The 57,671-nt window shown below is 59.8% G+C and carries 47 protein-coding genes (2 of these 47 only partly in view); 19 read left to right on the top strand and 28 right to left on the bottom strand.

Translation table 11 applies throughout. The annotated features are described in order from the left end of the window. The 4 genes in view from JOE39_RS03325 to JOE39_RS03310 are tightly spaced (each overlapping or abutting the next) and all read left to right on the top strand, a layout consistent with a single transcriptional unit that may run on beyond the window. Nucleotides 1-617, top strand: the 3' portion of a protein-coding gene (locus JOE39_RS03325) for a metal ABC transporter substrate-binding protein (RefSeq protein WP_003423544.1). 316 nt of this gene lie to the left of the window's left edge; only the last 617 of its 933 coding nucleotides appear in the window; its start codon lies off the left edge, out of view; it ends in the stop codon at nt 615-617. Continuing rightward, nucleotides 614-1,378: a metal ABC transporter ATP-binding protein gene (locus JOE39_RS03320; RefSeq protein ID WP_003318858.1), complete on the top strand. Its 765-nt coding sequence runs from the start codon at nt 614-616 to the stop codon at nt 1,376-1,378. Before JOE39_RS03325 ends, JOE39_RS03320 begins: the two co-directional genes overlap by 4 nt. Next, the gene (locus tag JOE39_RS03315) at nt 1,378-2,277 is read left to right on the top strand and encodes a metal ABC transporter permease (RefSeq protein ID WP_004418348.1); all 900 of its coding nucleotides are present in this window, start codon (nt 1,378-1,380) and stop codon (nt 2,275-2,277) included. The genes JOE39_RS03320 and JOE39_RS03315 overlap by 1 nt, the downstream gene beginning before the upstream one ends. Next, nucleotides 2,278-3,195: a zinc ABC transporter substrate-binding protein gene (locus JOE39_RS03310; protein WP_096115487.1), complete on the top strand. Its 918-nt coding sequence runs from the start codon at nt 2,278-2,280 to the stop codon at nt 3,193-3,195. A gap of 135 nt (nt 3,196-3,330) precedes the next feature. Here the strand turns inward: JOE39_RS03310 and JOE39_RS03305 are convergent, their stop codons facing one another. The 4 genes from JOE39_RS03305 to JOE39_RS03290 form a co-directional block, all read right to left on the bottom strand. Continuing rightward, complete coding sequence (locus JOE39_RS03305) at nt 3,331-3,549, bottom strand: MbtH family protein (protein WP_003304661.1); 219 nt, start codon at nt 3,547-3,549, stop codon at nt 3,331-3,333. 81 nt (nt 3,550-3,630) lie between these two features. Then, nucleotides 3,631-5,043 carry an aspartate aminotransferase family protein gene (locus JOE39_RS03300; RefSeq protein ID WP_010426131.1) on the bottom strand — a complete coding sequence of 471 codons (1,413 nt, stop codon included), beginning with the start codon at nt 5,041-5,043 and terminating at the stop codon, nt 3,631-3,633. 164 nt (nt 5,044-5,207) lie between these two features. Continuing rightward, nucleotides 5,208-18,221, bottom strand: coding sequence for a non-ribosomal peptide synthetase (locus JOE39_RS03295; RefSeq protein WP_245227053.1), 13,014 nt, complete (start codon nt 18,219-18,221; stop codon nt 5,208-5,210). A gap of 95 nt (nt 18,222-18,316) precedes the next feature. Then, nucleotides 18,317-19,075 carry an alpha/beta fold hydrolase gene (locus tag JOE39_RS03290; protein ID WP_024665226.1) on the bottom strand — a complete coding sequence of 253 codons (759 nt, stop codon included), beginning with the start codon at nt 19,073-19,075 and terminating at the stop codon, nt 18,317-18,319. A 316-nt stretch (nt 19,076-19,391) separates the two neighbouring features. Between JOE39_RS03290 and JOE39_RS03285 the strand changes: the two genes are divergently transcribed. Beyond that, entirely contained in the window at nt 19,392-19,928 is a 537-nt protein-coding gene (locus tag JOE39_RS03285) for an RNA polymerase factor sigma-70 (RefSeq protein ID WP_003319375.1), read from the top strand. 77 nt (nt 19,929-20,005) lie between these two features. Here JOE39_RS03285 and JOE39_RS03280 read toward each other — a convergent pair whose 3' ends face one another. Beyond that, entirely contained in the window at nt 20,006-20,530 is a 525-nt protein-coding gene (locus tag JOE39_RS03280) for an SgcJ/EcaC family oxidoreductase (protein ID WP_003304408.1), read from the bottom strand. 193 nt (nt 20,531-20,723) lie between these two features. Here JOE39_RS03280 and JOE39_RS03275 point away from each other — a divergent pair, with 193 nt between their 5' ends. From JOE39_RS03275 to JOE39_RS03260, 4 genes are read left to right on the top strand one after another with little or no spacing between them, the layout of a single operon-like run. Next, nucleotides 20,724-21,908: a sensor histidine kinase gene (locus tag JOE39_RS03275; protein WP_024665225.1), complete on the top strand. Its 1,185-nt coding sequence runs from the start codon at nt 20,724-20,726 to the stop codon at nt 21,906-21,908. Further along, entirely contained in the window at nt 21,905-22,573 is a 669-nt protein-coding gene (locus tag JOE39_RS03270) for a response regulator transcription factor (protein WP_024665224.1), read from the top strand. Before JOE39_RS03275 ends, JOE39_RS03270 begins: the two co-directional genes overlap by 4 nt. Then, entirely contained in the window at nt 22,570-24,909 is a 2,340-nt protein-coding gene (locus tag JOE39_RS03265; protein ID WP_004418354.1) for an ATP-binding protein, read from the top strand. Before JOE39_RS03270 ends, JOE39_RS03265 begins: the two co-directional genes overlap by 4 nt. After that, nucleotides 24,906-25,370 (top strand): response regulator, encoded by a 465-nt coding sequence (locus tag JOE39_RS03260; protein WP_003346434.1) that lies wholly within the window; start codon nt 24,906-24,908, stop codon nt 25,368-25,370. Before JOE39_RS03265 ends, JOE39_RS03260 begins: the two co-directional genes overlap by 4 nt. Here JOE39_RS03260 and JOE39_RS03255 read toward each other — a convergent pair whose 3' ends face one another. From JOE39_RS03255 to JOE39_RS03210, 10 genes are all read right to left on the bottom strand, one after another. Further along, nucleotides 25,371-25,802 (bottom strand): universal stress protein, encoded by a 432-nt coding sequence (locus JOE39_RS03255; protein WP_003315056.1) that lies wholly within the window; start codon nt 25,800-25,802, stop codon nt 25,371-25,373. A 111-nt stretch (nt 25,803-25,913) separates the two neighbouring features. Continuing rightward, on the bottom strand, nt 25,914-26,933 hold the full coding sequence (gene dusA, locus JOE39_RS03250; RefSeq protein ID WP_057445865.1) for a tRNA dihydrouridine(20/20a) synthase DusA: 1,020 nt from the start codon (nt 26,931-26,933) through the stop codon (nt 25,914-25,916). A gap of 240 nt (nt 26,934-27,173) precedes the next feature. Next, nucleotides 27,174-28,097: a LysR family transcriptional regulator gene (locus JOE39_RS03245; RefSeq protein ID WP_057445864.1), complete on the bottom strand. Its 924-nt coding sequence runs from the start codon at nt 28,095-28,097 to the stop codon at nt 27,174-27,176. Nucleotides 28,098-28,380: 283 nt separating this feature from the next. Further along, nucleotides 28,381-28,827: a cupin domain-containing protein gene (locus JOE39_RS03240; protein WP_004404790.1), complete on the bottom strand. Its 447-nt coding sequence runs from the start codon at nt 28,825-28,827 to the stop codon at nt 28,381-28,383. Nucleotides 28,828-28,834: 7 nt separating this feature from the next. Then, on the bottom strand, nt 28,835-29,545 hold the full coding sequence (locus tag JOE39_RS03235) for an iron-containing redox enzyme family protein (protein WP_004404793.1): 711 nt from the start codon (nt 29,543-29,545) through the stop codon (nt 28,835-28,837). Continuing rightward, nucleotides 29,545-30,813 carry a diaminobutyrate--2-oxoglutarate transaminase gene (gene ectB / locus JOE39_RS03230; RefSeq protein ID WP_017278027.1) on the bottom strand — a complete coding sequence of 423 codons (1,269 nt, stop codon included), beginning with the start codon at nt 30,811-30,813 and terminating at the stop codon, nt 29,545-29,547. Before ectB ends, JOE39_RS03235 begins: the two co-directional genes overlap by 1 nt. Nucleotides 30,814-30,854: 41 nt before the next feature. Then, nucleotides 30,855-31,514, bottom strand: a complete 660-nt coding sequence (locus JOE39_RS03225; protein WP_004404798.1) for a GNAT family N-acyltransferase — start codon at nt 31,512-31,514, stop codon at nt 30,855-30,857. Then, nucleotides 31,489-32,712, bottom strand: a complete 1,224-nt coding sequence (locus JOE39_RS03220) for an MFS transporter (protein ID WP_024665220.1) — start codon at nt 32,710-32,712, stop codon at nt 31,489-31,491. The genes JOE39_RS03225 and JOE39_RS03220 overlap by 26 nt, the downstream gene beginning before the upstream one ends. 43 nt (nt 32,713-32,755) lie before the next feature. Continuing rightward, complete coding sequence (locus JOE39_RS03215; RefSeq protein WP_003346454.1) at nt 32,756-33,685, bottom strand: ThiF family adenylyltransferase; 930 nt, start codon at nt 33,683-33,685, stop codon at nt 32,756-32,758. 15 nt (nt 33,686-33,700) lie between these two features. Further along, on the bottom strand, nt 33,701-34,810 hold the full coding sequence (locus tag JOE39_RS03210; protein WP_080393275.1) for an alpha/beta fold hydrolase: 1,110 nt from the start codon (nt 34,808-34,810) through the stop codon (nt 33,701-33,703). Nucleotides 34,811-34,953: 143 nt separating this feature from the next. On the opposite strand from JOE39_RS03210, the gene JOE39_RS03205 reads away from it, so the two are divergent. Together JOE39_RS03205 and JOE39_RS03200 are read left to right on the top strand one after the other, a co-directional pair. After that, the gene (locus JOE39_RS03205; protein ID WP_010426058.1) at nt 34,954-35,769 is read left to right on the top strand and encodes an isocitrate lyase/phosphoenolpyruvate mutase family protein; all 816 of its coding nucleotides are present in this window, start codon (nt 34,954-34,956) and stop codon (nt 35,767-35,769) included. A gap of 79 nt (nt 35,770-35,848) precedes the next feature. Further along, nucleotides 35,849-36,142 carry a hypothetical protein gene (locus JOE39_RS03200; RefSeq protein ID WP_170855909.1) on the top strand — a complete coding sequence of 98 codons (294 nt, stop codon included), beginning with the start codon at nt 35,849-35,851 and terminating at the stop codon, nt 36,140-36,142. 93 nt (nt 36,143-36,235) lie between these two features. On the opposite strand, the gene JOE39_RS03195 is transcribed toward JOE39_RS03200, so the two are convergent. The 4 genes from JOE39_RS03195 to JOE39_RS03180 all read right to left on the bottom strand — a co-directional run bounded on the left by JOE39_RS03195 (nt 36,236) and on the right by JOE39_RS03180 (nt 39,658). After that, complete coding sequence (locus JOE39_RS03195; protein ID WP_210078658.1) at nt 36,236-37,363, bottom strand: HAMP domain-containing sensor histidine kinase; 1,128 nt, start codon at nt 37,361-37,363, stop codon at nt 36,236-36,238. A 133-nt stretch (nt 37,364-37,496) separates the two neighbouring features. Beyond that, complete coding sequence (locus tag JOE39_RS03190) at nt 37,497-37,736, bottom strand: hypothetical protein (RefSeq protein WP_003346461.1); 240 nt, start codon at nt 37,734-37,736, stop codon at nt 37,497-37,499. A gap of 78 nt (nt 37,737-37,814) precedes the next feature. Beyond that, nucleotides 37,815-38,258, bottom strand: a complete 444-nt coding sequence (locus JOE39_RS03185) for a S24 family peptidase (RefSeq protein WP_003423531.1) — start codon at nt 38,256-38,258, stop codon at nt 37,815-37,817. 137 nt (nt 38,259-38,395) lie between these two features. Continuing rightward, entirely contained in the window at nt 38,396-39,658 is a 1,263-nt protein-coding gene (locus tag JOE39_RS03180) for a M20/M25/M40 family metallo-hydrolase (RefSeq protein ID WP_046719696.1), read from the bottom strand. Nucleotides 39,659-39,896: 238 nt separating this feature from the next. Between JOE39_RS03180 and JOE39_RS03175 the strand changes: the two genes are divergently transcribed. Together JOE39_RS03175 and tal are read left to right on the top strand one after the other, a co-directional pair. After that, nucleotides 39,897-42,272 (top strand): TonB-dependent siderophore receptor, encoded by a 2,376-nt coding sequence (locus JOE39_RS03175; protein ID WP_210077907.1) that lies wholly within the window; start codon nt 39,897-39,899, stop codon nt 42,270-42,272. A 208-nt stretch (nt 42,273-42,480) separates the two neighbouring features. Next, complete coding sequence (gene tal, locus JOE39_RS03170; protein WP_032660505.1) at nt 42,481-43,410, top strand: transaldolase; 930 nt, start codon at nt 42,481-42,483, stop codon at nt 43,408-43,410. 85 nt (nt 43,411-43,495) lie between these two features. Here tal and rssC read toward each other — a convergent pair whose 3' ends face one another. Both rssC and rssB read right to left on the bottom strand, forming a co-directional pair. After that, nucleotides 43,496-43,981, bottom strand: a complete 486-nt coding sequence (rssC, locus tag JOE39_RS03165; protein WP_003315067.1) for an anti-sigma factor antagonist RssC — start codon at nt 43,979-43,981, stop codon at nt 43,496-43,498. Beyond that, a complete protein-coding gene (rssB, locus tag JOE39_RS03160; RefSeq protein ID WP_003315068.1) occupies nt 43,978-45,162 on the bottom strand; it encodes a two-component system response regulator RssB in 1,185 nt (394 codons plus the stop codon). The genes rssC and rssB overlap by 4 nt, the downstream gene beginning before the upstream one ends. Nucleotides 45,163-45,429: 267 nt before the next feature. On the opposite strand from rssB, the gene JOE39_RS03155 reads away from it, so the two are divergent. Further along, nucleotides 45,430-45,729 (top strand): PilZ domain-containing protein, encoded by a 300-nt coding sequence (locus tag JOE39_RS03155; RefSeq protein ID WP_003315069.1) that lies wholly within the window; start codon nt 45,430-45,432, stop codon nt 45,727-45,729. Between the two features lie 89 nt (nt 45,730-45,818). On the opposite strand, the gene JOE39_RS03150 is transcribed toward JOE39_RS03155, so the two are convergent. After that, entirely contained in the window at nt 45,819-46,520 is a 702-nt protein-coding gene (locus JOE39_RS03150) for a VacJ family lipoprotein (protein ID WP_003346474.1), read from the bottom strand. Between the two features lie 198 nt (nt 46,521-46,718). Here JOE39_RS03150 and JOE39_RS03145 point away from each other — a divergent pair, with 198 nt between their 5' ends. Further along, the gene (locus JOE39_RS03145; RefSeq protein ID WP_003383922.1) at nt 46,719-47,327 is read left to right on the top strand and encodes a hypothetical protein; all 609 of its coding nucleotides are present in this window, start codon (nt 46,719-46,721) and stop codon (nt 47,325-47,327) included. 103 nt (nt 47,328-47,430) lie between these two features. Next, entirely contained in the window at nt 47,431-47,700 is a 270-nt protein-coding gene (locus tag JOE39_RS03140) for a DUF4404 family protein (protein WP_003315072.1), read from the top strand. A gap of 152 nt (nt 47,701-47,852) precedes the next feature. Here JOE39_RS03140 and queF read toward each other — a convergent pair whose 3' ends face one another. The 4 genes from queF to JOE39_RS03120 all read right to left on the bottom strand — a co-directional run bounded on the left by queF (nt 47,853) and on the right by JOE39_RS03120 (nt 52,075). Further along, a complete protein-coding gene (gene queF, locus JOE39_RS03135; protein ID WP_003396752.1) occupies nt 47,853-48,683 on the bottom strand; it encodes an NADPH-dependent 7-cyano-7-deazaguanine reductase QueF in 831 nt (276 codons plus the stop codon). Between the two features lie 130 nt (nt 48,684-48,813). Then, a complete protein-coding gene (locus tag JOE39_RS03130; RefSeq protein WP_010426030.1) occupies nt 48,814-50,058 on the bottom strand; it encodes a lipoprotein-releasing ABC transporter permease subunit in 1,245 nt (414 codons plus the stop codon). Nucleotides 50,059-50,133: 75 nt separating this feature from the next. Next, nucleotides 50,134-50,817, bottom strand: coding sequence for a lipoprotein-releasing ABC transporter ATP-binding protein LolD (lolD, locus tag JOE39_RS03125; protein WP_016567727.1), 684 nt, complete (start codon nt 50,815-50,817; stop codon nt 50,134-50,136). A 7-nt stretch (nt 50,818-50,824) separates the two neighbouring features. Continuing rightward, on the bottom strand, nt 50,825-52,075 hold the full coding sequence (locus JOE39_RS03120; protein WP_003315078.1) for a lipoprotein-releasing ABC transporter permease subunit: 1,251 nt from the start codon (nt 52,073-52,075) through the stop codon (nt 50,825-50,827). Between the two features lie 102 nt (nt 52,076-52,177). On the opposite strand from JOE39_RS03120, the gene JOE39_RS03115 reads away from it, so the two are divergent. Beyond that, entirely contained in the window at nt 52,178-52,765 is a 588-nt protein-coding gene (locus tag JOE39_RS03115) for a PilZ domain-containing protein (RefSeq protein ID WP_003315079.1), read from the top strand. A 44-nt stretch (nt 52,766-52,809) separates the two neighbouring features. Beyond that, nucleotides 52,810-53,532 carry a glycerophosphodiester phosphodiesterase gene (locus tag JOE39_RS03110; protein WP_003315080.1) on the top strand — a complete coding sequence of 241 codons (723 nt, stop codon included), beginning with the start codon at nt 52,810-52,812 and terminating at the stop codon, nt 53,530-53,532. 42 nt (nt 53,533-53,574) lie between these two features. Here JOE39_RS03110 and sthA read toward each other — a convergent pair whose 3' ends face one another. Both sthA and JOE39_RS03100 read right to left on the bottom strand, forming a co-directional pair. Continuing rightward, nucleotides 53,575-54,969, bottom strand: a complete 1,395-nt coding sequence (gene sthA / locus JOE39_RS03105; RefSeq protein WP_003315081.1) for a Si-specific NAD(P)(+) transhydrogenase — start codon at nt 54,967-54,969, stop codon at nt 53,575-53,577. 165 nt (nt 54,970-55,134) lie between these two features. After that, complete coding sequence (locus tag JOE39_RS03100) at nt 55,135-56,157, bottom strand: FAD:protein FMN transferase (protein WP_161420844.1); 1,023 nt, start codon at nt 56,155-56,157, stop codon at nt 55,135-55,137. A 390-nt stretch (nt 56,158-56,547) separates the two neighbouring features. On the opposite strand from JOE39_RS03100, the gene JOE39_RS03095 reads away from it, so the two are divergent. After that, nucleotides 56,548-57,671, top strand: partial view of an MFS transporter gene (locus JOE39_RS03095; RefSeq protein WP_003415899.1) — the 5' portion only. Its footprint extends 169 nt past the window's final position; the window shows 1,124 of its 1,293 coding nt (coding positions 1-1,124); the start codon lies at nt 56,548-56,550; its stop codon lies off the right edge, out of view.

The raw sequence follows: 57,671 nt of genomic DNA, 5'->3' as shown, positions 1-57,671 counted from the left end.
GTGAAACGCCGAACATCAAGACCATCGAGGCCAATGCCGATGTGCCGTTGCTGGCGGCCACCGGGGTGGCGGCGCGAGGTGCTGGCAAAGTGGTCAATCCGCACACCTTCCTGTCGATCAGTGCGTCCATTGCGCAGGTCAACAATATCGCCCGCGAGCTGGGCAAGCTGGACCCGGACAATGCCAAAACCTACACCGCCAACGCCCGCGCCTACGGCAAGCGCCTGCGCCAGATGCGCGCCGACGCGCTCGCCAAACTGACCAAGGCACCCAATGCCGACCTGCGCGTGGCCACGGTGCATGCCGCCTACGACTACCTGCTGCGCGAATTCGGCCTGGAAGTCACCGCCGTGGTTGAACCGGCGCATGGCATCGAGCCGAGCCCGAGCCAGTTGAAAAAAACCATCGACCAACTGCGTGAGCTGGACGTGAAGGTGATCTTCTCGGAGATGGATTTCCCGTCCACCTACGTCGAGACCATTCAGCGTGAATCCGGGGTCAAACTGTACCCTCTGTCGCATATCTCCTATGGCGAATACACCGCTGACAAATACGAAAAGGAGATGGCCGGCAACCTGGACACAGTGGTACGCGCCATTCAGGAGTCGGGCGCATGACGGCTGCACAGCAACTCGATATCGTCAGCCAGGGGCCGGGCATCGAATTCAAGCAGGTCAGCCTGACCCTCGGGCGCACCACGATTCTCGATCAGGTTCATTTCAATGTGCGCGCCGGCAGCGTACACGCACTGGTCGGCCCGAACGGCGGTGGCAAAAGCTCGCTGATCAAGACCCTGCTCGGGCAGACACCGCATCAGGGCCAATTGAGCCTACTGTGGCCTGCAGCTCCAGGGCTGATCGGCTATGTACCGCAGGCGCTGGAGTTCGACCGTGGCCTGCCGATGACCGTCGACGACTTCATGGCTGCGATGTGTCAGCGACGCCCGGCGTTTTTGGGCTTGTCGAAGCACTACGCGGCAGCGATTGGCGAGGCGCTGGAACGGGTCGGGATGCAGGACAAGCGCAAACGGCGCATGGGCGCGCTGTCCGGTGGCGAGCGGCAGCGCGTGCTGCTGGCGCAGGGGCTGATTCCTGCGCCGCAATTGCTGGTGCTGGATGAGCCGATGTCGGCGCTGGATGAAGCGGGTATTCAGGTGTTCGAGCGGTTGTTGGGCGACTGGCGCCGAAGCGGGGTTACGGTCCTGTGGATCGAGCATGACCTGGATGCCGTCAGGCGTCTGGCCGATCAGGTAACAGGGCTCAACCGACGCATCCTGTTCGATGAACCGGCCGCCACTGCGCTGACCCCGGAGCGGCTGCTGACCCTGTTTTCCGCGCACCCGCGCACGACGGATAGCAGCGCCGGGAGGATCGCGTAATGGATTACGAAACCTTTCGCCTGTTCATTCAGGGCCTCGCCTCTTCCGGTTACCTGCCCGAGGCGCTGGCCTACGGTTTCGTGGTCAACGCCCTGCTCGCCGGGCTGTTGATCGGCCCGGTGCTGGGCGGGCTGGGAACACTGGTGGTGGTCAAGCGCTTCGCGTTTTTCTCCGAAGCCGTGGGCCATGCGGCACTGACCGGGGTGGCGATCGGCATTCTGCTCGGCGAACCCTACACCGGCCCCTATGGCGCGCTGTTCGGCTATTGCCTGCTGTTCGGCATCGTCCTCAATTACCTGCGCAACCGCACCGGGCTGGCACCGGACACGTTGATCGGCGTGTTCCTGTCGGTCTCCCTGGCACTGGGCGCGAGCCTGCTGCTGGTGCTGGCCGGCAAGATCAACGTGCACATTCTGGAAAACGTGCTGTTCGGCTCCGTGCTGACCGTCAACGGCAACGACCTGCTGGTACTGCTGATCGTCGGTTCGCTGGTCATGGGCCTGAGCCTGCCGCTGTACAACCGCATCATGCTGGCCAGCTTCAACCCGCAACTGGCTGCGGTGCGCGGCGTGGCGGTGAAGACGCTGGATTACCTGTTCGTGATTCTGGTGACGCTGATCACGGTCGCGGCGGTGAAAGTCATCGGCGCAATCCTGGTCGGTGCGCTGCTGGTGATTCCGGCGGCGGCCGCACGCCTGTTGAGCCAGTCGCTCAAGGGCTTTTTCTGGATTTCAGTGGCCATTGCGACGCTCAGCACCCTGTGCGGCATCCTGCTGCCCATCGTCTTCGACCTGCCTGTGCCGTCCGGCGCGGCAATCATTCTGGTGGCGGGCATGGCTTTTGCGCTCGCCGCCATCGCTCGCGGCACGCTGCCGAGCCTGAAAGGGAATATTGGATAAATGCCTACGTTACGTACCTTGACCCTCGCGCTGATCATGAGCGGCCTGTTCAGCAACAGCCTGCAGGCGGCTGACAGCAAAACCGACAGTTCGCAACCGGTGCGAGTGCTGGCCAGCCTGCCGATCACCTATGGCCTGAGCGAGATACTGCTCAAGGACAGCGGTGTGGTGCTGCAGCGGGCTGCAGCGGCCAACCTGCCGGGCTCGCGTCAGACGGCGTATTTCACCGGGCGTGGTGCCGATGCCTTGCGCGGGCTGGCGAACAACGCCGACGCGGTGATCGGCTTGCGCTCGATCTGGGCCGATGACCCGCTTTACCCCAATGCACGGCGCAGCAATATTCGTATCGTCGAGATCGACGCCGCACGGCCGGTGGACGGCAGCTTGCCAGGCATCGCCGTACAGCCGGGTCAGGGCACTGACGGATTGAACAGTCAGCCGTGGCTGGCGAGCAATAACATGGGGCGTATGGCCGATGTGCTGGCAGCGGATCTGGTGCGCCTGGCTCCGGCCGCCAAACCGAAAATCGAGGCCAACCTGGCGGCGTTCAAGCAGCAGCTACTCAAGCTCAGCGCCAGCAGCGAGGCCGCGCTGGCCGGTGCCGATAATTTGAGTGTGGTGAGCCTGTCGGATCGCTTCAGCTATTTGATCAGCGGGCTGAATCTGGAGCTGATCGACACTCAGGCGCTGACGGACGAGCAATGGACGCCAGAAGCCTTGAGCAAATTGAGCGCGACCCTGAAGGATAACGACGTGGCCTTGGTGCTCGATCACCGCCAGCCACCCGCGCCGGTCAAGACCGCCATTGAAGCGGCTGGCAGCAAGCTGTTGGTGCTGGGGATCGATGGCGCTGACCCGCTGGCAGAGTTGCAGGGGGATATTCAGGGGATTATCGGGGTGCTGGCTGGTATGGAGTGAGATTATCGTTCGGCACGCTCCAGCGTGGGAATGCAGGTCGCGACGCTTTACGTCGTAGAGAGGACGCGGAGCGTCCGGAAAGGCATGCGACGCGGAGCGTCGCACGATAATCGAAGTATCCGTCCAGACCGTCAATCAGGCCGTCTGCGCTTCCATTTTCTGGCGCAGGCTCAGGGGGCGCATGTCGGTCCAGACTTCTTCGATGTAGGCCAGGCATTCTTTCTTGAAGCCGCTTTTGCCCACGGTGCGCCAGCCGTTGGGGATCGCCTTGTAGTCGGGCCAGATGGAATACTGTTCTTCGTGGTTGACTACAACTTGAAAGACGATGTCTTCCCGATCGAATACTGAAGTCATTGCTGCTCTCCATGTGTGTTCAGCGCTGCCGTGCCAATTCATGGCAGCTATAGGGATTGAACGTATCACTACGTCGAAAAATTAAACCTGGGCGACAGCGGCGTTCAGCGCACGGCCGAAGATCTCTGCCACTTCGTCGATCTGCTCGGCGGTGATGATCAGCGGTGGCAGAAAACGTACCACGCTGGCATGTCGACCGCCCAGCTCCAGAATCAGCCCGCGCTTGAGGCATTCACGCTGGATCAGTGGGGCCAGACGCGCAAATAGCGGCGGGTGACCCTGTGCATCACGCGCACCGGATGGGTCGACCAGCTCGACACCGAGCATCAGGCCGCGCCCGCGAATATCGCCCAGTTGCGGGAAGTCACGCTGCAAGGCACGCAGATGCCCGGACAGCCGCGCGCCCATGGCTGTCGCGTGTTCGCAAATGGAGTGCTCCTGAAGATAGCGCATGACGGCAGAACCGGTAGCCATGGCCATCTGATTGCCGCGAAAGGTCCCGGCGTGAGCGCCTGGCAGCCAGGTATCCAGCCATGAACGATAGACCACCACCGCCAACGGCAAGCTGCCGCCGATGGCTTTGGACATGACCACCACGTCCGGGATGATCCCGGCATGCTCGAAGGCAAACATCTTGCCGGTGCGTGCGAAACCGCTCTGGATTTCATCGACGATCAGCGCCACGCCGGCCTTTTCGGTGATGCGTCGCACGCCGCGCAGCCAGTCCAGATCAGCAGGGATGACTCCGCCCTCGCCCTGCACCACTTCAAGGATGACCGCTGCGGGCAATTGCACGCCGGCTTCCGGGTCGTTGAGCAGGTTTTCCAGATAATGCAGGTTGGCGCGCACGCCCTGTTCGCCGCCAAGCCCGAACGGGCAGCGGTAATCGTAGGGGTAAGGCAGAAACTGCACGCCTGTGCCGAGCAGCGCACCCAGCGGCTTTTTAGGCCCCAGGCTGCCCATCAGGCTCAATGCGCCCTGGCTCATGCCGTGATAACCGCCCTGAAATGACAAGACCGTGCTGCGTCCGGTAGCGGTACGCACCAGCTTCAACGCGGCTTCCACCGCATCGGTCCCGGTCGGGCCGCAGAACTGAATCTTCGCGTCATCGGCCAGCGCTGGGGGCAGCAGGCCGAACAGGTCCTGAACGAACTGGTCTTTGACCGGCGTGGTGAGGTCCAGGGTGTGCAGCGGCAACTCGTCGGCGATCACCTGCTGGATCGCTTCGATAATCACTGGATGGTTATGCCCCAACGCCAGGGTGCCCGCGCCTGCCAGGCAATCGATGAAGCGCCGCCCTTCGACGTCCTCGATGTGAATACCCTTGGCGCGTTTGAGCGCCAGCGGTATGCGCCGCGGGTAGCTGCGAGCATTGGACTCCTGGCGACTCTGTCGGGCCAGCAGTGGCGATTCGTCGAACTGGTAGAGCGTCTCAGCCGCAGCCGGGGCAACCTGAGTCGGCTGATCATCGATAAACCTGGTAGCGACTGACATCTGTGCAACCCTCAATACGCTGCTTGAATGACCTGAAGCATGGGCGTTGGCGCATGCCGCTTCAGGTATGTGTTCGTTGCTTTGAAAACGCGCCAGCGGGCTGCGGATTTACACCCGGTAACGAGTTTTTTATCCGCAGCCCCGGCGCCCCGACGAGAGGCTGATCAGAGCCCTTCCAGTTCCGCCATCAAGTCCGCCAGACGGTCGAATTTCTGCTCGTCGACCTGTGTTCCGCCAAGGCTTTCCAGGTGCTGCGCCAACGCCTGAACGGTGTTGAACTCGAACATTGCCCGTAACGGGACGTTACGCTGCAAGCGCTTCTGCGCACGGGTCACCACCTGAGTGGCGAGCAGCGAGTGCCCGCCCAGCTCGAAGAAGTTGTCGGTAATGCCCACGCGCTCGACCTTGAGCACATCGGCCCAGATCGTCGCCAGCTGCTGCTCCATTTCGGTCTGTGGCGCCAGATAATCCTGCTGCGCCAGGCTGACGTCGGGCGCTGGCAGGGCCTTGCGGTCCAGCTTGCCGTTCGGGGTCAGCGGCATGGCCTCCAGCAACACCAGATGCGTCGGCACCATGTAGTCCGGCAGGCTGGACTTGAGGTGGCTTTTCACCTCGTCACGCAGAGCCTCGTGATCCTGCGTCGCGGAACGCGGCACCAGGTAGGCCGCCAGCACCTTACCCAATGGGCCGTCGACGTCCAGCACCACTGACTCACGGATGGCCGGATGCTCCAGCAGACGGGTTTCGATTTCACCCAGCTCGATGCGATAGCCACGAATCTTCACCTGATGATCGACCCGGCCGACGTACTCCAGCACGCCGTCCTTGCGCCGCCGCGCCAGGTCACCGGTGCGGTACAGACGTTCGCCCGGCGCACCGAACGGATGCGGCACGAACACCGGCACGGTGCGCAGCGGATCAGCAACATAGCCGCGACCGACACCGTCCCCGGCTACGCACAGCTCACCGACGGCACCCAGCGGCACGAGGTCCAGCGCATCGTCGAGCAAGTACAGACGATTGTTGTCGGTCGGCGAACCGATCGGCAGATAAGCGCTGCGAGTGGACTGCACATCGACCCGGAAGAACGCCACATCGTCGGAACACTCAGCCGGACCATAGGCATTCACCAGGCCGATCTGCGGGTAACATTGCAGCCACTGGCTGGCCAGCTCCGGCGGCATGGCTTCACCGGTCGGCAGCATCCAGCGCAGGCTGTCGAGCGCTGCCTGCGGTTCGGCGAGCAGGCCGGTGATCAGCGACGGCACGCTTTCCAGCACGCTGATGCGCTGCGCCTGAACATGCGCCAAAAGGGCCTGCGGGTCGCGGGCGATGTCGTTCGGCACGATATCTACCCGAGCGCCAAACAGCGGCGCGGCGAGGAACTGCCAGACCGAAATGTCGAAACTCTGCGAGGCGGTCTGGGCGATCACATCGCGGTCGCTCAGGCTCAGGTAAGGCACCTTGCTCAACTGGTTATTGAGCATGCCGCGCTGCTCGACCATCACACCCTTCGGCAGCCCGGTGGAGCCTGAGGTGAAGATCACATAAGCGAGGTTGTCCGGCGCGCTGTAGCGACCAGGGTTGTGCTGCGCGGAATCGCTCTGCTGCACGTTTTCCCAGACCCGCAACTGCGGTCGGCTCGACTCAGGCAGCGCATCAAGTAACGCCCTGCCCTGTTCCAGGCACTCAGCACTGCACACCAGCAGCGGCGTGGCGCTCTGGTCGATGATGCCGCTCAGCCGCGAGTTCGGCAGCGTCGGGTCCAGCGGCAGGTAACCGGCACCGGCCTTGAAGCTGCCGATGATCATGCCCAACAGTTCAAGGCCACGCTCGGCGAGCACGGCAACCGGCAGATCGAAACCGACACCGGCCTCGATCAAGGCATGGCCCAGACGGTTGCTGGCGATATTCAGCGCGGCATAGCTGAGCTGACGTTCCAGGCAACTGACCGCAATGCGCTCCGGATGCGCCGCGACCTGCGCTTCGAACAGTTCGACATAGCTTTTATCCAGCGGGTAAGCGTGGTCGCTCTGATTGCAGCCGTCGATCAGGAAAGCGCGCTCCTGCTCACTGACCAGCGCCAATTCGGCCATGTCGCCATGAAAGCCTTCGACCAGCGCCAGCAGCAGGCGCTTGAACTCACTGAGCATGCTCTGCACGGTGGATTCGTCGAAATAGCGCTGGTCGTAGGACAGGTGCAGGCCCAGGTCATCGCCCGGATAGCAGACTGCGGTCAGCGGGTAGTTGGTGTGGGTGCGACCGGAATCCGAGGTGGCATTCAGGCTTTGCGCACGGTCCAGCACCGAGACCTCGACCGGCGCGTTCTCGAACACGAACAGGCTGTCGAACAGCGGCTGGCCCTTGGGCAGCTCGCTGTTTTCCTGAATGGTCACCAGCGGCAGGTATTCGTACTCGCGCAGCTGCATGTTGCTGTCCAGCAACTGGCTGAGCCACTGGCGAACGCTGCAACGTTGATCGTCAGCCGGCATGCCGACACGCAAGGCGATGGTGTTGATGAACAGCCCGACCGTGCGCTGCATCTGCGGCAGTTCCACCGGCCGCCCGGCCACAGTCACGCCGAACACCACGTCGCGATCACCGCTCATGCGCCGCAGGGTCAGCGCCCAGGCCGCCTGGGCGAAGGTGTTGACGGTCAGTTGATGCTGCTGCGCCAGTTCGCGCAGTTGCGCACCGTCGCGTTCATCGAGACGGGTGTAGCAGTCGCCCACCACCATGCCACCGCTGTCGCCGGCATGTTCACGCAGGAACGGCCGGTCGCTGGGGATCGGCGTGGGCCGCTCGAAGCCGCGCAGGTTGTCTCGCCACCAGTCACGTGCCTGCGTCAGGCCTCGGCGTTGCAACCAGCCGATGTAGTCGCGATAGCGCGGTGCGGGGGCCAGTTGCGCATCACGACCTTCGCCTAGCGCGGTGTAGATGTCGAAGAAGTCGTTCATCAGCAGCGAGCGGCACCAGGCATCGATCAGGATGTGGTGGTTGCTCATCATGAACCAGTAGCGCGCCTCGTCGACGCGGATCAGGCGCAGGTGGAACGGCGGTTGATCGAGCAGTTCGAAACCGGCCTCGCGCTCGGACTTGAGCAGAACCTGCAAGCGCGGCTCCTGCTGCTCCGCCGGCACCTCACGCCAGTCCAGGTAATCAATTGGCGTGCTGCCCGGCTTGTGAATGACCTGCAGCATGGTTTCGCCGATGTTCCAGCAGAACGAGGCACGCAACGCTTCGTGACGGGCGATGACCGCTTGCCAGGCCTGGGCGAAACGCTGCGGGTCCAGGGCGCTGTCGATGCGGTAGCGGTCCTGCATGTAATACAGTCCGGTTCCCGGCTCCAGCAAAGTGTGCAGCAGCATGCCCTCCTGCATCGGGGTCAGTGGGTAGACGTCGTCGATGTGGCTTGGCGGAACCGGCAACGCGTCCAGTTGCGCCTGATCCAGAGCAGCCAGCGGGAAGTCCGACGGCGTCAGGCCGCCGCTGCCATCGGCCAGGCAATGGGCGATCAGCGCCTGCAGGCAAGCCAGGTAATCCTGCGCCAGTACTTCGATGGCAGCGGGTTCATAGCGCTCGGCACTGAAAGTCCAGCGCAGCAGCAGTTCACCCCCGTACACCTGACTGTCGATGCTCAGTTCGTTAGACAGCGGCGCCTGTGGATCGTGGGCCGCGCCTGGCGACTCTTGCAGCGGACGGAACAGCGCGTCGTCAGCGAAGCTCTGATCGAACTGGCCGAGGTAGTTAAAGGTGATCGGCGCCACCGGCAATGCCTGCATGGCGGCCTTGCTGACACTGTCGGCCAGGTAGCGCAGCACGCCATAGCCCAGCCCCTTGTGCGGCACCTGGCGCAGTTGCTCCTTGATTGCCTTGATCGAATCGCCCGGTGCCGCGTCGACAGCCGGCGCGGGCGTCAGGCGCAGCGGATAGGCGCTGGTGAACCAGCCCACCGTCCGGGTCAGGTCGATGTCATCGAACAGGTTTTCACGGCCGTGACCTTCAAGCTGGATCAGGGTCGACGGCTGCCCGCTCCAGCGGCAGACCACCTGTGCCAGCGCGGTCAGCAGCAGGTCGTTGACCTGGGTTCGGTAGGCACTCGGCGCCTGTTGCAGCAGTTGCCGGGTACGTTCGGCATCCAGGCGCACGCTGACCGTCTGCGCATGACGATTCTGCCGACCGCCCTGCGGGTTATGGCACGGCAGACTCGTCGCAGGACCGCCCAGCTGGCGCTGCCACAGGTGCAGTTCTTCACGTAACGATTCATTGCCTGCATAGGCCTGCAGACGTGCGGCCCAGTCGCGGAAGGCGCTGGTCTTCGCCGCAAAGCGCACCGGCGCGGATTCGCTTAATTGACGATAAGCAGTTTGCAGATCGTCGAGCAGCACACGCCACGACACGCCGTCGACTACCAGGTGATGAATGACCATCAGCAACCGTTGCTGACCCTGCGGACCGTCGACCAGCAAGGCGCGCAGCAGCGGACCGTCTTGCAGGTCGAGACTGCGCTGGGTGTCAGCGTACAAGGCTGCGCATTCGGCCATGTCGCTGACTTGCGCCTGAATCAACAGGGTGGTGTCGGCGGACACTGCGCGGTGTTCTGCCTGCCACGTACCCTCATGCTCGGTGAAACTCAGGCGCAGGGCATCGTGTTGTTCGAGTAGCGCACGCAACGCCTGCTCAAGGACGTTCGGGTCCAGCGCGCTGAGCGGCTCCAGCAGCAACGACTGATTCCAGTGCCGACGCTCGGGGATCGGCGTGTCGAAGAACCAGTGTTGAATCGGCGTCAGGCTGGAAGCACCGTCAAGCTGGCCCTGCTCGGCCTGAATCAGCTCGCGAGTGGTGGCCACGGCGGCCAGGGTCTGCACGGTCTGGTGCTGGAACAAATCACGCGGGCTGAAATGAATACCCAGCTGACGCGCCCGGCTGACCACCTGAATCGACAGGATCGAGTCGCCGCCCAGCTCAAAGAAGTTATCGTTGAGGCCGACTTTTTCCACGTTCAGCACCGCACACCAGATTGCCGCCAACTGTTGCTCCAGCTCACTGGCGGGCGCTACGTAGTGTTGACGATTGAGCTCCGGGTCTGGTGCAGGCAAGGCACGGCGGTCGAGTTTGCCGTTGGCGGTCAGTGGCATGCTGTCGAGCAGAATCAGGTGGGTCGGCACCATGTAGTCCGGCAGTTGCGCCTTGAGGTGCGACTTGAGCGCTTCACGCAATTGCGTCTGCTGCTCGTCGCCATGCCCGGCCACATCGCTGACCAGATAGCCTGCCAGTTGCTTGCCTGACGGCGTGTCCAGCGCCAGCACGATGGCTTCGCGGATTGCTGCGTGCTCCAGCAGACGGGTCTCGATCTCCCCCAGTTCGATGCGGAAGCCGCGAATCTTCACCTGATGGTCAATACGCCCCAGGTATTCCACCAAACCGTCGGCGCGCTGGCGCACCAGATCGCCGGTACGGTACAGACGCCCGCCGTTGCTGACGAATGGATCGGCCACGAAGCGTTCGGCAGTCATGCCGGGGCGCTGGTGATAGCCCTGCGCCAGGCCCGCTCCGCCGATGTACAGCTCGCCGCTCGCGCCCTGGGGCACCAGCGCCAGATCGGCGTCGAGAATGTACGCCACCCGTGCACCGACCACGCGTCCGATCGGCACGCTGGCTTCACCGTCCTCCAGTTGCTGCGGGGCCAGGCTGGCCAGCGGCATGACCACGGTTTCGGTCGGGCCGTAGGCATTGAATAACAGCTCGGGCTGGAACACCGCACGGATGCGTTGCAGGTGTTCGCCGGTCAGCGCTTCGCCGCCGGTGATGCACATGCGCACCGGCAGGGTCTGGCCCTGGGTCGCCAGCCACTGCGCCAACTGGCTGCCGTAACTGGGCGTGAAGCCGAGAATATTGACCTGCTGCTGACGAATCAGCGTGCAGATTTCTTCGGCGTCCCACTGCCCCTGAGCACGCAGTACCACTCGCGCACCACTGAGCAAGGGCACCAGCAGACGCTCGGTGGCGGCGTCGAAATTGATCGAATAGAAATGCAGCTCGCAGTCGTCAGGGCGCATGTCGAAGCGTCGGATCACCGCCTGGCAATGCATGGCGATTTCACCATGGGACACCACCACGCCCTTGGGTTTGCCGGTCGAGCCGGAGGTGTAAATCAGGTACGCCTGATGCTGCGGCAGGCTGATAAACGGCAGTTCATCGGACGAAAAAGACTCCAGCAGCGGCTGATCGTCTTCCAGGCACCAGCGGGCAACACCGGCAGGCAACTCGCCCAACGCGGTAAACAGGGCACGATCGCTCAGCAGCAGCCCGACGCCGCTGTCTTCGATCATGTAGTGCAGGCGTTCCAGCGGGTATTCCGGGTCGAGCGGCACGTAAGCGCCACCGGCCTTGAGGATCGCCAGCAGGCCGACGACCATGTCCAGCGAGCGCGGCAGCGCCAGACCGACGCGAACCTGCGGGCCGACGCCGCGCTCGCGGAGCATCCAGGCCAGTTGGTTGGCCTTGGCGTCCAGCTCGGCGTAGCTGAGAGTTTGCCCGGCGAACGTCAGCGCCGGCGCGTCTGCACGCCGTTGTGCCTGTTCGGAGAACAGGCTGTGAATGCACTGGTCGAGCCGCTGCTCACCCGCTTCGACGCCGAGGCTGTCGAGCAGTTGCTGACGCTCTGTGTCCTGCAACAGCGGCAATTCACTCAAACGCTGTTGTGGATCAGCGAGCAGCGCCTGCAACAGGTTCAGCCAGTGTTCGGCCATCTGTGCGATGCGCGGTTCGTCGAACAGATCGGTGCTGTAGGTCAGGCAGCAACCCAGACGGTGGTCCAGTTCGGTGACTTCCAGATTGAGGTCGAACTTGGTGGCTCGCGCATCGTTGACCAGGTACTCGACAGTCATGCCCGCCAGTTCGCGGCTTTGCTGGAACTCCCAGCGCTGCACGTTGCACATCACCTGAAACAGCGGGTTGTAGGCTGCGCTGCGTGGCGGTTGCAGGGCTTCGACCAGATGATCGAACGGCAGGTCCTGATGCGACTGGCCTTCGATCACCGTGTGGCGAACCTGTTCGAACAGCTGGGCGACGCTCATCTGCCCGTCAAGCTGCACGCGCAACACCTGGGTATTGAGGAACGCGCCGATCAGCCCTTCGCTTTCCGGACGAATGCGGTTGGCCACCGGCGCGCCGATGCGCAAGTCGTTCTGGCCGCTGTAGCGGTAGAGCAATACCGCCAGGGTGGCGGTCATGGTCATGAACAGGGTCAGGCCGTTGCGCGCATTGAATGCACGAACTTTCGCGGCCAGGTCGGCGTTCAGGTCAAAGCGATACAGTTCGCCCTGATGGCTTTGCACCGGCGGCCGCGGCCGGTCCGCAGGCAGCTCCAGCAATGGATGCTCGCTGCCCAACTGCGCGGTCCAGTAATCGAGCTGGCGCTGGCGTTCGCCAGCTTCCATCCACTGCCGCTGCCAGACGCTGTAATCCAGATAGTGCACCGCCAGCGGTTCCAGCGGCGATGGTCGTCCTTCGAGGAAGGCTTCGTAAAGCTGCCCCAGTTCGCGGGCGAAAATGTCCATCGCCCAGCCTTCGGTGACGATGTGGTGCAGGGTCAGGACGAAGTAATGCTCAAGGTCGCTCGCCTTGGCCAGACACGCGCGCAACAACGGTCCGGTTTCCAGATCGAAAGGCTGGTGCGCCTCACTGTCGGCCAGTGCCTGAATGCGCTGCTGACGAAGCTCGGCGGGCAATGCCGAGTAGTCCTGCCATTGCACGCGCAGGCCGGACTGCTCGCTGACCTGCTGGCACGCTACGCCGTTGACGCTCGGGAACGTGGTGCGCAGGGTTTCGTGGCGCAGGATCAAAGCTTGCAGCGCTGCCTCGAAGCACTCGATGTTCAGCACGCCTTTCAGGCGCGCCATGCCGCCGACGTTGTAGGCCGGGCTGTCCGGTTCCATCTGCCAGAGGAACCACATGCGCTGCTGGGAGTAGGACAACGGCACCGGCTGGCTGCGGTCGACACGGGCAATCGGTTGCAGGCTGCTGCGTGCGCCGGACTGCTGAATGGCCTCAACCTGTTCGGCAAACGCGCCCAGTTCGCTGGCTTCGAACAGCGTCCGTAACGGCAGGTCGATGTCGCACGCCTGACGCACGCGGGAAATGATTTGCGTGGCCAGCAACGAATGCCCGCCCAGCTCGAAGAAATCATCGCGCAGGCCGACACGCGGCACGCCCAGCACCTGTCGCCAGACAGCGGCGATCTGTTTTTGCAGATCCGTCTGCGGCTCGACGTGCTCGCGGGTCTGCCATTGCGGCTCGGGCAAGGCGCGACGATCCAGCTTGCCGCTCGGGCTCAGGGGCATGCTGTCGAGGCGCACCAGCTGCGCCGGAACCATGTAATCCGGCAGTTCCAGGGCCAGTGCCGACTTGATCCGCTCGGCCTCGACGTTCTGCCCCGCTTCGGCGGTGTAGTAACCGATCAGTTGCGGCCCGGCAACGGTTTCGCGCAGCAGGACGGCTGCCTGGCCTACGCCTGGCTGGGCCAGCAAACGCGCTTCGATCTCTTGTGGTTCGACGCGGAAACCGCGCAGTTTGACCTGCTGATCCAGACGGCCAAGGTATTCCAGCACGCCATCGGCGGCCCAGCGCACCAGGTCACCGGTACGATACAGGCGCTCACCCGCTTGCCCCAGCGGATCGGCGATGAAGCGCTCGGCGGTCAGCCCGGGACGTCCCAGATAGCCACGCGCCAGACCGATGCCGCCGATGCACAGCTCCCCGGCCACCCCGCGTGGCAGCGGATTCAGTTCGCTGTCCAGCACCCGGCACAGCACATTGCCCAATGGCCGGCCGATCGGCGAGCGCAGGCCGTCGCTGATCCGGCACTGCCAGTGGGTGACGTTGATCGCGGTTTCAGTCGGGCCATAGCGGTTGTGCAGCTGTACGCCGGGCAGTTGCTCGAGCACCCGGTTGCGCAGCTCGCCGGGCAACGTTTCGCCGCCGGAAAACAGCCGACGCAGGCTGCTGCACTGCTGCGCCAGCGGCTCATCGATGAACAGTTGCAGCAGCGGCGGCACGAAGTGCAGCGTGGTCACCGAATACGCGTTGATCAGCTGCGCGATGCGCTGCGGATCGCGGTGTTCGCCAGGGCCTGCCAGCAACAAGCGGCAGCCGGTGACCAGCGGCCAGAAGCACTCCCACACCGAGACGTCGAAACTGATCGGTGCCTTCTGCATCAGCACGTCGCTTTCATCCAGTGCGTAGGTGTCCTGCATCCATTGCAGGCGCTCGGCCAGGGCCGCGTGAGTGTTGCCGACGCCTTTGGGCTGACCGGTCGAGCCGGAGGTGTAAATCACGTACGCCAGGTTGTCGCCGTGCAGGTTCAGACGCGGCGCACTGACCGGCCAGTTGTCCAGGTGCAGCGTGTCCATCGCGACGGTGCACACGCCTTCGGCGCTCGGCAGGTCGCCCAGCAGATGGCTCTGGGTCAACAGCAGTTCGACCCCGCTGTCTTGCAGCATGTAGGCGAGTCGATCCATCGGATAGTCCGGGTCCAGCGGCACGTAAGCCCCGCCTGCCTTGAGGATCGCCAGCAGCCCGATCAACAGCTGCGGCGAACGCTCGGCGGCGATCGCCACCTTGATGTCCGGACCAACGCCCTTGTCGCGCAGGTAATGCGCCAGGCGGTTGGCCTGAGCGTGCAGGCTGGCGAAGTCTAGGCTGCCGCCCTCCCACACCAGTGCGATACGTTCCGGTGTCTGTCGCGCCTGGCGGTCCAGCCGTTCCGGCAACCACAACGTGGCCGGTGCGCAAGGCGCGGCGCTCCATTGCGCCTGTTGCTCCTGCTCCTCGGCGCTGAGCAGTTGCACGTCACCCAGCGCGAGCTGGGCCTGCTGGCTGACCTGCGTCAGCAGGCGCACATAGTGCTGAGCCATGGCCACGATAGTGTCGTGCTCGAACAGTTCGTCGGCGTAATCGAAGGACAGCGTCAGGCGACCATTGCGGTCCTCCTCACTGTGCAGTTGCAGATCGAACTTGGCCTCGCGGCTGTGCCACGGCAGCTCTTCGGCCAGCAGCCCAGGCAAACGACGCAGAGCGCCGAGGTCGCGTTGCTGGTGGTTGAACATGACTTGAAACAGACCGTGCTCGCGCGCCTGCGGAAACGCTTCGACCAGTTGCTCGAACGGCACGTCCTGATGGGCCTGGGCTTCAAGCGCCGCCTGCAGGGTCTGGGCCAGCAGGGTCGAGAATGGCAGACGCGGGTCCAGCTCTGCGCGCAGCACCAGGGTGTTGATGAAGAAGCCGATCAGGCCCTGGGTTTCATGGCGTGGCCGATTGGCGCCGGGCACACCGATGCGAATGTCGGCTTGCCCGCTGTAACGATGCAACAGGGTCTGGAACCCTGCCAGCAGGAACATGAACGACGTCGATTGCCAGGCTTGCGCGGTGTTGCGCACGGCGGTGCTCAGTTCGGCAGTCAAGCGCAGGCTGTAGCGCGAAGCGCTGTGCTGCTGGCGGGCCGAACGCGGATGGTCGGTGCTCAACGTCAGAACTGGCTGTTCATCACCCAGTTGCTGCTGCCAGTAAGCCAGCTGGCGCTCGGCCTCGCCGTTCGCCAGCCATTCGCGCTGCCATTGGCCGTAATCGGCGTAACGCAGCGGCAACGGTGCCAGCTCCAGCGTCTGGCCCTGAACAGCCGAGGCATAGAGGCGCGAGAACTCGTCGATCAGCACATTCAGCGACCAGCCATCGGCAATGATATGGTGCAGCGTGACCAGCAATTGATGCTCTTCTTCGTCCAGTTGCAGCAACGTGACGCGCAGCAACGGGCCGTGTTGCAGATCGAACGGCAAGCGCGCCTGCTGTTCGCGAATTGCCACGGCCCGTGCCTGACGCTCGTCGCTGGGCAGATCGCTGATATCGAGGGTGTCCAGGTGAAATTCACTCGGCGCATCGATACGTTGCAGGGCCACGCCGTTCTGTTCGTAGAAGCGCGTGCGCAGCGATTCATGACGCTCGATCAGGCGTTGGAAACTGGTGCGCAATGCAGTGCTAACCAGTTCACCGCGCAGGTGAAGCCCACCGGGAATGTTGTAGGCGCTGCTGTGCGGGTCGAGCTGCCAGAGGAACCAAAGGCGGTTTTGGGCCATGGACTGTGGCAGATGCTCATTGCCGGGCAATCGCGCGATGGCGCTCTGCGTCTGGCTGTCGCCCTGCGATGCGGCGGTCTGCAGCGTTTCGACCTGTGCCGCGAAGGCCGCCAGCGTCGGCGCTTCAAAGAGCAGTCGCAGGCTCAGGTCAATCCCCAGCGTTTCGCGCAGGCGGGCCACGACCTGGGTCGCGATAATCGAATTGCCGCCCAGCAGGAAGAAATGGTCGTCGGCGTTGACCTGTTCACACTGCAACTGCTCGCACCAGACTGTGGCGATCTGCGCTTGCAGGTCCGAGCCGCTGCTTGGGGCACAGCCTGAAAGAGTGGCATCGCTCGAAGGAAACACCGCGTAGCTGTCCAGGCTGCCGTCGGCCAGACGCGTGCGGCAGGCCGAGCGCTGCAATTTGCCGCTGGAGGTCTTGGGCAGCGCGCCCGGATTGAGCAGTACCACGACACTCGGCGCTTCCTGAAACGCCTCGGCCACGGTCTGCCGGATAACCTTGATCAACGCGTCCGGCGTGAGGATTTTCTGCACGCTGCGACTTATTTCAGCAGCAATGCCGATGCCTTCGCTACCGTCCTGAGTGACGGCAAACGCCGCCACCCGGCCTTTGCGCACGACATCTACGTCACGCTCGATGAGCTTTTCGATGTCCTGTGGGTACAGGTTGTGGCCACGAACAATCAACATGTCCTTCAGGCGGCCAGTGATGTACAGCTCGCCGTGACGCTGAAAACCCAGGTCGCCGGTACGCAGCCAGGTCTGCCCGGCGTGCTGCACGAACGCCTTGGCGGTGGCTTCCGGGTTGCGCCAGTAACCATGGGCGATGCTCGGCCCGCTGGCCCAGACTTCGCCAACCTGATTCTCGCCGAGCACCTGCAGGCTGACCGGGTCGGCGATCAGCACGCCATGCCCTGGCTGGCCCGTGCCGCAGCTCATGACCGGCATACCGTCGCCCGGTTCTACGACATTGCGCGCCAGCGCCTGCGCATCCAGGCGCAGCGATGGGATACCCTTGCCGCGCTTGCCCCCGGCCACATACAACGTCGCTTCGGCCAGACCGTAGGACGCCATGAAGCTGTCAGGCGTGAAGCCGCAACTGGCGAATTTTTCGGCAAATGCTCTCAGGCTGTCTTCGCGAATCGGCTCGGAGCCCGAATACGCCACGCGCCAGCGACTCAGGTCCAGACGCTCCAGCGCCGAATCGCTGACCCGTGCGCTGCACAGCTGGTAGGCGAAGTCAGGCCCGCCGCTGATGGTGCCGCCGTATTCACTGATGGCTTCCAGCCAGCGCAACGGCCGGGCGAGGAAGTACGCGGGGGCCATCAGGATGCACGGGACACCGCTGAAAATCGGCTGCAACAAGCCGCCGATCAGGCCCATGTCGTGGTAGAGCGGCAGCCAGCTGACAATCACGTCGTCCGGATTGACGTCGATGCCGAAGCCGTGGCGGATCAATGACTCGTTGGCGACCAGATTGCCATGCGTGACCTGCACGCCCTTCGGTAGTGCGGTCGAGCCAGAGGTGTATTGCAGGAACGCAATGTCGTCGGCCTGCAGTTGTGGGCCCTGCCAGTCTTGTGCCGGGGCAGCAGGCAGCGTATCGACACAGAGCAGTGGCGGCGCATCGGCGGCGGCCAGCTCGTCCATCTGCAGCAAGGCAGGCTGCAAATCGGAGCCGGTCAGCAGCAGACGCGGCTCGGCATCGGCGATGATCGACAGCAGTCGCTCCTGGTGATGGCGACGATTGGATTCCGGCGGATAAGCCGGCACGGCAATGACCCCGGCATACAGGCAGCCGAAGAACGCCGCAACATAGTCGGGCCCGCTATGGAACAGCAGAATTGCCCGATCCCCCGGCACAGCCTGACGTTGCAGCGCAGCAGCGATGGTCCGCGCGCGCAGGTCCAGATCACGGTAGGTCAACACCAGGCCCTGGTCTTTCTCATCGGTGAGAAAACGCAGCGCCAGCCGATCCGGCGTGTGCAAGGCGCGACGCTGAAGAGCCTGAGCCAGAGTGTCGGGGAGTTCAAACGCATCCATGATGGGGTTCCTGCTAGATTCGGCGTGCCAGATAAAATCTGAATTTCAAAAAAGACGCGCGCCCTGCAAGGAGGTCACGCGCGGAGCAAACAGGGTCAACCGGCGGCCCGGTTCATGTGCCGTGACGCGCTGTTGCGCCAGCGTGTCAGGTGCTGTTCGCAATAGCGTCGCAGCAGACGGAGCAGCTGCGTTTGCTCGTCGACCAGATAAAAGTGATGGCCCTCGAACATGTCCAGAGAGAAGCCGGTGCAGGTCTCTTCCTGCCAGTCGAGCAGTTGCTCGACGCTGATGCTGTCCTGCTTGCCGCCGAATACATGGATCGGCACGCTGAGCGGCTCGCGCTTGCCATACACAAAGCTGCCGCAGAGCAGAAAATCGGCGCGCAGGATCGGCAGCATCAACTGCATGAGCTCTTGGTTGGCGATGACGTTTTCGCTGGTGCCTTTTAACGTGCGTAATCGGTCGAGCAGTTGCGCATCAGTCTTCGCAGTGGCGTATTCGCTGACATCGCGACGCACCGGGCCGGCAGTCGCCGATGCGAACAGCGCCAGCGGCGCAGGCAGGCCGCGCTCGCGCAAGACGTGCGCCAGCTCAAAGGCCAGCAGCCCGCCCAGACTGTGGCCAAACAGCGCATAGGGCTTGTCCAGGTCGGCACTGATCTCGTCGGCCAGGTGACTGGCCAGCTGCACGATGTCGGTCTGCAAGGGCTCGTCCATGCGCATGCCACGGCCGGGAAGCTCCAGCGGGCGCACGTTCAGCCACTCCGGCAATTTGCGCCGCCAGGGGCTGTAGAACATCGCGCTGGCCCCGGAATAAGGCAGACAGAACAGCGTCAGGCTCACCGGCGTGCTCATATCGAAACCGTCCGGCTGTGGGCGCGGATGTAAAAGCGGCGATGCGCGTGATCGAAACGCATGGGGTTCTCCTGAGGTATTCCCTGGCCGCAACCGTGGTCGGGCCTGTCACCAATGAGAACGGATGGCGTCTGCAAATAATTAGGCGGATACACGCGGCGGGGACAGGCACGAAAAAAACGCCCTTTTAAAGTGCGCTGATTGGCTTTCGCATTTGACAATAATTATCATTAAGGCTAATTTGTCGCCCTATGTGACGGTGCTGCCCCCTCCATGCGGCCCTCCCCTCCATTGTTAAAGCAGCAAGGTGAATTCCATGACGGAACACGTAATCACAAGTAAGTGCGACTCACCCTTACTCCAGGCATTCGTCGATAACTACTTGCTGCTGGTCAAGATTGCGGCCCGCATCGTGGGCTGCCGCTCGCGCGCCGAAGACGTCGTACAAGATGCCTTTTTCAGACTGCGCTCGGCACCGCAGGCCACGCTGACCTTCAAGGCACAGCTCAGTTACCTGTTTCAGATCGTGCGCAACCTGGCCATCGACCATTACCGCAAACAGGCGCTGGAACAGAAATACACCGGCCCCGAGGCCGAGGGGCTGAACGTGGTGATTCAGGGTGCCTCGCCGGAAATCTCGCATATCAACTTCTCCAGCCTGGAGAAAATTGCCGACGCCCTGACCGAGCTGCCGCCCCGCACCCGCTATGCGTTCGAGATGTACCGCCTGCACGGCGTGCCGCAAAAAGACATCGCCAAGGAACTGGGTGTGTCGCCAACGCTGGTCAACTTCATGATCCGCGATGCGCTGATTCATTGCCGCAAGGTCAATGGCGCCCAGGCTGAAGCCTGATTGCGAGCGGTTCAGGCAGGCAAAAAAATCCGGAGCATTGGCTCCGGATTTTTGTTTTCAGCCTGGCGGGCGACAGATCAGCGGCTGACCTGATACTCGGGTTGCACTTCCGGCATCGCCGAGGAGTGGTGGTTGAGAATCTTCCACTCGTTGCCGACACGGTGGTAGAGAAACGAATAACGTGCCTGCACCTTGGTCTTTTTGCCGTCCGGCGCCGTCAGGGTGAAGGTGTAAACACCGTTGTCCGCAGCGGCATCAGGCCCCAGGCGACGAATCTCCCGGTAGTTGATCTCGCCAACCGGCTTGAGCGCCAGGAACTTATCGAAGTAATCTTTGATCTCTGCCGGAGTGGCACGCACCTTGTTGGAGACCGTAGGCTGCAGGACCGCGTCCGACGCGTACAACGATGCGACGGTAGTGGAGTTTCCGGTCTGCAGGGCCTTGTTCCAGCGATCAAACAGACCGGCGATTTCCTTGTCGTTCACATTGTTTGGCGTCTCGGCCACCATGCGGTAGGTGTAGCCGGACGGCTCGGCAGCAGCTTGAACCATCGGTGCACTTACAGCCAGCAACAGGGCCAGGGCGGTCAATTTCGTTTTCATCGCTACTCTCCTACGGGGATCTGTTCAGGGATTCAGTGATTGCCACTTTGCCCTCCCCGCCACGGCTCGCCATCGGCCAACCGGGGTTAACTGTGTATGCCGATCGGCAGATAGGCGTCACCTCCTGATACAGTTCTAATAGCCTGACTTCTGTTTATGCCCGCGCGGGCATCAACCCTCGCTGGAGCACCCCATGCAAAGTCCTCCCCATGATCCGGCAAGCGCACTGGCCATCCGTAACCAGTATCGCCAGTCGCAAAGCCGCGCCGCACGTCTTCGCCTGCTGGTGGATACCGGTCAGGAGCTGACCCATCTGCCACCTCAGGCCATGCGCCAGTGCGTGCTGCAACGCGCGTGCGCATTCGTGGCCATGGACCATGGCCTGCTGCTGGAATGGAGTGCCGACAACGGTGTGCAGACCACCGCCAGCCATGGCAGTACAGAACGCCTCGCCACGCTTGAAACCGCTGCCGACCCGCTGGCCATCGGCCCGCAATGGCTGGAGCGGCCCGCAGCCGACCTGCCGTGCGTGCTGCTGTTACCGTTGCGCGGCGCCGACGAAGGGTCTTTTGGCACCTTGCTGCTGGCCAACAGCGTGGGCATCAATGCGCCGGACAACGAAGACATCGAGTCGCTGCAATTGCTGGCGACGTTGCTGGCGGCACACCTGGAAAACAATCGGCTGCTCGACGCGCTGGTGGTCAGAGAGCAGACCATGTCCGAACTGGTCCGCCAGTTGTTCACCGCTCAGGAAGACGAGCGCAAACGCATGGCCTACGACCTGCATGATGGTCTGGCTCAGACCCTGGCCGGTCTGCACCAGCGATTGCAGGGTTTTGCCGGTCGCTGTCCGGCGCTGCCTGCGCCACTGGACGCCGATCTGCAGGCCATTCTCAAGCTGGCGCAGCACTGCGTGGGTGAAGGTCGACAACTGATCAGCGGTCTGCGTCCTAGCGTGCTCGACGATTTCGGTCTGCTGCAGGCGGTCGACAAGGAAGCCGACCGGTTGCGCGAAGCGGGAGTCGCGGTGCATTGGCGCTCGCGCTCCCTGACCCGCCTGCCCAGCCACCTGGAAATCGCCCTGTTCCGTATTGCCCAGGAAGGCATCAACAATGTGCTCAAACACGCCAGTGCCGGCCGCGTAGAATTGGCCCTGGAACTGAGTGACGAGCACATTTCACTGCTGCTGGAAGACAACGGCAGTGGTTTCATCACCCAAAAACCGTTTAATGGCAAAGGCGTCCAGAAACTGGGCCTGGTGGCCATGCAGGAGCGCGCCAGCCTGCTCGGCGGCCGTCTGACCTGCGTCAGTCGGCCCGGGCACGGCACCCGACTGCGCGCCATCGTTCCTTTTACCGCAGACAAGGCAATGACATGACTGACACTGTGCGACTGGTTTTGGCGGACGATCATGAAGTGACGCGTACCGGGTTCGTCTCGCTGCTGGCGGGTCATCCGGAATTCGAAGTGGTCGGTCAGGCAGCCGACGGCCAGCAAGCCATCGATCTGTGCCTGGAACTGCAACCGGACATCGCCATCCTCGACATTCGTATGCCGATACTCAACGGGCTGGGCGCTGCGCGGATTCTCCAACAGCGCATGCCGGGGCTGAAAGTGGTGATTTTCACCATGGACGACAGTACCGATCACCTGGAGGCTGCTATCAGTGCGGGGGCCGTGGGCTACCTGCTCAAGGATGCCAGCCGCGACGAAGTGATCGACGGCCTGCAAAGGGTGGCGCGTGGTGAAGAGGCACTGAACAGCGCCGTCAGCGCGCGCCTGCTGCGGCGCATGACCGAACGCAACACCAGTGGCGCAGCCCTGCCGGAAACCCTCACCCCGCGTGAGCGCCAGGTACTCGGCCTGGTAGCGGGCGGCTTCAGCAATCGGGAAATAGGCGAAAAGCTTGGCATCACCACCGGCACAGCCAAGGCCCACGTGGAAAAGGTCATCGGCAAACTCGGCGCCTCGGACCGCACGCAAGCTGCAGTACGCGGTGTTGCACTGGGGCTGGTGAGTCAATCGACGAGCGACTGGCAATGACGGCACACGCCAGCAGTCGCTGGGAAGACCTTCCGCTACGCGGCAAGGCGCTGGTGGCCATTTCGCTGCCACTGACGATTCTCATGTTCTCGCTGGTGCTGATTTATATCGCCGAGCGCCAGACCGCTCGGGCGGAGGAAGATGTACGGCGTGTGCTGCTCGTGCAAGGCGACATCCAGACCCTCCACACCCAGATCGCAGAAGGCGCGGCCAGCGTACGTGGCTATCTGCTGACTCACAGGGAAGACTTCCTGCCTGGCTACCTCAACGCGCAACCGCTGATCGAGGCGGCGCTGACGCGGCTCAACACCAATGTGCGTGACGGGCAGATGCGCGAACACCTGAAAGCCATCGAGCCGCTGATCAACACCAAGGTCGAAGGCCTGGGAAAACTGCGCTCGATGAATAGGCAAGATCAGGAAACCGTCGCCCGCATCCTGATCGAAAACAAGTACGTGCTCGACCAGTTGCGCGAACGCATCGGCATCATGCGCGAGCGTGAAGACGCGCTGCTCGCCGAACGCACCGAGGCTGCCGCAGCCACCCGCGAGCGCCTGCTGCTGTCGACCCTGCTGGCAGCGGCTTGCGGAATCTTCGGTGCCATTCTTGCCGTGCTGATGCTGTCCAAGGGCATCGTCGCCAGGGTGCATCAGGTGCAACGCAACGCGCAGCGTCTGGCGCTGGGGCATCCGCTGCTGCCCCAGCCGCCTGAAAAGGATGAAATCGGCCAGCTCGGTACCCGGCTGGTCGAAGCCGGTCAGTTGCTCGCCGAACGCGAACGCGCTCTGCGCGACAACGAAGAGCGCTTGCGGCTGATCATCGAAGGCGTCAAGGACTACGGCATCTTCGCGTTGGACCGCAACGGCTACATCACCACCTGGAACGCAGGGGCCGAACGTATCAAGGGGTACACGGAGCAGGAGATCATCGGCCAGCACTTTTCTGTGTTCTATCTGCAACAGGAGTGTCCGCAACACCCCGACATGGCGCTGCATGAGGCCACCGTCAATGGCCGGTATACCGAAGAAGGCTGGCGCCAACGCAAGGATGGCAGCCGTTTCTGGGCCAGTGTGGTGATCACCGCGCAATACGACAGCAATGACGAGCTGCGCGGTTTCTCCAAGATCACCCGTGACATCAGTGATCGTCGCGTTGCCGAAATTGCCTTGGGCACTGCGCGCGAGGAAGCCGAACGCGCCAGCCGGGCCAAAAGTGAATTCCTGTCGCGCATGAGCCATGAACTGCGCACGCCGCTGAACTCGATTCTGGGCTTTGCCCAGTTGCTGGACATGGACTCCCCCGCCAGCCAGCGCCCGCAAATCGGTCATATTCTGCGGGCGGGCCAGCATCTGCTGAAGCTGATCAATGAAGTGCTCGACATCGCCAGAATCGAAGCCGGGCATGTTTCCCTGATCCTCGAGCCCGTATCCCTGTCGAGCGTGCTTGAAGAAGCGCTGGTGCTGGTCTCGCCGATGGCTGCCGACGCCAACATCGAATTGAAGCCCTTGCCGAACCTGCCTGACGAGATCGGCGTGGTGGCTGACCGCCAGCGCTTGATTCAGGTGTTGCTGAACCTGCTGTCCAACGCCATCAAATACAACCGGCCCGCCGGCCAGGTGCGGATTGAAATCGAGCAGACCGCCGAGCAGGTGACGGTCAGCGTAGTGGACACTGGCTACGGGATTGCGCCAGAGCGTATCGGGCAGCTGTTCAAACCGTTCGAACGCCTGGACGCCAACCCGAGTGTCGAAGGGACCGGGCTGGGACTGGCGCTGAGCAAAAGCATGCTGGAGATGATGCACGGCACACTGTCCGTACAGAACACGCCGGACGAAGGCTGCCGGTTCATACTGGCGCTGCCGTTTGTGCGGGTGCAGCCGCCTGCCGCTAAACTGCCCCGTCAAGCTGAAACTTCCCTTGAGATAAAGCCTGATGCACGCTCACCTGCCCGCCCGGTCTATCATGGCAAGCTGCTGTGCATCGAAGACAATTTGTCGAGCATGGCCTTGATTGAAACGCTGCTGCAACGTAGACCCGGTATCCAGTTGCTGTCGAGCATGCAGGGCCAACTGGGGCTGGACCTGGCGCGCCAGCATGCGCCACAGCTGATTCTTCTCGACCTCAACCTGCCGGACATCAAGGGGCTTGAGGTGCTGCAACGTCTGCGCCACTTGCCGGCCACCGCCCACACGCCCGTGCTGATGATCACTGCCGACACCAGTGATAAAGCCCATCGCGAACTGAAACAGGCCGGCGCCACGGCCATTGTGATCAAACCCATCCAGGTGCCAGTGTTCCTTGCCCTCCTGGACCAGTATTTACCGGAGCCCACATGACCGGCGACTTTCGCATTCTGATCATCGATGACCAACGGCCCAACCTTGATCTGATGGAGCAACTGCTTGCCCGCGAGGGGCTGACCAATGTCCTGAGCAGCACCGAGCCGCTACGCACGCTGGACCTGTTCAACAGCTTCGAGCCCGACCTTGTTGTGCTCGATCTGCACATGCCCGAATTCGATGGCTTCGCGGTACTGGAGCAGCTCAACCGGCGCATACCGACCAATGACTACCTGCCGATCATGGTGCTGACCGCCGACGCAACGCGCGATACCCGCCTGCGCGCGCTGGCGCTGGGCGCGCGGGACTTCATCAGCAAGCCGCTGGATGCCTTGGAAACCATGCTGCGCATCTGGAACCTGCTGGAAACCCGCGCACTGTATAAATCGCTGCGCGAGCTGGTGCCTGCGGAAAATATCGAACTGCTGCGCCAGCCGCGCACGCTGGCGCAGCAGTGATTATTTGATCAGCGTCACCGGCACCGATGCTTCATGGATCACCCGCGTGGCCACCGAGCCCAGCAGCAAGCCGCCAAAGTTACCGAGCCCGCGGGTGCCCATCACCACCGCGTCACAGCCAAGCCGCTTGACCTCGGCCTCGACCTGTTCGGCCACGTTGCCCAGATCGACGTGGGCCTGAAACGGCACACCAGCAGCAGTCAACAACGCAACCGCATCAGCCAGCACCCGCTTGCCTTCATTGGTCAAGCCGGCCTTGACGCCATCAATCATGTCGGGAGCCAGATAAAGGCTGTAATCGATAGGGCTGGCCTGCACATTCAGGATATGTACCTCGAGCGACTTGGTGAGTTCGCCAGACAACTCGATGACATAGCCCAGGGCACGCATGGCGTGCTCGGAGCCGTCGAAAGGAACCAGGACTTTGTGCATGGGCGTTTTCCTTGTTGGGTTATGCGCTCAACATAACCGCAGCCCGACAACGCCGCTACTGGAATAAGCGGTTCCTTTGATCCAGCTCAGATCAACGCACCGCACATGCGATCAATGCCCCTGAAGAAACGCCGCGGCCTGATCCAGCAACAGCATAGGATTTTCGGCCTTGTGTATGTCAACCGACAGCAACTGACGGAAGCGTCGCGCGCCAGGGAAACCCAGGCCCAGACCGAGCATATGCCGGGTGACGTGGTGCATGTTGCCGCCGCTGGCAATGTGCGCAGCAATGTACGGCCGCATCGACTCCAACGCATCGTAACGACTGATGACCGGCGCAGTGCTGCCGAACAACTGCTGGTCCACATGCGCCAGCAAATAAGGATTGTGATAAGCCTCACGCCCCAGCATCACTCCATCGAACGTCTGCAAATGCTCACTGCACTGCTCCAGCGTCTTGATGCCGCCGTTGAGCACAATCTCCAGGTCAGGAAAGTCTGACTTCAACTGCGCGACCACGTCATACCGCAATGGCGGAATATCGCGGTTTTCCTTGGGAGACAGCCCTTCGAGAATCGCGATACGCGCGTGAACCGTGAAACTCTGGCAACCCGCCTCCTGAACCTTGCCGACGAAATCACACAACTCGGCGTAGCTGTCATGGCCATTGATGCCGATCCGGTGCTTGACCGTGACCGGAATACCAACCGCATCGCGCATCGCCTTCACGCAATCCGCCACCAGCTCAGGATGCGCCATCAGGCACGCACCGATCATGTTGTTCTGCACCCGGTCACTCGGGCAACCGACGTTCAGATTGACCTCGTCATACCCCGCCTCTTCCGCTAAACGCGAACACGCAGCCAGATCCGCCGCCGTACTGCCACCCAGCTGCAATGCCAGCGGATGCTCGCTTTCATCATGCCGCAGGAACCGCTCACGGTCGCCATGCAGCAAGGCACCGGTGGTGACCATCTCGGTGTAGAGCAAGGCGTGCTTTGAGAGCTTGCGCATGAAGTAGCGGCAGTGGTGGTCGGTCCAGTCCATCATGGGGGCGACGGAGAAGCGGCGGGACACTGTTGCAAGCGGATCGCCTATGTTTGCTGAGGCTTCGTTGTTTTCGATGTTCATGTGGATTGGTCTTTTACGCGGCGGGTTATCGCCATCCCTTAGCTGGCCTCAACAACATGCATCATTGAGAGGCGGTCAGCGAGAAAATGGCTCAATTGAATCGAGCGATGCGCGGGACCACACAGTGGCCCGCACGCAGAGACGCGGTCAATCGGGAAAGGCCGATAGTTTATCAGGAAAGCGACAGTTCTGATGACGTGCTGATTTGCAGCCGGATTTCAGGCACGGGAGCTGAACGTGTCAAAAAGCGCCAACGGCAAAGGCATTTTCCGGGCGTGTTTTTCCGAGAATATTCCGCTCGCAGACAGCATTGACGCTCCTCACAACGCTGGTGCTTATTCTGGAAAGGACAGCTGTGGAAATGCGATCGTTGTTGGAGAATACAGACATCCGTATGGCGGGCAATGCGGGAAGCAGCGAGCTTGTGATAATAGGCGTATCGCCCGGAATGAGTGATAACTCGCCCACGCCGATACCTACACCGGCACTGATGGCATTGAAAACGGCAAAATTGGACTCTGAGGTGAATCGTATCTCGGACGCCATCCCGGCAAACTGCAAGGATTGGACAGAGACCTCTCGGCATATACAACCATCGGGAAAATGCACCAACGGTATCGGATGCCCTGCCCTGATCAGCCTGGCATCGCCGATCCAGTGCAGTTCTTCACGCCTGATGTATTCAGAATGCTCCATGACCCGAGATTCCGGCACTGCGACAACGGCCATGTCCAGTCGACCCTGGTCGACGTCGTCTATCAATAACGCCGACGTCTTGCAGACCAGCTTTATCTTGAGATCGGGGTTTGATCGAGACAGGGCTTTTACAATCCCTTGCAGGAAAAAGAGTGCGTAATCATCCGGCATGCCCAGACGCAATTCGCTATCAGGGTTCTTGTTCTTCAAGCGGAACAGATTGTCATGCATGGCGAGAATCTTTTCAGCGGCCGACAATACTTCTTCGCCAATGACCGTCAGCCGAAAACCGTCGTCGCCTCTGACGAACAACTTCAGTTCCAGAAGTGCTTCCAGCTTTTTTATCTGCATACTGATGGCTGGTGGAGTTTTGCACAGCGCAACCGCAGACCGCGTGATACTTCGAGTTTCGCTCACCGATTTGAACGTGCGCCAAAGGTGCGTATCAACATCAAAGATTCGAGACATCCGTTTTCCCTGTTTACCCGGTGCAAAGCGGATGGTCGACTTTGCTAACCGGGTGTTTTCCCGCTCCGGGGTTTTTCCACTGCACCCCGGCTTTCCTTCCCTCTATAGTTAGGCCATTTGGCGGGTATTCGCAAAGTATTCCTGAGCATCAGAGGAAATAGGGTTAAAAAACGACGGGCTGAATCGATTTTCTGCGTCCCGATCATCTTTCTGACCATTCATTTACAGATGAAAACTTCGGTACGTCCAGACTCCCCTCCGCGGCACGGATACCGAGCTTCTGTCAGGAAGCCTCTTCCCGCAACGCGACGCCAAGCGCCTGCAGCAGAGGCGTATTTTCACAGGCGATGTACGTGACCTCTGCGTCCTCTGATGTATTGACGTGTTTGTGCCAACGCCAGACGGGAATATAAACGGCGTCTCCAGCTGTCCAGGCAACGAGCGTCTCTCCTACCATCGAAAAACCGGTGCCTGAAATGATATAGATGATGGTTTCATAGTTATGCCGATGCAGGCCCGACCCTTGCAGCGGCTGCAGCGCACCGAACGTCATACTTATCGACCTGGACGGCAGGTCGACAACATGAACTTCGTGCTTTCTTGTTTTGCTGAACGCGTCCAGCGTGGTGGTTCTGACGCCTTCATGTAACAGCGTGCCCACGTCCTCGCCAGCGGCCAGACTGGCGGGAACATGCACGAAATCACCGGAAGAAAAAGTAGGGTTATTCATGCTCACCTCAAAGTTTATCGAGAAACTCAAGTCGCGCCTTGATCATCATGACGGCGGCGTGCCGGACTATTTCAAAACGAGTCGGTTTTTCCATCACCAGACGCGACAGAATCGCCAACAGGGTGTCCGCGTGACCATCGTCACATTCGATATGCAACGTGAAAAACCTGAGCCTCTCTGCAGCAACGCCCTGACCCGAGAAGCCAGTGACAATGTCACTGTACAGGTGAGGAACAATGGCCTCGGCCCCCAGGCACAACGCCGAGAGTCCATAAATACCATTGGGCTGTTTGCAGAAGTTCATCATTGTATCGATGAGGTGCTGCGTGGAAGGAAGCGTGGCGTGCGCCTCCAGGTTCAGGTCGAAGGAGCACAACATCTCACGGTAGATAGCCGAATGAGTGGGTTCGGCGACTTCACCAAAACCCAGTTCTTCGAAAAGATTTTCGAACACTGCCAGAATATCTTCATCACCCTCAAGATGACTCATTAACTGGCAGATGTACCGCGTGAAATAACGGCTGTATTTTCCTTGTTGCACGAGAAAGCTCTTCAGCCGGTCTATCGGCATGCTTGCCGCACGGCACTGAACCAGAAAAGGATGATCGAAGACCTGCTGGATCAGTTCGTCTCTTAATTGTGCAAGCTCTTGCAGGATGAACTCATTGCCCAACGCACGGGCAGACAATGTACGGGTGTCTCCAACCATTAAATCCATCAGGCAATCCCTCGCGATGATTCGTTGTGTAAGGTAGAAAGGTAGGCACGTTTCAAGATGTCCAGTCCGCGCTCTAGTACAGGCAGATCGATGGTCAGTGGCGGCATCAGCTTGAGCACTTCATTCAAGGGGCCACAGGTTTCCACAAGCAGACCTTGGGACAGGCATTCTGCAGACAGTCTGCTCGCGCGCTGTGAGTTGCCAAATCTCAATCCCATGAACAGCCCTCTCCCGACAATGCGGACAGCCTCGGGGGGTGAATGAGCAATTATTTTTTCCAGTGCAAGGCGCAGGACGGCGGAACGTTGCGCTATCGAGCGCTCGAACGCGTTGTCTTGCCAATAGCTCAGTGCCGCCGCAGCCGTCACGAATGCAGTGTTGTTTCCACGAAAGGTGCCATTGTGTTCACCGGGCGCCCACTGATCGTGCTCCGGTTTTATCAGCACCAGTGACATCGGCAGACCATAACCGCTGATGGACTTTGAAAGGCAAATGATATCGGGGGATATATCGGCAGATTCAAAACTGAAAAATGTGCCCGTACGTCCGCAACCGGCTTGAATATCGTCAATGATCAGCAGCGCGCCTGAGGCCTGGCACAGCCGTTGAATTCTCTGTAACCATTGCGGACGCGCGCAATTCAAACCGCCCTCGCCCTGCACAACTTCCAGAATAATGGCTGCCGGCGGCTCGAAACCTGCGCCTGCTGAGGAGAACATCGTTTCAATGATATGCGCGCTGTCAATGTCACGCCCCAGAAATCCGTCATAAGGTAGCCGAACGACGTTTGAAAGCTCTACGCCAGAGACGGCTCTTTTATCGGCGTTGGCGGTCAGCGCCAGCGAGCCCAGCGTGACGCCGTGAAATGCATGGGTAAACGCCGCGATGGAAGTGCGTCCGGTGATCTTGCGGGCCAGCTTCAAGGCGGCCTCGATTGCATTGGTCCCCGTGGGCCCGGTGAACTGCAGTTTGTAGTTCATTCCCCGCGGCGTGAGGATAATCCGCTCGAACTGTTCGATAAACCGAGACTTCGCAGCGCTGTGAAAGTCCAGGGTGGTCGTGATGCCGTCCTGCTGAATATAGTCCAACAGCTCTTTTTTCAAACGCGGGTTATTGTGGCCATAGTTCAGTGATCCGGCCCCCGCAAAAAAGTCGATGAACTGCCGCCCCTCGACGTCTTCGATCACTGCGCCTTGCGCCGTCGCAAACACAACGTCACAGTCGCGACAATAAGAACGCACATTCGATTCACGCTCGTAGATAGCCATTGTTGGGTTCATGCCTGCTTCCCTTGCCCAGAAAAATTAAACTACGCTCGCGCCATGATGTAATGGCCCAGACTTTTCTCGGGCCCGTAAAATATCGACAGCATGTCCTTGATGTCCAAATGCAGAACCGTACACTCTGACGTTTCATGCAACTCGTCTCGAAAGCGAATGTTCAAGTCACGGAACCCCATGTGGGCCAGTGCTTTTATCGGTGTGTGCGGTGTATCGATAAAACAATTGGCAAGGACGTCGTAGTTTTTTTCTTTCAGGCAATACTGCAACGCCGCTTTTACCAAGGCAGCAAAAATACCGTAGGGGTAAGCCGAAAATATCTGATCACGGTGCCTGGCCGGAACCATGAGTCGCGCACATTCGATCAGCGCGCCTTGCGCGGTTGCCCGTATCCCGGAAATATCGGCAAAATTGTCGATGGGCAGACCTTGGTCCCCGTCGATAATCATGCGCATGACCCCCACGGCGGATCCCTCGTCGTCAGTGGCGAGCAGGTAGACCGAGTTGGCATGGTAGCGATCATTACGAGGATCGGTGTCATCCCCGTCCAGCCAACCTAACTCCTCGCTGTACACTTCCTGCCAAACAGCCTTGACCAGGGCGAGTTCAATATCAGAGTTTGCAAGTAGCACGTTACCTTTGAAGTCCTTCGACGTGGCATCGTCAAAGGGCAGTGTCGATCCGTTCATGTTGTGCATTCCATAGCGTGTAGGTATAGGAAACTGCCATTATTGAAACAATCATTGCGACTGCACTGATGACACCTACGACGGGCGCGTCAACGAACTCGAGAAGTGTTCCCAGCAGGAAAGAACCTATCGGACTGCCCCCCATGAAAAACAACATCAGTAACGCTAACACCTGAGCTTTATTACCTGAAGGGGCATTTTCCTGAATCAGCGTCTGCCCCATGCTGAGGGCAATACCGCCCAGAAACCCCCAACTCAATACCCCTAAAAACAGAATCCACTCTGTGAGCACGGATGGGATAACCGCCAGCAGTAACGACGCGAGCAGGCAGGAACTGATTAGTGCCCGTAATTTATTTTCTATCCCGCCCTTGACGGTCAAGACAATGACGGAAGCGATCAACCCAACCATAAACACAATATTGAACAGCGCCAACAACGAGGCGTCGTACCCCGGCAACCGGGAAATATGCAGGGGTAACATGACGAAAAATGAGCCCAGAAAAAATACACCGATCAGGCCGTTTAATAACAGTACCGGGAAGATGACCGGGTGCTGAATGGAAAACCGCAGCGCGGTACGGGTTTCAGCGATCAGGCCGGAATGAGGCTTGCTGGGCGTGGTCACCGAAATATAAGAGGCGGCCAGGGACGACATCCCGAACAGAAACGACAACAACAAGAACATCAGACCGACGCCCACCTGTGGTGCAATACCTCCAATGGCGAAACCCACCGTCTGAATCCCGAACTCAATCCCGATGTTTATAGTGACGATCTTTTGCAACTGTTTCTTGCCCAGTACATTCAAGTAAAGTTCTCTGGCGGGCGCACAAAAGGCCGACAGCACGCCAAAGGCCAACGCATACACCAGCACGTTGGCGTACGTTATTGCGGACTGGTAACTCCAGACGGCGAAGACCAATGCCGTCAGCGCGCCACCCAGGTACACGCAGACCAATAACCTGCGCAACGGTTTGCGATCGGCAACATAACCGCCATAGATCACCAGCAGCAGCACCGGCAACATCAGGCACATCTGGGCGATGCCAAATTGAAAGGCCGATGCATGAACGACGCTGATCAGTACCCAGGGCAGAAATACGCTTTGTATCCCCACACAAATGAACCACAGACTGGAGGCCAGGAGGAACCTGGAAATATTGTGCCGTTCCTGAGTATCGAGCACTTCGTTCACGGCGCCTTCCTCAAAGGGCTGGCCCCGATCGGGGCCAGCTGGTTCAATTGACATTGAAGTGTTTGCGATGCTCCTCGGGGTTTGCCCACGTACCGTCGAACTCATAAATACCGTTGTCGAACGTAGAGCCGTCGAACCAGTAATACTTGGGCATGGGAGGAAGTTCGGTGCTGTACGGTGCACCCTCCAGGTCGCAAAGCATCAGCGCTGAACGACAGAGAATCAGGTAGTGCGAGGCCGTCGGTGCCACGGAAAGAATAGGCACGTTTCCTGTCTCTTTCATCCAGCTGAAAATATCGGGAATGCTCGGAAAACGAGGCTGATAAGAGGCTTGAAGCATGACCAGCCTTTCTACCAGCTCAGGCGTCATCTGCGCCTCTTCCGGAATATCGTAAAAATCCTCCAGCGTCAGACCTGCCTTATCGAACTTGTAGATGTTGGCGCCCCAACCGACCACCGAGGATGCCAACAAGCCTTTGCACCTGGCTGAGTGACGGTACGCCCTGTGCAGTGCATAGCGCTCGGCAATGCTGTAGAAGTCCATTTGATCCAGCACCAGATCACAGTCCTCCACAAACGCTTCAGCGGTGTGCTTCTGTATACCCTCAGGAAACACATCAACGCTCACGTCACCCGCCAGCCGGTGAACCAGCTCGGCAACTACCAACGCCTTGTTACGACCGACGGTTTCCACTGAAGCACCGAACTGTCGGTTGATATTGCTGATGTCGAAAGAATCGGGATCGGCAATTTTGATATGCCTTACACCCAACCGTGCCAGCCCGAGGGCCACGGCACCGCCAATACCCCCTGCGCCTGCGACGCCGACAACAGCATTGGAAAGCTTACCCTGATTGGCCATCTGCTCCAGTGTCGAGTTGCCGAGAAAACAACCGCTGCGTGAAACCCGCTCGTTGTATACCTGCTCGTCGAAAACGCCTGGAAATTTAACAATGCGTGCTTTCTTCAACATGATCTGCTCCTTGCTTTAGTTGCGGCCGCCGCAAAAACTACAGGCCAGTGACAATCGGTTATATGAGCCTTCCAGAAAAACCCGTACTTCGCGATAGAGTTCGAAACGCTTTTTTTCAAATAACATGGCATGGGTGCCTTTATCGATCAGCACGTACCGTTTACTGGAAGCATTGCTCAAGTGTGTGTACAGCCAGTCGATATCCGCCGCGGTGGTCAGCACATGATCATAATCACCGCGTGTGATTAACACAGGCACCGTGATTGTGGCAGGGTCCCAATACACGCCATGCCAGGCATCGTAGATATCCTGGGCAAAGCCTCCGGGTACTTTAATCATGTTCTTTTGATGCGCTCTTTCCAGCGCCGCATCACCGGGCCAGTTTCTTATAAACCCTTGTTCAAGCTGCGTCTCGGTGCCCGCCGGACGGTCTTCTTCTATCATGGACAATCGCTTGTCGACCGGAATCTCATAAAAGCTCTTGTCGGGTCTTTCGGCACTGCCGAACAAGCCTCGGACAATCTCCGGGCTTGTGGTATCACGCCGGACGATGGGCGAGTTGAACACGACCTTGTCTACTTTTTCGCCGTGCGCACTCAGGTAATACCCCACCGGTATCGCGCCCCTGGACGTGGCGATAATCGTCAGTTTTTTTGCACCGGTAAACTTCAATACATAGTCGACGGCGGCATCAATCACGGGCACCAGGCTTTTGGCATTGCCCACCGATTCACCGTTGGCGTGTGGACTGGCCTCGCGCATTTCCGAATAATCATCAGAACGACCATACCCCGGCAGGTCCACCACCCAGGCCTCACGCCCTGAATTGGCGACGTCTTGGGCCCAGGAATAACCGTCGATGGCGTACCCGGCCGAGAGATTACCTGAAATGGTTGCGCCATGAATAAACAGAACAACTTGTGACTCTTTCATTGTTTGAGTGTGGGTCCCTTTCGGCGAATCACGCCAAAGGGCCATCTTCATCGCGTCAGTTTTTAGCGTGACGGTATGAACTTCCACACCGTCTATATTTGCGGCTGAACTGGCAGGCAGTGGCGCCGCGCTCACCATTAAAGCGGTGGTACAGGACGCAATAAACAACGCAGCAGAAGCAATCCTTTTCATCAGTCGACGTCCTTGCGATAAAGTGGACAAAAGCATTTCACAGGGGCTGCGTGTTGTCTGTTCAAACTTTTTTAAGCCCCTTCATTTTTTTTTAATCATGCGTGCTGTGAAGAAGACTATGCTTGGCCATTCAGGGAGGCGCCATGAACACCAGCCAGGCATTCAGAAAGTTACATGAACGCAATGAGTTATTCGTCATGCCCAATGCATGGTGTGAGGGAAGCGCGCGCCTCATTCAGCAGTTGGGCTACGCCAGCCTCGGCACCACCAGCGCGGGGATTGCCTATGCACAGGGCTACCGCGATTCATCCCCCTCGATGGACCATGAAGATCGCTTTGCGGCGATTGAACGCATCGTTCGGGCAGTGGACATACCCGTGACGGCAGACCTGGAGAATGGTCTGGCGAAAACACTGGGCAAGGTCGAGGAGCATTTCAGAAGAGCCCTGACCGTCGGCTGCGCTGGTGCATCCATTGAGGATATAGCCGACTATCATGACCCGAACACCCCGCTGTATTTCTCTATCGAAGAAGCGTGCGATCGGGTACGCGCTGCGAGTGAGGCCGCCCACGCGCTCGATGCCGATTTTATCGTCACCGCCAGGACCGACTATCTGCTTGGAGCACACGAGTATTCGTTGACCGAAGTTATTAAACGGCTGGTCGCGTTTGAAGAAGCAGGAGCCGATTGTCTGTTCGCACCCGGCGTGAAATCGATCGAGGACATTGAGGCGATTCAGAGAGCGCTCAGCAAACCTCTCAACGTCCTGCCTGTTTTCGGTATGACGATTGACAGACTCAGGACAGTCGGCGTTCGCCGGATCAGCCTGGGCAGCTCACTGTTTCGTAACGCCTACCGGCAGATCTCGACTGTTTTACTTGGATTGGAAGAACCAGAGGGACTGGATTTTCTACAATCGGGACTGAGTCTGAATCAGCTCGATGAAGTGATGCGTTAACCAGGATCGAGTGTTTGCATGGAGCATACATGTGATATCCGATAGAAACCGAAATCCCGTTATTGGTCTCGAGAACGGCGTGACGATCAACCGTAGTTCTTTTCGTCTGGCCTGGCGGACGCTGAGGTTTGGTAAAGCAGAGCAGTTGGCAACTGAGATGGCAGGCGTTGAAAACTTACCCGTTTCAACGACAGGCCTGGCGACGGTACTGAGCCCGGCCATGCGGCTTTTTGACGGGTGTGCAGACATGGGTCTATGGGACGATGATACTTATGACCTGTTGATCATTCGTCTTCCCCCCGACGGCAGCAGATCGGACACCTACAGGCATCTCATCCGTGTGGCACGTCAGGGTGTGATTATCCTGCGCTGACTTTCAGGCCATGACGGGCGCGTTATCAGGGACAGGCAGCTCTGATCCGGATGCTCTTCAGTTGCCTCGCAACTCTATCGCCGCTACGCGACCTCATTCCGCATTCAACGGAATAACGACCGCAAACGTAGTCCCCAAATCCGCTTTCGATGTCACCTCGATACGCCCGCCGTGCGCATCGACAATCCTGTCGACGATGAACAGACCCAGCCCCAGGCTTGAATATGGTCCGTTATCGGTCATCTTTTCGGGTGAATAGCGGTCCATCGGGTTGAAGATGAACGGAAGCACGTCTTCGGGAATCGGGCTGCCGGTATTGTGAACGGTAAAGCGCAGCCCACTCTCCGAGACGGCCAGCGTCACTTCGACGGGATCGCTGCTATTGCCATGCTGTATGGCGTTGCCGATGAGGTTGGAGAAGACCTGCTCGAGGCGATCGCCATCGAAGCGACCAATGACCGGCTCATCTGAAGTCAGGCGAATGTCTGCTTCCGGGTGGACGGTACTCGACTCTTCAACGATGCGAGTGCAGATGGGTTGCATGTCTATTTCGGTCTTTTTCAGCGGGATGCCGGGGCCGATCTGCGAACGCGTGAAGTCGAGCAAGTCGCCAACGATCTGGTTGGCGCGCTTCACGCTGGAATAGATCCGCGAGGCGACTTTGGTTGGCCGCGCGCCCAGATCATGGGTGCGCAACAGCACGTCGGCACCCAGCAGTATCGCACTTAGCGGGGTGCGCAAGTCGTGCCCGAGGATGCCCAGAAAGATATTGCGTGACGCCTGAACCGCGCCTGTGTAGCTGGAGATAGACTCGGCAAGGGCCTGATCTATTGCCTCGTTGAAGCGGATCATGTCTTCGATCTGCTGTTGAGCGTCCTGCGTCTCTCGCGACATCCACTGCTTGATCACGCTCGCCCGCAATGCCCGAAACTCCGAAACCACCTGATCGATGGTGAAGCCCGACATCAATCGAGTGATCGCGTGGCTTTTCGCTGCAGTCTGTTCATTTGACACACCGTGGCCTTGGGATTTGTCGACCTGTTGCTGCAACGATTGATCCGTTTGCAGATCAGTGGCGATGGCGCGCAGCATTTGCTCGGCATGGTCTCTCAGCTCCGTGGTATCCAGAGGCTCGCCGAGCGCGGACAGGGTGCGCGCGAAATCGGTCCACTCGCGCACAATAGCTTCGATGTTTTCGAGGATGAAGCCTGATAACCGCATAGCCATTCAAACCTGACATGATCCCCGCAGATTGCGGATTCGTAGGGTAAGCCAATGTATCCGTCCCTATCCAGCGGACAAATAACGTCTGGAGTGAAATTCACGCAGGCAGAAGAATAACGGAATACCGAATCTAATCGGCAAGTGCCTGTAAACGAGCCTGAACTGCGTCGTCGAATATGATGTAAAGCGCTTCGGCATCGGCTGGACGCAGCTTTCTGCTGGTCTCAAGACCGTGAATGTATTCGATCTGCAACGCCGCTTCGGCTTCCACGTCGGCGCAGGTGCTGGTTGCGTCGAGCGCTCTTACCAGATCACTGATTGCTCCCTGTACAGGCTTGGGGAGCCGTAACTGGTCAAGTCGTTCTTGCATGCGCTCGGTATTCCGCTAAAAGCCAAAGAGTAGGAAGCAGATCACGCAGCGGCGTGCAATGCAAGGACATGCGTCTGTTCATCGATGAGCTGATGATGCAGCGCGGCCCTCCAGTAGATTTTTCACACTATAGGTCACCACGCCCAGGATGATCAGGTCATCGTTGTCGGTGACATGCAGTGGCGGGTAATCCGGGTTTTGCGATTCCAGAATCACCACATCACCCCGCATATGCAAACGTCGGCAGATCTGCCGTGCATTGAGCGAGGCAACGACGATGTCACCGTGCTCGGCGTACTGGCTGCGGTCGACCACCAGCATGTCTCCGCTGCACATGCCGCCCCCTTGCATGCCTTGATCTTCGATCCTGGCCAGGTAAGCGTGCGGCTCACGGACCTCACAAAGCTCGGCAATCGAAACATGCTTCTCGACCACTGGCGATCGGGCGCCAACGGACGACAGCGATATGAACGGGAGCTTGATGCCCCCTGCCGACAATGGGCCAAGGAAGGTAACACTCATGAGGCGAGCTTTTTATGATTTACTGTATACATATACAGTTAATCGTTTATCGGCGCTCAGGTCAATCGCAATGCCCTATACCTCGACAGATGGCGCGGACCGGAGACCACGCCTTGCCGCCCTCACCTCACAGGCCCTCAGGGTGTCGCATCGCCCTTCGACAGCTGCGTAATCAACGCGACGGTCAGGTAAAGCCTGGGCGCAATGCTCGACAACTCAATGTATTCATCGTCGGCATGCAGGCCCGCGCCGACCACGCCCATGGTTTCGAGCACCGCCGGTTTTGCACTGCCCGGTACGTAGGCATAGCCCGCGTCGGTACCGAAACGCATGGCAATGGGCTCTAAAGTTCGGCCTGTTTTCTGGTAAAGCGTCTGCGCGGTTTTCGCCAACTGTTCGGAGCCAGGGTTTCTGGCCAGCGGCGGTCGGCCTTTTTCCATTCGCAAGGTCACTTCGGTGCCATCGACCAGCGTCTTCTTCACCATCCTTTGGCCATCAGCCAGTACGCGATCGCTTTCACTGAGATCGGAATAGCGCATGTCCGCCTCGGCCGACGCGCTGGATGGAATGATGTTGCGCTTCTCCCCGCCCTTGATCAGCGTCCAGTTGACGGTCGTGCCTTTGTCCGGGTCGCCGAGGTCCTTGAGCTGCAGCAGTTGGTGCGCAAGCTCGATGGCCGCATTGCGTCCGGCCTCGGGAGCGGAGCCAGCGTGTGACGACTTGCCTTTGACATCGAGAATCAGGCCATTGATGCCGTTGGTGGCAACAGTGACGGCATCCTTGTCAGGCGGCTCGTACGAAAACACGTAGTCATGCTGGCGAGCGAGTTCGGCGATGACTTTTTTCGAGCCGCTGGAGCCGGTCTCCTCGTCCGGGTTGAAGAGCACAGTCAGCGTACCGAACGCCTTGAACTGCTCATTCTGCAATAGTTGCAGCGCGTGCAGAATCATCGCTACGCCGCCCTTGGCATCTGCCACCCCTGGGCCATAGGCGCGCTCGCTGTCGAGTCTGAAGGGACGCTTGGCGGCGGTGCCCGGCCCAAACACCGTGTCGTAGTGAACCATCAACAGAAAAGACCGCGTGCCGTTGCCTTTGAAGGTACCGACGATATTGTCCCCCGCCGAAGGCTCTGCCGGCGTGGTGGAAACTTCTGCGCCCAGCGCCTTGAGACGTTCGACCAGCATCGCGCTGACGGTTTTCAGCCCGGTTGCCTGGCCGGTGCCTGTGTCGATATCGACCAGTTGCCGGACCGTGTCGAGGTAGGCCGGTTGTTCGGCCTGGGCTTTCTTCAGCAACTGATCGGGTGACAGCTCGGCGGCACTGGCAACCATGGAAAACAGGCCCATGGACGCCAGGGAAAATCCGATTGCGGCAGTGATGGGGAAGCGTCGTGAATGCATGCTGGTTCCTTCAGATGATCGCGAGTTGAACAACATCTTTACCCCAATGCGTTGCTCGACGCCACAGGCGAGGCTCGTGCGACAAATATGTATGAGAATGTAACTGAGAGTGATTAGCATTTAATTAAATGTGAAAAAGTTGTTAGTCTCGCCCCGCCGCTGCCCGTCACCCCGGTCGAGAGGCGCGTCCTCTGCCAGATGTATCACCACGTCCTCAGCCATTGCAGGAATGACCCTAATGCTTCGTCCGTTTCCCCCTTCGCTGACCGGTCTTGTAGTCCTCGGGCTTTCAGCCGCCGCAGTGGCAGCCCCCGTCCAACTCGATCTACCCGCACAGCCGCTCTCCAAATCGCTCACACAACTGAGTCAGGCAAGCGGCCTGCAGATATCGGCTGATGACTCCCTGATTGCAAGCAAGCAGGCCCCGGCTGTAAGAGGCAGCCTGGAACCGGCTCAGGCACTGAGCCGACTGCTGCTGGGCAGCGGCCTTGACGCCCAAGTGCAGGGCAATGCCGTGAAGGTATTCCAGCCAGCCGGCAATGGCCCCATGACGCTGGGCAACGTGGATATCAGCGCTCAAACGGGAATCGCTGGAATGGCCACTACAGAAGGCAGTGGCTCGTATACGACCGGCTCGATGAGCAGCGCGACCAGGCTGCCCCTGTCGATTCGCGAGACGCCGCAGTCGGTGAGCGTGATCACCCGCCAGCGCATTGAAGATCAAGGCATGAACGACCTCAATGATGTCGTCAAATATGCACCCGGCGTGACGCTGCGCAAGTTCGGCTCGGACCGTCAGCAATTTCTGGCGCGCGGCTTTGCCATCGATAACCTGATGTATGACGGTCTGCCGACAATCGTCAGTACCTTTACACTGGACACCATTTCCGGTGCCGATCTGGCCCTGTACGACCGCGTCGAGGTGGTGCGCGGGGCGACGGGGCTGATGACGGGTGCGGGCAGTCCATCGGCGACGCTGAACCTGATCCGCAAGCGTCCCACCACGACTCCGCAAGTGAGCGTGACCACCAGTGCAGGGAGTTGGGACCGTTACCGTACCGAAGTGGACGCGTCGAACCGGCTCAACGATTCCGGTACGTTGCGCGGCCGGGTGGTGGCGGCCTACGAAACGGGCAACAGTTTTGTCGATGAGCGCGATAAAGAGCGCCAGACGTTCTATGGCGTGCTGGAAGCCGATCTCAGCGAATCGACCACCTGGACCATCGGCGCCTCGAGGCAGCGCGATGACGCGACCTCCGACTGGGGCAGCCTGCCATCCGGTCCGAACGGCGAGAATCTTGACCTGCCACGCTCGACGTTCCTGAGCAACGACTGGGCCTACTGGGACAGACACAACGTCAGCCTTTTCACTGACCTGACCCATCATTTCGACAACGGCTGGAGCAGCAAGCTGGCAGCGACCAGAATCTGGGCGGAGTCCGACATGTACTCCAACTACCTGACCGCCAACGGCACCGGCACCGGCTACGGCCAGGCAGCCGGCCAGTACGACACCACGGATGTGCAGACCAGTCTCGACGGCTCACTGTCCGGCCCGTTCCAGCTGTTTGGCCGAGAGCATGAGCTGATGCTCGGGGTCAGTCGTCGCGAAGAGAAGTTCGATCAGAAAGGCGGCTTCTACGGCTCCACGCCAATCGATATCTATCACTTCAATCCCAACGTGATTGCAAAGCCAGACCTTGCCACGCGCACGGCCTATGTCAGCCAGAACACCGCCACCGAGGAAGGCGTCTACGCTGCCGCGCGTTTCAACCCGATTGATCCGTTGCACCTTATCGTCGGCAGCCGGGTGAGCTGGTACGACTACCAGAATCGTTCGGCCAATAATGGCGACTACAAGGTCATCCGCGAAGTCACGCCCTACGCCGGTGCTGTCTATGACCTGAACGACACCTACTCGGCCTACGCCAGCTATACCGAGATTTTCAAGCCGCAGAATCAGCTGGACGTGGGGGGCGGCGTGCTTGACCCGATGACCGGCGAAAGTTATGAAATCGGTCTGAAAGGCGAATACTTCGACGGCAGCCTGAATGCCTCGCTGGCAGTCTTCGACATGACCCAGGAAAACCGCGCGTATGCCATCGTCAACCCGCCAGCCGCCTGCCAGCAGCAAAATCGCGTCTGTTACGAAGCCGCCGGGGAAGTGCGCAGTCGAGGTATCGACGCAGAAATAACCGGCCAACTGACACCTGACTGGCAGGCCTCCGCTTCCTACACATTGGTGTTGAGCCAGTACGTCAAGGACCGAACCAATGACAAGGGCGACCTGTTTGCGCCCAATCAGCCGAAACACCTGTTCAAGGCAGCGACGTCTTACCACCTGCCCGGCAACCTGAAAAAATGGCGCGTGGGTGCAGATGTCCTGGCACAAAGCGAGACGTACAACCGGGTCGGCAACGGACACTCCGTGCAGGATGCCTATGCGGTCGTGGGGCTGATGGCAGGCTACCGGTTCGACGAGCACTGGGACGCGCGGGTCAATCTCAACAACGTATTCGACGAAAAATACTGGCAAGGCATTCCGCTGGCGACCGGCAGCGGCGTTTACGGTGACCCGCGCAACCTGATGGTCTCGCTGAAGTGGTCGCTGTGAAACCTGCAGCGTGCAGGCCGCTCGGCAGAGGTTAAATTCATATGAAGGGAACAAGCAGTCGGTGCGAGGCTCAAAAACAGTCTAGACAAAGGTATTCACGACAATGCCGTCCCTCAGGGCCTATCATCGGCAGCAGTAAGCGCTGCGGCCTTGAGTGGTCGGCAGCGCTCGGGTAATGTCATCCAACCGCACAGGACAGAGCACGCTCATGACTTCCAAGCTGGATCAACTCAAGAAATTCACCACCGTTGTTGCTGACACCGGCGACTTCGGCGCAATCAAGAGCCTCGAACCCGAGGACGCCACCACCAACCCTTCCCTGCTGCTCAAGGCCGCTTCCGACGTGAACAACGCCAAGATGCTGGGCGAAGCGTTCGACGGTAGCAAGGGCGACATCGGCCTGGCCTGCGACCGCTTTGCAGTCGCCATCGGTCAGGAGATTCTCAAGGTGGTTCCGGGTCGCGTATCCACTGAAGTGGACGCACGCCTCTCCTTCGACACCCATGCCCTGATCGAGCGCAGCGAGCGCTTGATCGGTCTGTACGACGCCGCTGGCATCAAGCGTGATCGGGTGCTGATCAAACTGGCAGCTACCTGGGAAGGTATCCGCGCAGCTGAGAAGCTCGAGAAGGATGGCATCCAGACCAACCTGACCTTGCTGTTCTCCTTCGCCCAGGCAGTCGCCTGCGCCGAGGCCGGGGTGTTCCTGATTTCGCCGTTCGTGGGCCGTATTTACGACTGGTACAAGAAGTCGACAGGCACCGACTACACCGGCGCAGAAGACCCGGGCGTGCAGTCGGTATCGCGCATCTACAACTACTACAAGGCCAACGACTTCAAGACCGTGGTCATGGGTGCGAGCTTTCGCAACCTGAACCAGATCGAACAGCTGGCCGGTTGCGATCGCCTGACCATCAGCACCGACCTGCTCAAGAAGCTGGCTGAGGACACCGGCACTCTGGAACGTAAGCTTGCACCGGGCAACGCCGGCGAAGCGCGTCAGAGCCTGACCGAGAGCCAGTTCCGCTGGGCCTCCAACGAAGACGCCATGGCCACCGAAAAGCTGGCTGAAGGTATTCGCCAGTTCGCTCGCGATCAGGAAAAGCTGGAAGCACTGCTCTCCGCTAAAAAAGCCTGAACATGAAAAAGGGCGACACCTTCGCAGGTGTCGCCCTTTTTGCTGCCTGGGGTTCGGCGATCAGAGAGACAGACGCAACTGATGCCTAGCGCTGACCTTCCAGTGCATTGACCAGATCATGGAACGCTTCACGATTGGAGTCGTTGAGGCCCATGAGGATCTTGTGCGCTTCAAGCACCTTGGCTTTCACCACTTCTTCGCACTGGTCCTGTGAAGGCAGATCAGTCAGGCACTCAGGCCGCGGCAGAGGCCGGTCAACGATGTTGAAGACCTGATCGAAGCCCATCGACTGCAACAGGCGCGTGATGTCCTCGTGAGTGGTCACAAGGGTCGGCAACAGGCCTACCTTCTGGCGTGACAGAATCGACAGTTTGGCCAGCAGGCCAAGCGTTGTGCTGTCAATGCTGCGGGTTTCGGTCAGGTCAATGACCACCGCCGAGAAATTCAGCGCAGTGAAGATGCGCTCGATAGTCGCATCCAGTGCCGAACACAGCGTCAATCGCACTTCACCCACGAACTTGAGAACGAAGGTGCCTTCCTGCTCGGCGAACTGGATTCTACCGGTACTCATTCAAGATTCCTGCTTAACACTAACAAGGCGATATCATCCGGCATCTCCCCTAGCGTTGCCAATTCAAAAACCCGCTGCAAGCCATCCAGGCTGCCGCCAGCCGTCTTGACCAATTCGGGAAGGACGGCTTCTTTCTCTTTGAGTGTATCACCGGGTAACAAGTCCAGTATGCCATCAGACAACATGGTCAGACTGAAGGACTCGGGCAGATCGATTTCATGATCCTGGTAAGTCGCCTCGTTGAACAACCCTACCGGGAGTCCACGACCTTCCAGATAATGCGCCTGCCCTTCGGAATACAACACAGGCAATGGCAGATGTCCGCCCACTGCGTACGTCAGTTTACCTGACTCTTCGTCGATGACACCGCCGACCATCGTAACGTGCTTGCCCAGCTTGCAACTGATAAGGCCGCGGTTGATATGTCCCAGCACATCCGACGGCTTGAATTCCGGAAGCGTTCCACCACGCTTGGACTCGAACAGCAGCCGCGTGGTCATGAACTTCAGCAGCACGGTAATGAATGCCGATGACGCGCCATGGCCTGAAACATCGGCCAGATAGAAAGCGACGCGCCGTTCGTCGACCCTGAAATAATCGACAAAATCGCCGGACAGGTACAACGACGGAATGATCTGGTGCGCAAACTTGAACGCGTCAATCGACCACGGCGTGATCGGCAGCATGTTCATCTGCACTTGCCGACCTGCGTCCTGGTCTTCCTGCAACAGGTGCAGGCTGGCTTCGAGCTCGCGATTGGCTTTTTCCAGCTTCTCGCGGTAGACCTGGTTTTCAGTGAGCAAGCGAGCACGATCCAGCGCACGACGCACCGAATGCTCGAGTACGGCAAGATCTTCGAGAGGCTTGATCAGGTAGTCGGCAGCGCCGAGGCGCAAGGCCTCGACTGCATCGCTCATCACGCCCGCGCCGGAAACGACGATGACAGGCGTCTGCGGCGCGATGGCGGTGACCTGACGGATCAGCTCAAGCCCGCCCATCTGTGGCATGCGTAAGTCGCAGACCACCAGATCGGGGTTCTCCTGCTCGAATATCTGGATTCCCTGCAAGCCGTTACTCGCTTGCAGAACGCTGAAGCCACTGTCTTCAAGGTAGGCGGCAAGGCTTGCGCGCACTACGTCGTCGTCATCGATAATCAGCAGCTTGGCACTGGTTTTTGGCATGGGGGCAAACGGCGCCAGATCAGGTTGGCGTAGGCGGCCCGGGGTTACCGGAAGCCACTTACTGGATTCGCTTCTAGCCTCTCCGCAATAACACGCAACAACTTGATAAGTCTGTCGTGTTTCAGAGGTGCCCTTCAAGGCGCAGACGGTACTCCCATCCGACGGGTGTTTCAAGCATGCTCCTACCCTCACTTTGCGCTCTTTACATCGCAAATCACCCAGAGTTATAAGAACTCACAAATCAGCAACTAAAACGAAGGACTGTACATGAGTCGAAATGATCGCGACTACGAGGAAAAGCGGGATTACATCCGCATGCGCGTCGATGCAGACGTCAACCTGATCCACGCCGGCCAGGTGATCCCTGCCGTATGCATTGACCTTTCCAGCTCTGGCATGCAGGTTCAGGCGCCACGCTCGTTCCAGGTCGGAGACAAACTCGACGTGCGTATTGATTCTGACCATCCTGCACTCAAGGGGCTTGAAGCCGAAACCGAGGTGGTCTGGGTGAATGATGAAGAAGGTGGTGGACAGAAACTGGGGCTTTCAATCGTCTCGATGAAGTGAAAACGGGCGGAACCGGTTCACACTTTTACAAAATAATAAAGGCGACCCCAGGGTCGCCTTTATTGATTCATGCAGGGGTAAAGTAGCGATTAAAAATCGTCTTCGACCTTGCCATCCTTGACCTTGAACTCGCGGTTCTGCAAATAGGCATTGCGAATGAAGGTGTAGCGATCGCCACTGACCATACGCTCGGCAGACAGCAGGCTGGCACGTGTATCGATCAGGTTGACGCCCAGCGCCGTGTTACGGGTCGGGACGTGATCGATGTAGCGGTAGGGCGAGGTGTAGGTGTCCGGGTACTTGGCGATTGCATCACGTACAGTGCTTGGCCCCAGCAACGGAATGACCACAAACGGGCCGCTCGGCACGCCCCAGTAGCCCAGCGTCTGACCGAAGTCTTCGTCGTTGCGTTGCAGGCCCATGCGGGTACCTACGTCGATGAAGCCCAGCAGGCCGAAGGTGGTGTTGACGATCAGGCGCGCAGTGTCGACTCCAGCCGCTTCAGGCTTGGCCTGCAGCACGTTGTTCGCCAGGTTGCCGACATCGCCGATGTTGCTGAAGAAGTTATGGATACCGTCTTCGACGAATTGCGGTGCGATGTACTGATACCCCTTGGCCAGCGGCTTGAGCGTGTAAGCGTCAAGGGTATCGTTGAATTTGAAAATGGGACGGTTGATGCCTTCCCACGGATCATCTTCAGCGGCCTGCACGGCCACCGGAACCAGCGCGATGCCGGCACACAGGGACAATTGCACCAAACGTTTGATAAAGCCTGCACCGGTCACGGGCATAGCTGACACTCCTGATCGAGATATCGAAATAATGACGCGGGTGCTACGCCCCACACGCTAGGACAGGGAGTATAAAGCCTTCTGTCGAGAATAAGGCAGGTCTGTCAGCAAAGGGTTCCGCATAAACTCCGTCATCGCACATTCATCGAAGTGTCACAAAAGATCGGTAGCGTTTCTCGATATTTCAGAGAGATCCTCATGCTCGCCCCGGTCCTCACGCCTCTGCCAACCTTCCCTGCCCTGCTGTTCGGCCTCAGCGGCTGCCTGGTGGACTTCGGCGCGCAGGCCGCAAACTCGCGCACACCCGGCGATGAGCACACGCAGTTCACACCGGGTGCAAAGGCTATTCTGCAGACCCTGCGCGACCAGAGCATGCCTTGCGCCTGGCTCGATGAACTGCCTGAAAGCGTGAGCGCCACACTGTCTGTGCCGGTAAGTGACTGGATGATTCCCGCCCCCCGCCCGACCGCAGGCTGGCCCGCACCGGATGCCTGCTGGCTGGCATTGATGGCCCTGAAAGTCAGCCATCTGGACGGCTGCGTACTGATCAGCGGTGACCCGCGCCTGTTGCAGTCCGGGCTGAACGCCGGGCTGTGGACCATTGGCCTGGCCTCCTGCGGACCACTGTGCGGACTCTCGCCCTCGCAATGGCAGGCGCTCAGCAATGCAGAACGTGAACAGCGACGCGCGCAGGCCACGCTCAAACTCTATTCGCTGGGGGTGCATTCGGTGATCGACCATCTGGGCGAGCTGGAATCCTGCCTGGCCGACATCGCCCTGCGACGCAGCAAGGGCGAAAAACCCTGATACATATGCAGCAGGGCGCAGACTGGATTAGTCTTGATTGAACATGGACCTTTAGCTCTCCGGCGAAGTCCATGAGACAGACTTATCAATCAAGGAGCACGTCATGCCCGCCCGCGAACTGCAAGAACAACTCAATACTCTGCGCGAGCAACTGGAGCATAACCCGCCGATGTCAGAGTCCGAGCGGGAAAACCTGCACGAGCTCATGCAACAAATTGAAACTAAAATTCAGCTGGAACAGGCCACCCACGAGCAGGACAGCAGCCTGGCTGATGGCGTGAATCTGGCTGTCGAGCGTTTCGAGCTGGAGCATCCGACTATCGCCGGCACTCTGCGCAACATCGTGCAGACGCTGGGCAATATCGGAGTCTGATTGGGAGATGCCGTTCTGATAGCTCTGCGTTCGGCCGCTGATGCGCGGTGCGACGCGGAGCATCAGCACTACTGATACCTGTCGTTCCTCACGCTCCGCGTGGGGATGCCGTTCCGGACGCTCTGCGTTCGCTCCTCGGGCCTCAGACAATATTACTGCCGCGCCAGCCTGCGATTGTCCACGTCGAGCGTTTCAGTGCTGCGGTACGGGTTGATGTCCAGACCACCGCGGCGCACGTAGCGCGCATACACGGTGAGCTTCTCCGGCTTGAGCAAGCGCTGCAGGTCGAGGAAGATTCTTTCCACACACTGCTCATGAAAATCCGAGTGCTGGCGGAAGCTGACGATATACGCCAGCAGGCTGGCGTGATCCAGTGCTGCGCCGCGATATTCGACCACTACGCTGCCCCAGTCAGGCTGGCTGGTGACCGGACAGTTGGATTTGAGCAGATGACTGTGCACGCTCTCTTCCACCACCCGCGAGTCATCACAACGCAGCAACTCGGGCTGCGGCCGGTCATAGCTGCTGACCGAAATGTCCAGGTCGTCGATGCACAGGCCCGGCAACGCCGCGACACCTTCTTCTTCGATTTCCGCCAGGCTGCGAATACGCACGCCGACCGGCTTGCCCGCCGCAGCCGACAAATCCTGCTCGAGAGTGGTCTGCAGCTGTTCGACGTTCGCGAAAGCCGTCTGATTCAACGAATTGAGGTACAGCTTGAAGGACTTCGATTCGATGATGTTCGGCGATTCTGCCGGAATACTGAATTCGCCAATGGCCACCACCGGCTTGCCGGAAGGCAGCAGCCATGACAGCTCGTAGCAGTTCCAGAAATCGACACCCTGATAAGGCAGCGTCTGCGCGGTAAGCCCAAGCTCGGCCCATTTTGCGGCACGAGGGATCGGGAACAACAGCGACGGCGTGTAGGTGGCGATGTACTCACTGGACTTGCCCAGCGGTGAGTGTTCGGCTGCGGGATGCATGGCAATACCTGGATCATGAATTAACGCGGCGAGTTTATAGCGTTTGCGTGGGGCTTTCAGCGAAAATCCGCGCTGCCCCGCCACCCTCGCGGGCCGCCCTGCGGCCTCGGCGAAGGTGACTCAGGCGCTGTCACTCGTAACGCAGTGCGTGCGCTGGCTGGATCTGCGCGGCGCGCCATGCGGGGTAGATGGTCGCCAGAAAGCTCAGGATAAACCCGGCGCTGCAGATCAGCAGCACGTCACCGGCCTGCAGTTCTGAAGGCAGGTTGCTGATGAAATACACATCGGAACTGAAGATATGCTGACCGCTGACCCGCTCTAGCCAGCCCACCAGGCTGCTGACGTTCAGCGCGGCAATAATCCCCAGGATGCCGCCGATCAATGTACCGACGATGCCGATGACGGTGCCCTGAACCACGAAGATCGCCATGATCTGCCGCGGCGTGGCGCCGATGGTGCGCAGGATGGCGATGTCTGCGCCCTTGTCGTTGACCACCATGATCAGCGTCGCAATGATGTTGAACGCGGCCACGGCGACGATCATCAGCAGCAACAGACCGATCATGGTTTTTTCCATTTTCATGGCACTGAACAGGCTGCCCTGGGTGTGGGTCCAGTCATCGGCGCGATAGCCCTCACCCAGACCGGCGGCAATGGCGGTGGACACCTGCGGCGCCTTGTACAGATCCTTGAGCGCCAGTCGCACGCCCTGAACCTGATTGGGCTGCCAGCGTTGCATCTGCGCCGCATCGGCGATGTTGATCAGGCCCATCGAACCATCCAGCTCGGCACCGACCTTGAAAATACCCACGACGGTCAGGCGTTGCATGCGCGGCGTGATGCCGCCAGGGGCGCTGCTGACTTCCGGGACGATCAGCGTCAGCTTGTCGCCGATGCTCAGGCGAAAGCGGCGCGCGGTAATGTCGCCCAGCACTACGCCGAACTCGCCCGGCTTGAGGTCTTCGAGACTTCCGCGGGTAATGTGTTGTGTGACGATCGACACTTCATGTTCCAGCGCCGGGTCCACGCCGCTGATCTGGATCGGCTGCATCGAGCCCTTGTAGGACAGCATGCCTTCCATGTCGGTGAACGGCACGGCAGCGGTGACTTCAGGGTTTTTCAGCGCAGCGTCGGCCAGCGGTTTCCAGTCATCGACCGGAGTGTTACCGGCGATCACCGCGTGCGGCACCATGCCGAGAATCCGCGAGCTCATTTCCCGCTGGAAACCGTTCATGACCGACAGCACCACGATCATCGCCAGGACACCGAGTGCCAGACCGATCATCGAGGTCATCGAAATGAACGAGATGAAGCTTTTGCGGCGTTTGGCGCGGGTATAGCGCATGCCGATGAAGATGGGTAACGGTCTGAACATTCGCGAAGCACCGTGGAAAAATACACCGTATAAAAACTGGAACCCGGCGCGATGAATTGCGCCGGGCCGGGTCGATCAGGCCTCGACGAGGCGGCCGTCTTCCAGACGCAGGACGCGGTCCATTTGCCGGGCCAGGTTCATGTCGTGGGTCACGATCAGAAACGCCGTGCGCGACGACGTGCTCAGTTCACGCATCAGGTCCTGAATGCCCTGCGCCGTGTGGTGATCGAGGTTGCCGGTCGGCTCGTCAAGCATTACCAGACCGGGCTGATTGATCAAGGCACGGGCAATTGCCACACGCTGACGCTCGCCACCGGACAGCTCCGAAGGCTTGTGCGCCAGACGATGACCGAGGCCGACACGCTCCAGCAATGCAGTGGAGCGCTTACGGGCTTCGGGGATCGGCGTACGGCCGATCAACAATGGCATGCAGACGTTTTCAAGCGCGGTGAATTCGGGCAGCAGATGGTGGAACTGGTAGACGAAACCCAGCGCTCTGTTACGCAGCAGGCCGCGAGCCTTTTCGCCCAGCGCCGACAACTCTTCGCCGGCCAGCCAGACACTGCCTTCGGATGGCGTGTCCAGACCGCCCAGCAGGTTGAGCAAGGTACTTTTGCCCGACCCCGAACTGCCGACGATCGCGACCCGCTCGCCAGGGTGCAACTCCAGCTGCAGGCCGGACAATACCACCACGGACTCCGGGCCTTCCTCGTAGGATTTACCCAGGTTGCGGCAACTCAATACTGCTTTATCAGACATGCCCGACTCACTCATAACGTAACGCCTCCGCCGGCTGGGTGCGCGCAGCACGCCAGGCGGGATACAGGGTGGCGAGGAAACTCAGGACCAACGCTGCACCGCAGACCTGGAACACGTCCTGGGCCATCAGTTGCGAAGGCAGGTAATCAATGAAGTAGACGTCGGCGTTGAGAAACTTGTGGCCGATCAGCCCTTCGAGTGCAGCAATGGCTGCGCTGACATTGAGCGCCGCCAGAATACCCAGCGCCGCGCCGATCAGCGTGCCGACCACGCCGATCACCGTGCCCTGGACCATGAATATCGCCATGATCTGCCGCGGCGTTGCGCCCAGGGTACGCAGAATCGCGATGTCGCCCTTCTTGTCATTGACCACCATCACCAGCGTGGAAATGATGTTGAAGGCCGCCACCGCCACGATGAGCAGCAGCAACAGACCGATCATGGCTTTTTCCATGCGGATGGCCTGATACAGGTTACCGTGGGTGCGCGTCCAGTCACGCGAGTAGAAATTGTTTTCGCCCAGCTTCTGCGCGATTTCCCACGAGGTACGTGGCGCCGCGAACAGGTCGTCGAACTTGAGACGCAGGCCCTGCACCTGATTGGGCTTCCAGCGGTGCAGACGGCCGAGGTCATCGAGGTTGGTCAGCCCCAGAAAACCGTCGATTTCGCCAGCGCCGACGTGAAAGATGCCGGTCACCTCGAAACGCTTCATGCGCGGGAACATCCCGGCCGGCGTCACCGTCACTTCAGGTGCAACGAAGGTCAGTTTGTCACCGATGCCGACGCCCAGCTTGGCCGCGGCCTTGTCGCCGATCATGATGCCGAAGCTGCCGGGCGACAGGCTGTCGAGCTGGCCCTGCTTGATGAAGTGGTCAATGATCGAGACCTTGCGCTCTTCGAGCGGGTCGATACCGTTGAGCAGCACTTTCTGCACCTTGCCGTCGTGGGTCAGCAAACCCTGCATCTGGGTGAACGGCGCAACGGCCAGCACCTGCGGGTTTTCCTGAACCTTCGCGGCCAGACCGCGCCAGTCAGTGATCGGATCAGCCGATTCGATGGTCGCGTGCGGCACCATGCCGAGCACGCGGGTACGCATTTCGTGATCGAAACCGTTCATCACCGATAACACGACTATCATGACCACAACGCCCAGGGCGAGGCCGATCATGGAGGTCAGGGAGATGAAAGAAACAAAATGATTGCGTCGCTTCGCACGGGTGTAGCGCGTGCCGATAAATACAAAAAGAGGTCTGAACATGTAGGAATTTGTTCGCAGGAATGAGGACGTCCGTGTGGCGGGCCTTGACGTGCAGCTTTACACTCGAAACTCTCTGACCACCGCCGCTAGCTTGGGTTCGCCATGTCGACATTAGATGAAGCAGGACGCCGCGAATACTACCGTATCGACGACAGCGTCGCACTGGAAATTAACCCCCTGTCTGCCGCCGACCAGGCAAGCCAGGATGCCATGCAGGACACCTCGACGCTGTTCGACCTGCTCAGCGAGCTGCACGTGAGCGAGTTCGAGTCACAGCATTTGATGCGCCAGCTCGACGAGCGCGACCGGGTGCTGAACAGTTTTCTCAAGTCGCTGAGCAAGCGCATTGACCTGCTGGGCGAAGTGGTTGCCCACACCGCACTGGGCAAGCTGGGCGCTCCCCAGCCGGTCAAACTGTCCGAAGGCGGGATTCAGTTCAATTCTCAACAGGCTTTTGCAGTCGGCGAACAGCTGTCGATCAAGATGGTGCTGATGCCTCAGGCCGCGGGTCTGATGCTGCGCGCCAGGGTTTGCCAATGTGACACGCTGGCAGACGGCAATTTCGATATCAGTACCGAGTTCGTCAATCTCCCGGACGCCCAGCGCCAGTTACTCGCCCGCCACGTGTTGCAGCGTCAGGCTCAGCAGCGGCGCCAGGCGCTGGAACAGGGCCAACCATCCGGAAATTGAACACCCTGCCTCTTTATCACTACCAGTAGTAGCCAGGAGTAAACGTGACCCTTATCTACGGCCACCGCGGCGCCAAGGGCGAAGCACCGGAAAACACCCTGACCAGCTTTCAGGAATGCCTCAAGCACGGCGTGCGCCGCTGTGAACTGGACCTGCATCTTTCAAAGGATGGAGAGTTGATGGTCATTCATGACCCGACCCTCAAGCGCACCACCGACCGACGCGGCAAGGTCAACGAACACCTGGCAGACGACCTGGTGACGTATGACGCGCGCAAGGGTGGCCCTGGCTGGGTCTCGCCGTGCCCGATTCCACGCCTGGAAGAGCTCTTCGAACAATGCGATTTCGAGCACTGGCAGCTGGAAGTCAAAAGCGCTTCACGCACTCGCGCCGCCAACACCGTGCTGGCGATTCGTGAAATGGCTCAGCGCCATGGCTTGCTGGACAAGGTGACGATCACCTCCAGTTCTCGCGAAGTGCTGCGCGCCGCCCTCGACCTGACGCCGGACATCGCGCGCGGGCTGGTAGCCGAGTACGCCTGGCTCGACCCGTTGAAGGTCGCCCAGAGCTACGGCTGTGAAATTCTGGCATTGAACTGGACACTGTGTACCCCGGAGCGGCTGCAGAAAGCACAGCGTCAGGGCCTGCATGTGTCGGTGTGGACAGTCAACGAGCCTGCACTGATGCGCAGGCTCGCTGATTTCGGCGTCGACAGCCTGATTACAGACTTTCCCGGTTTGGCCACCGCCACGCTCGGGAATCACTGAAATCGGTCTCCCCGGCCGGCTCAGGCCACCGGCCGGAGTCGCTTAAAAAAGCCGGTTGAGGCCATCGTATGCGGCTACCCGATAGGCTTCCGCCATGGTCGGGTAGTTGAACGTGGTGTTGACGAAGTACTTCATGGTGTTCGCTTCACCCGGCTGGCTCATGATTGCCTGACCGATGTGCACGATCTCGGACGCCTGGTCACCGAAGCAATGCACGCCCAGCACCTCTAGCGTCTCGCGGTGGAACAGGATTTTCAGCATCCCGACCCGCTCCCCGGAAATCTGCGCACGCGCCATGCCCTTGAAGAACGCCTTGCCCACTTCGTAAGGCACCTTGGCCTGCGTCAGTTCGTGTTCATTCTTGCCGATCGAGCTGATCTCGGGAATGGTGTAGATCCCGGTCGGCACATCGTTGACATAACGCCAGCTGCCATTGTCGACCATGCTGCCCGCTGCCGAACGACCCTGGTCGTAAGCAGCACTGGCCAGGCTTGGCCAACCAATCACATCGCCGGCGCCGTAGACGTTGGAGACGCTGGTACGGTAGGTCTCGTCCACTTCGATCTGACCACGACCGTTGGCCTTCAGGCCAATGTTCTCAAGACCCAGCTTGTCGGTGTTGCCGGTACGGCCGTTGCACCACAGCAAGGCATCGGCCTTGATCTTCTTGCCGGACTTGAGGTGCAGGATAACGCCGTTATCCAGGCCTTCGACCTTTTCGTACTCTTCGTTGTGGCGAACCATCACGTTGTTGTTGCTGAAGTGATAGCTCAGTGCCTGGGAAATTTCCGAATCCAGGAAGCTCAGCAACTGATCACGGTTATCCACCAGCTCGACCAGCACGCCAAGGCCACTGAAGATCGAGGCGTATTCACAGCCGATCACACCGGCACCATAAATGATCAGCTTGCGCGGGGTATGGCCCAGGCTGAGGATGGTGTCGCTATCGTAGATACGCTTGTGACTGAAATCGATATCGGCCGGCCGATAAGGGCGCGAACCGGTGGCGATGATGATCTGGTTGGCCACCAGCTTTTCCACCACACCGTTGGTGCAGACCACGTTGACGCTGGTCTCGTCGGCAAAACTGCCGGTGCCGAAGAACACGTCGACACGGTTGCGGGCGTAGTAACCGGTGCGCGAGGCCACTTGCTTGGAGATGACCAGTTCGGCGTTTTTCAACACATCCGGAAACGAAAACCAGCGCGGCTCGCCGATGGCACGAAACATGGGATTGGTGTTGAACTGAATGATCTGCTTGACCGAGTGACGCAGGGCCTTGGACGGAATGGTGCCCAAATGGGTGCAATTGCCGCCCACCTGCCGACGGCTGTCGACCATGGCGACCTTGCGCCCCGCCTTGGCGGCGTTCATTGCCGCGCCTTCTCCGGCAGGGCCGGAACCCAGTACCACTACGTCGTAGTTGTAGACAGCCATGCGTACTCCTTTAAACAGACCGAGGCGCCACTTTGGCATCTCTGGCTAAATCACGCGGCGCAGTCTAGCGCTGCACCGAGGCGGCGAACATTAACCCTTGGTCGCGTCGAAGGCCAATTTTTGTCTGCACCTGACGCCAGTGACCGGATAATCCGGCACGTTGACTTATCGCGGCTGCTCCACAACCAGACGATCAAACGACGCGTTGCTGCGGATGATAAAGCGCTTATCGGCACGAATCACAAAAAAAGCAGGGATTTTATGTTCTTGCGCATAATCCCAGCCGCGCTGCGGGCCGAGAATCAACAGCAGGGAGGACAGACCGTCGGCCATCAGCGCCGAGGGATCAATGACCGTCACCGACGCCAGACTGTGGCTGATCGGTTTGCCGGTCAGGGCATTGATCGTATCGGAAATGCGCCATCCTTCATGGTCGGTGTAACGCCGAAAGTCGCCCGACGTAGATACGGCGTAGCCTTCGAGCGGAAATACTTTTTGCGTGACAGTGCCATCATCGAGGGGCGCGTCCAGGGTCACCCGCCAGGGCGAGCCGTCGGGTTTGAGCCCACTGACTTTCAGCTCACCTGTGGCCTGCACCAGATAATCGTGCAAGCCCAGCACGTCCAGCCGTTCGCTGATGCGATCTACCGCATAGCCCGCGGCGATGCTGTTGAGGTCGACTTGCACCGCGGCGCTCTTGCACAACCGGTCGCCGACGATGCGCAGGTTGCGATAACCGACCAGCGCCTGAGTCCGGGCCAGTTGCCGCACCAGCGGCATCTGCTCGAACAGCGTATGAGCCCCCAACCCCCACAGGTCCATCAACGGCTTGACCGTCAGGTCGAAGGCACCGTCGCTCTCCTGCGCCAGCTGTTCGCCCACGCCGATCATTTTCAAAACCGGTTCCGGCATCACCTGGCAGCTATTGGCAGGCAATGCATTGAAGCGCTCGATATCCGAATCCGTGCGCCAAAGCGACATCTGCTGATCGACCTCGTCCAGAATCGCTTCAACCTGCGGACGCACAGCCGCAGGCTCTGGCTGCCCGGAGGCGCGCGCATACACCACAGAATAATGGCTGCCCATGGTCGGCCCACCAAAGCTTTCCAGCTTGCGTTCCTGACCACAACCACTGCACACCAGCAACACGAGGCACCCTGCAACCTTGCCAAACCTACGCAAACCCATGCCCCGCACTATAAAAACCTTCAGAGTGACTTGCTGCCATTGGCGAACAAGACAGAAAAGCGTCCATAACCTGCTCTGACACCCCATGAACCGCGCCGACACAAGGCCGACCGGCATATTAGTGGTCGACGGCCACTTATGCTCCCTGCGCGCCCTGCCTGTTCATCAAGTTTCATCAAGTTTCATAAAAATGACACGCCGCACGATTTCCATATTCTTGACCTGTCAAGCGTCAGTTAACTGATAGCAAATCGCCGAAACGGTTGTCTTTGAGCCCTGTTACACATACTGTTACAAGTGCGGATCGCCAGCTGCACACACGAAATGGCGATGCGAACGGGATAAAAACGACAACGGACTCCAAGCCGACGAGCCTGAGCGAGTAACTAAATGGCCTCCACAACAAGTAAGGGCAAAGCGATCTTTCGCGTTGTCAGCGGTAACTTCCTCGAGATGTTCGATTTCATGGTCTACGGCTTCTATGCCACGGCCATCGCAAAAACCTTCTTCCCTTCCGACAGCGCTTTCGCTTCGTTGATGCTGTCGCTGGCGACCTTCGGCGCGGGCTTCCTGATGCGTCCTCTGGGCGCAATCTTTCTCGGTGCCTACATCGACCGTCACGGGCGTCGCAAAGGGCTGATTATCACCCTCGCGATGATGGCAATGGGCACTCTGTTGATTGCCTGTGTACCCGGCTACGCCACATTGGGTGTCATTGCACCCTTGCTGGTGCTGCTCGGTCGTTTGCTGCAAGGTTTCTCGGCGGGTGTGGAACTGGGTGGCGTTTCGGTGTATCTGGCTGAAATCTCGACACCGGGCCGCAAAGGCTTCTTCGTCAGCTGGCAGTCCGCCAGCCAACAGGCCGCCGTGGTCTTCGCCGGCTTGCTGGGCGTGGGTCTGAACCATTGGCTGAGCCCTGAGCAGATGGGCGAATGGGGCTGGCGCGTGCCGTTCCTGATCGGCTGCCTGATCGTGCCGGCCATCTTCATCATCCGTCGCTCGCTGGAAGAGTCACCAGAGTTCGAAGCTCGCACGCATCGCCCGACGCTGCGTGAAGTGGTGCGCTCCATCAGCCAGAACTTCGGTCTGGTGCTGGGCGGCATGGCGCTGGTAGTGATGACCACCGTGTCGTTCTACCTGATCACCGCCTACACCCCGACCTTCGGCAAGAACGAATTGAACCTGACCGACCTGGAAAGTCTGCTGGTGACGGTCTGCGTGGGCGTGTCCAACTTCATCTGGCTGCCGATCATGGGGTCGTTCTCCGATCGCATCGGCCGCAAGCCGCTGCTGATTGCCGCGACCGTGCTGGCCATCGCCACTGCCTACCCCGCACTGTCGTGGCTGGTTGCACACCCGAGCTTCGGCAATCTGCTGATGGTCGAACTGTGGTTCTCGTTCCTGTACGGCTCCTACAACGGCGCGATGGTCGTGGCGCTGACCGAGATCATGCCGGTCGAAGTCCGCACAACGGGTTTCTCGCTGGCCTACAGCCTGGCGACCGCGACCTTCGG

The organism is Pseudomonas sp. PvP100, assembly GCF_017833055.1.
In the GTDB taxonomy this organism is placed as follows: Bacteria; Pseudomonadota; Gammaproteobacteria; order Pseudomonadales; family Pseudomonadaceae; genus Aquipseudomonas; species Aquipseudomonas syringae.
Note: the sequence above shows the minus strand (reverse complement) of the source record. Positions and strands in the feature narration are given on the sequence as shown.

What these genes read in the sequence shown, in the direction of transcription:
- JOE39_RS03320 (WP_003318858.1), top strand. Translation starts at nt 614, where the DNA reads ATGACGGCTGCACAGCAACTCGATATCGTCAGCCAGGGGCCGGGCATC.
- JOE39_RS03315 (WP_004418348.1), top strand. Translation starts at nt 1,378, where the DNA reads ATGGATTACGAAACCTTTCGCCTGTTCATTCAGGGCCTCGCCTCTTCC.
- JOE39_RS03310 (WP_096115487.1), top strand. Translation starts at nt 2,278, where the DNA reads ATGCCTACGTTACGTACCTTGACCCTCGCGCTGATCATGAGCGGCCTG.
- JOE39_RS03305 (WP_003304661.1), bottom strand. Translation starts at nt 3,549, where the DNA reads ATGACTTCAGTATTCGATCGGGAAGACATCGTCTTTCAAGTTGTAGTC.
- JOE39_RS03300 (WP_010426131.1), bottom strand. Translation starts at nt 5,043, where the DNA reads ATGTCAGTCGCTACCAGGTTTATCGATGATCAGCCGACTCAGGTTGCC.
- JOE39_RS03295 (WP_245227053.1), bottom strand. Translation starts at nt 18,221, where the DNA reads ATGGATGCGTTTGAACTCCCCGACACTCTGGCTCAGGCTCTTCAGCGT.
- JOE39_RS03290 (WP_024665226.1), bottom strand. Translation starts at nt 19,075, where the DNA reads ATGAGCACGCCGGTGAGCCTGACGCTGTTCTGTCTGCCTTATTCCGGG.
- JOE39_RS03285 (WP_003319375.1), top strand. Translation starts at nt 19,392, where the DNA reads ATGACGGAACACGTAATCACAAGTAAGTGCGACTCACCCTTACTCCAG.
- JOE39_RS03280 (WP_003304408.1), bottom strand. Translation starts at nt 20,530, where the DNA reads ATGAAAACGAAATTGACCGCCCTGGCCCTGTTGCTGGCTGTAAGTGCA.
- JOE39_RS03275 (WP_024665225.1), top strand. Translation starts at nt 20,724, where the DNA reads ATGCAAAGTCCTCCCCATGATCCGGCAAGCGCACTGGCCATCCGTAAC.
- JOE39_RS03270 (WP_024665224.1), top strand. Translation starts at nt 21,905, where the DNA reads ATGACTGACACTGTGCGACTGGTTTTGGCGGACGATCATGAAGTGACG.
- JOE39_RS03265 (WP_004418354.1), top strand. Translation starts at nt 22,570, where the DNA reads ATGACGGCACACGCCAGCAGTCGCTGGGAAGACCTTCCGCTACGCGGC.
- JOE39_RS03260 (WP_003346434.1), top strand. Translation starts at nt 24,906, where the DNA reads ATGACCGGCGACTTTCGCATTCTGATCATCGATGACCAACGGCCCAAC.
- JOE39_RS03255 (WP_003315056.1), bottom strand. Translation starts at nt 25,802, where the DNA reads ATGCACAAAGTCCTGGTTCCTTTCGACGGCTCCGAGCACGCCATGCGT.
- dusA (WP_057445865.1), bottom strand. Translation starts at nt 26,933, where the DNA reads ATGAACATCGAAAACAACGAAGCCTCAGCAAACATAGGCGATCCGCTT.
- JOE39_RS03245 (WP_057445864.1), bottom strand. Translation starts at nt 28,097, where the DNA reads ATGTCTCGAATCTTTGATGTTGATACGCACCTTTGGCGCACGTTCAAA.
- JOE39_RS03240 (WP_004404790.1), bottom strand. Translation starts at nt 28,827, where the DNA reads ATGAATAACCCTACTTTTTCTTCCGGTGATTTCGTGCATGTTCCCGCC.
- JOE39_RS03235 (WP_004404793.1), bottom strand. Translation starts at nt 29,545, where the DNA reads ATGGATTTAATGGTTGGAGACACCCGTACATTGTCTGCCCGTGCGTTG.
- ectB (WP_017278027.1), bottom strand. Translation starts at nt 30,813, where the DNA reads ATGGCTATCTACGAGCGTGAATCGAATGTGCGTTCTTATTGTCGCGAC.
- JOE39_RS03225 (WP_004404798.1), bottom strand. Translation starts at nt 31,514, where the DNA reads ATGAACGGATCGACACTGCCCTTTGACGATGCCACGTCGAAGGACTTC.
- JOE39_RS03215 (WP_003346454.1), bottom strand. Translation starts at nt 33,685, where the DNA reads ATGTTGAAGAAAGCACGCATTGTTAAATTTCCAGGCGTTTTCGACGAG.
- JOE39_RS03210 (WP_080393275.1), bottom strand. Translation starts at nt 34,810, where the DNA reads ATGAAAAGGATTGCTTCTGCTGCGTTGTTTATTGCGTCCTGTACCACC.
- JOE39_RS03205 (WP_010426058.1), top strand. Translation starts at nt 34,954, where the DNA reads ATGAACACCAGCCAGGCATTCAGAAAGTTACATGAACGCAATGAGTTA.
- JOE39_RS03195 (WP_210078658.1), bottom strand. Translation starts at nt 37,363, where the DNA reads ATGCGGTTATCAGGCTTCATCCTCGAAAACATCGAAGCTATTGTGCGC.
- JOE39_RS03190 (WP_003346461.1), bottom strand. Translation starts at nt 37,736, where the DNA reads ATGCAAGAACGACTTGACCAGTTACGGCTCCCCAAGCCTGTACAGGGA.
- JOE39_RS03185 (WP_003423531.1), bottom strand. Translation starts at nt 38,258, where the DNA reads ATGAGTGTTACCTTCCTTGGCCCATTGTCGGCAGGGGGCATCAAGCTC.
- JOE39_RS03180 (WP_046719696.1), bottom strand. Translation starts at nt 39,658, where the DNA reads ATGCATTCACGACGCTTCCCCATCACTGCCGCAATCGGATTTTCCCTG.
- JOE39_RS03175 (WP_210077907.1), top strand. Translation starts at nt 39,897, where the DNA reads ATGCTTCGTCCGTTTCCCCCTTCGCTGACCGGTCTTGTAGTCCTCGGG.
- tal (WP_032660505.1), top strand. Translation starts at nt 42,481, where the DNA reads ATGACTTCCAAGCTGGATCAACTCAAGAAATTCACCACCGTTGTTGCT.
- rssC (WP_003315067.1), bottom strand. Translation starts at nt 43,981, where the DNA reads ATGAGTACCGGTAGAATCCAGTTCGCCGAGCAGGAAGGCACCTTCGTT.
- rssB (WP_003315068.1), bottom strand. Translation starts at nt 45,162, where the DNA reads ATGCCAAAAACCAGTGCCAAGCTGCTGATTATCGATGACGACGACGTA.
- JOE39_RS03155 (WP_003315069.1), top strand. Translation starts at nt 45,430, where the DNA reads ATGAGTCGAAATGATCGCGACTACGAGGAAAAGCGGGATTACATCCGC.
- JOE39_RS03150 (WP_003346474.1), bottom strand. Translation starts at nt 46,520, where the DNA reads ATGCCCGTGACCGGTGCAGGCTTTATCAAACGTTTGGTGCAATTGTCC.
- JOE39_RS03145 (WP_003383922.1), top strand. Translation starts at nt 46,719, where the DNA reads ATGCTCGCCCCGGTCCTCACGCCTCTGCCAACCTTCCCTGCCCTGCTG.
- JOE39_RS03140 (WP_003315072.1), top strand. Translation starts at nt 47,431, where the DNA reads ATGCCCGCCCGCGAACTGCAAGAACAACTCAATACTCTGCGCGAGCAA.
- queF (WP_003396752.1), bottom strand. Translation starts at nt 48,683, where the DNA reads ATGCATCCCGCAGCCGAACACTCACCGCTGGGCAAGTCCAGTGAGTAC.
- JOE39_RS03130 (WP_010426030.1), bottom strand. Translation starts at nt 50,058, where the DNA reads ATGTTCAGACCGTTACCCATCTTCATCGGCATGCGCTATACCCGCGCC.
- lolD (WP_016567727.1), bottom strand. Translation starts at nt 50,817, where the DNA reads ATGTCTGATAAAGCAGTATTGAGTTGCCGCAACCTGGGTAAATCCTAC.
- JOE39_RS03120 (WP_003315078.1), bottom strand. Translation starts at nt 52,075, where the DNA reads ATGTTCAGACCTCTTTTTGTATTTATCGGCACGCGCTACACCCGTGCG.
- JOE39_RS03115 (WP_003315079.1), top strand. Translation starts at nt 52,178, where the DNA reads ATGTCGACATTAGATGAAGCAGGACGCCGCGAATACTACCGTATCGAC.
- sthA (WP_003315081.1), bottom strand. Translation starts at nt 54,969, where the DNA reads ATGGCTGTCTACAACTACGACGTAGTGGTACTGGGTTCCGGCCCTGCC.
- JOE39_RS03100 (WP_161420844.1), bottom strand. Translation starts at nt 56,157, where the DNA reads ATGGGTTTGCGTAGGTTTGGCAAGGTTGCAGGGTGCCTCGTGTTGCTG.